This is a genomic window from Candidatus Sulfurimonas baltica, from assembly GCF_015265455.1.
GTDB classification, from domain to species: domain Bacteria; phylum Campylobacterota; class Campylobacteria; order Campylobacterales; family Sulfurimonadaceae; genus Sulfurimonas; species Sulfurimonas baltica.
This window is the reverse complement of the sequence record NZ_CP054492.1, coordinates 1,384,114-1,439,533: the sequence shown is the minus strand read 5'-3', so window position 1 is coordinate 1,439,533 and position 55,420 is coordinate 1,384,114. Positions and strand designations below refer to the sequence as shown.

Below are 55,420 nucleotides of genomic sequence, written 5' to 3'. Positions count from 1 at the left end.
GAACTCAATATAGTTATTCAAAAGGGAATGGGCTACTTAGACGTATATAATGAAGTTGAAAACAACATTGCCAAAACTTTAGATATTACCAGAGACAATATCGCAAATACTTTAAAGGTATTAGGAACTCTGCTTTCTGTGATTTTACTCTTTGGGGATGATATTAAAAATACTGAGATTTTTAAATATACAATGCAACTTATTACAAGTAATGTAAGCATAAGTGGTGCTATCGCATTAGTAACTATAATATTGAGTATTAAGTATAAAAGGGTAGCTTATGTAAAAAGTCGCCAACTTATGAACTTTATAATGAAGAGCTTAAAATCTTACTAGAAAATATTATATACAACTTCTTCTTTTTCCTAGCTATATATAAATGTAGTGTTTTATTTCGTAGCAACTTCGGTAAGATATGAAAGAAAATCAGGAAAAGATTCAACATTTAAAAAAGAATTTTTGTTTTTGCTCAGTAGAAAAATAATCATATGGGAACTTTTTTTTGGGAGTGTTTTGGTTTTTGGGATGTATAAGAGTGTATTAGCGTAATATTGAAAGGATCAAAATGGAAGAAATAATAATAAAAGATGCTTTATTTAAAAGATTAAAATATGAGTTTGAAACTTCAAGAGAAGAGGAAAAATACCATAAACAGTTTGTAGTTGGTTTTGATTATATAGAAGCGATGATTAAACTTTTTTCTACGATGATTATTACTGCAGTGAAGCATAAAGATGAACAACTTTATACTAAACTTATGCAAGATGGATTTGGGACTCCTCCATCTTTAGGCCATTTTGTAAATTTAGTTAAAAATCCATTTACAACAGAAAACTATAAAAAATTAAATAATGATCCCCTATGTAAGTATTTTTATGAGTTAGTTGTAAAAGAAAAACAAGGTTTTTATAAAGACATATCAGACATCATAAAAGGAGTTGAAGAACCTGAAGAAATCGAGATAAAATCAACAAAAGATTTTTTGAATAATTGTGTGACAAACTTTCGGAATAAAACGAAAGGTCATGGTGCCTCTTTTAACGAAAAGGACATAAAATATAGAAATCGTGTTCTTGGTTTAATGGATATTATCATTGAAAACTTGGAAAAAGATTTGGAACAGATAGATATTGATAATTTAAAATTTTATTATGACCAGGATAAAAATGTTGCTGTACATTCTATTTTTATGCGATTTGAATCAAAGGATTATGAACTAATACCAATTCTAGCATATATAGGGTGTGAACATACTGCATGTCAGGATGCAAAGCCAAAGCGTCAAAAACTATTTTTTTATAATGGTGGTAGAAAAACCCACGAGTTTTTAGATTATGCCTTTAGTCATTTCTCAGATTTAAGTGACAGAACAAATAAAAAATTTAATCAGGATGTTACTTCACTCATGTCAAAAGTGACGAAAGATAAAAAGTCTGAGCTTTTGATAGATTTTATAGGAAGAAATGATAAACTTGACGAAGTAATACAGTGTCTTCAAGATAATACAATCTCTTTAACTTGTGTTTATGGGAAACCGGGAATTGGAAAATCTGCTTTCTTAACACAACTTGAAAAGAAAGTTAATGATATAAATTTGAATATAAAACCTATTCTCTTTTATGCTATTAAAGGTCAAATGGAAGTTGAAGAAGATGAATTTTTTCTTTCTCAAATAAATAGTGAATTGGATACACTGGGTGTCAACGTTAAGTTAAATAAAGAAGATACAGCAGCACAAAGACTAGAAAATCTATTTACAGAGTACGAAAAACAAAGTAATGAAAACCTTCTACTTATGATAGATGGTTTGGATGAGTTTAATAATCCTGCTGATATTATCAATATGATTCCTTTTAATTATAAAAGTAAAATTCATCTTATTTTGTCTTATCGAGATATTCCTAAAATCGAAGAACCTCTTGATGTGAAAATAAAAACAACTCAGTTTAAAGACAAGAGATTACTTATTGAATTAACAAAACTGAAACCCAAAGAAGTTGAAGCACTCTTAGAACAATCAATACCAAGAGAAGTAGCAATTGGATCAACAGATTATAATAGTATTGTAAGTACTATTGCTAAACGTTCAGAAGGAATCCCACTTTATATTCATTTCATTGTAAAAAAACTTAAAGAAATTAAAAAAAGTCAAAATATTGTTAAAGATATCATAGCTTGGAGTGAGAAGCTTCCTAAAAATTTAGAGAAATTTTATGAGGATACATTTAAGAGTATAGAACCTCTCTCAAGAGAAATACTCTACATGGTGTACCTTTCAAAATCAGGCATAGATTTTACTACCATTTACGATATCTTAGCAGAAGATAATGATGAAGTAGATGAGTTTAAATTTCAAGAGAAATATTTTAATGATATAGAAGTATTTCTCAAATATGATGAAGATGGCAACTATATCTTTTATCATCTCTCTGTAAAAGAAGCTATTTTAGAGTATCTAAAAAGTATAGGTAGTATTCTCACATTTAATAAAGAAAAACTTAAAAGCATTATGTTTGAAACTATCCTAGAATATTATGCAGATCAGATTGATGAGATAGAATATGTGAAAGAAAAATCTACAATCCACAAGGTACTAAATAAAACTATTAAGTATTTAGATCAAAATAAAAAAAACACTTATGCACAAACAAATTTAATTCATCTAAAAAACACTTTAGTATGGATACATATCTATCATAATATAATTTCATATGAAAATATGACAAAAGACAAGTATAGTTCCATTTTAGATGCTAAACTTATAAAAGAAAATAAAAAAGAGATACGTGACTTATATAAAGAAGTGGATAGTAAAGAGACTCTAAGACATAAATATGAGATACGATATGTATATGAGTTGGCTTTTTTGGAAAAAAACTATCAAAAAGTTTTAGGGTATAAAGATATGTATGAACAATATACCCAAAATCTGTTTTTAGATATAGCACTTAATATTGATAAGGTAGAGTATATACAAAAGTTCATTACACATAAGGATGATTGGCTGAACTCTGTGACTAGTGAAGCTAAAGATATATTTGTAAATATAATCGCTCAACAAGAGGTTATTGATGATAAATTTTATGATGTTTTACTTTTCTTAGATGATGAACATAGAATAAGGTTGCTCACTAGCATTACAGAAGAAAAAGCTTTACATATAGCTGAAATGATGAGTTCGGAAGAATATCCACAAGCTTTCAGGTATGTAGTATCAATGACTCACGATAAACAACTATTGAGTAAAGTTTTAGATATTCTTGAAAAATGTTCTGATGATTTAACAATACAAATGACAACAGAAGCTATTGTATCTCAAACAGATGATGAAAAACTAATAAACAGATCATTAAAGATAAGTAAAAAAACATATAATAATGTAGCTGAATCCAGAGTGATGTTGTTAATAGCTTCTAAAAAAAACACTATAAAGGAAGCTCTAAAAGTAGCTGAATCTATTCCTGATAATGAGTATAAAGCAAAAGCTCTAATGAAAATATTATCTACTATTGATGATATTGATGAATGCTTAGATTTGATAAATTATTTCCCTGAAGGATACAAGTCAAAAGCTCTGGCACACATAGCTTTAAAAACAAATAATACACAAATGGCAATGGATATAAGTAAAAAAATTCAAAATATTTATATTCAAACAAATACCGTTATTACAATAGCTTCAAAAACAAACAATGTTGACCTATTTGATGCAATTTTTAAATTTATTGGCAGCATACCATATAGTATTGAGAAATCAGGTTATTTAAGTCATATAATATCAAGCACAAACAACAATGAGAGATTAGGTAAAGTATTAGAGGAAGTAGAAACTATTCCTGATGACTTTGATAAATCTAATCTTTTAATATCTATAGCTATCAAAATAAATAATAAAGAATCATTAAATGAAATATTAGCTATTGCTGAGAAGATTAGTGATAAAGAGTGTAGATTAGAAACTATCGAATCAGTAGTATTTCAGATTGAAAACATAGAAAGTCACTTAAAAATAACCAATGAAATTCTAGATCCTAAGTACGAATTAATAGATAATAATACTGCCAACAAAACTTTAATGGAGGCTAATAAAACTTTTATTGATAGAATGAAAACTAAATATTTAACATTGGTTGCTACAAAAACAGATGATTTACATGAAGCTTTAAATATTGTTCAAGAGATTCCTGACCTTTATAATCAATCCAAAATTATGATATCTATTTTACTTAAAACTAATGATGAGGAAACAATAAATAGAATACTTAACATAAGTAATAAAATATTTTCTGATTCTGAAGATGAATTTTTCTTTGCTGAATTATTAATCTTAATAGCTTCTAAACTAAACAATCAGAAACTATTAAACAAATCTTTACTTATAATTGAGAATATTGATGATGATGTTATAAAATCAATGGTTCTACTATCAATAATATCTAACATATCTAACAAAAAAATACTTGACAATATTTTAAATATTGCTAGAAAAATTTCATATAAAAGTGATAAATCAAAAGTCTTAGTTTCAATTGCCTTTAAAACAAATGATGAAGAACTGCTGGCTGAAGCATTAAACATATTAAATCAATGCATTCAAGATAATAATGATGCTGAAGAGGAGGATATTGTAGAGATACTTACTTTTATTGCAGATAAAACAAACGATATGGAATTACTAAATAAAATATTGACAATGATAGAAAAAATGTCTAATCCATATTGTAAATCTCGGATTATAGGATCAGTAGTTCCTAATATTGATGATGTACAAAGAGCAAAGAAGCTTATTAAAGAAGAGATATCTGATGAGTATTATAAAGCGCTAGCATTAACTTCAATATTGTCAAGCATAGATAATGAACCCTTATTAAAAGAAGCCCTAAGTATAAGTAAGACACTTGTAAATGAATATCAAAAATCAAATATTTTAATAAATATAATATCTAATACAAACGATATAAAACTACTATTAAAAGTTTTAAATGTTACTAATAGTATTGTTGAAGAAAAATATAGATTTAAAGTTTTATATACTATATTATTTAAAGTAGATAATAATCAAGTTTTAAAAGTGACTAACCATTTATCTAATTTTTATAAATTAAAAATTTTGAAAAAACTTAAAATAGATAGATTTAATAACTTATTTTTTGATCAGCTTTTTAATAGTAAGACCAATATACTTGAAACTTTAGATATTGTTACAGAATTTTCTACTGATGATGTTCTTAGATACTATAATATACATATAAAAGACACTCAAGATAAATCACAATTTCAAGTTTTAATAACAGAATTAATAGATTTACATAAAATTAATATAGATACAAGAGAGAATATAAAAGAATTCAATAGTATAAAAAATAAGGTTTCTGAGAATGAAGAGTTGCTAGGGGAATTAATAACCTTATATGGAGAAAATTTAGGAGTTAGTAATTATTCTGATTTTGATGAAAAGTTTAGATTTAGCAACTTAGATGCAATTATAAAAGAAATTTTTCATGCGAATAATAATCTATGAAATATTAGGGTCAAAGATTTACTTTTGGAGATAACATACTCAGTGTATAGAGGTGGAAATCAAATTAAGCTAAAAAGTTGTCTTGATTTTTCAGGCCATTATAAAATTTCATTTTAAACCTTTGTTGTTATTTAACCTGAATTGTTATAATAGAATGGTTAATGTTTTAAAATATTCATCTTTTTGCTATAATTTCCATCAAATAATAAATGGTGATAAGATGTTAATATATCAAGAAATAGATGAGTTTATACAAAGTGGAAAAACATTAGATACACAACTAGAGATACATACCGACTATGATGATCAGCAAATACATAAAATTTTAAGTAATTGTAACCTAGAAGGTAGCTCATGGGAGTCTTTAGATTATCACACTCGGATCTACAAAACCTATGATAAAGATGGAAACTCTGAGTGGATGACAGTTCTGTTTATAGATACTACAGATAAGAAAATTGATGATCTTGTATCTTTATCTGCCATAATCCAAGAGGCTGAAGATAAGTTCTATGAGTTTGATAATGATGAATTATTTGATGATTAAGAAGTAATGCGTTTGAATTTGGAGAAAATGTGCAGGTAGATAAAACAAATATCAAAAATGTATATGAGATAGCTATATATGACTATGAATATGGTAAATTAGAGTTTTTAAGAACTTATGTCATTCTTTTTAATAATGAAAATAATGTAAAATCTGAACTAGAAAAACTTGAAACTATTTGCTCAGGGGAAGAGCTTGAAATATATCTTGAAAATGAAGAGTATGCTTTTGAGTATCTTGTGAATTATGATCCTATCTCAACTGAAGAATTTTTAGGTAAAAAAGAAACTCCTAGTGAGACTTCAATAGTAGTACAAGAAGGAAATATACCATTTTAAAGGTTAAGTATGCCAACTAACACACCCGAGTTTAAAATAAAAAAAATTAAAGGTGACTTTGCAGAACTTATCTGTAAACATCACTTTGAGTTGATGGGATGCCATGTCAATAAAGTTGGCATAGAAGAACTGTCTCCAGCATTTGCAAAGTTACAAAGTGGTAGAAAAGCTGTTGCATCTCTGAAAAATCGTATGCAGTATATGCCAGACTTTTTAGTCGTGCACCCAAGTGGAGACAATGCTTCATTCGTAGAGGTAAAATACAGAGCAAACATTTCAGATGATGACTTAGTAAAATATTCTAAAGAGTGGCACGAACAATATGCCGATTTTATAAAAGACAGTACTCCCGTATATTTTTATCTTCTAACAAACAAAGAGCCTTATGTGCATATCATGAAAGCAAATGCATTAAAACATTTTGAGCAAACTGGCGGATTTTACTATGCCGGTATACAAAACTTAAATAAGCTACCTTTTTTTAGTGGAACGAATGAATACAGTGGCTTTAATGCTGTTTACAGTCAGAGTATTAGAAGTGCTATTTTTGAGCTGTATAACGGCCAATAAAGAGTGGTGACACACGTAAGCTGATGCTATAGAGAATTACCAGCATACATTTAAATATCTCTGCAAGTTTTCTTAATCTATTTATAATAATTAATGGACAACTATACTATAATCCCGTCATAATAGAACAGATAAAAAGCTTTACAGGTGATGACTTTAATGAACACAATAGAGACTGATGATATATAGTATTGAGATTATAAACAGCTTTTTATTTTTCATAGTCATATATGTTAATGTACTCTTTTTTGCTGTCGCATCTGCTGTGGGGTATGAGAGAAAACGCCAAAGAGATACAACATTTAAAAAAGAGTTTTTACTTTTAACTAATAGAAGAACACTGATATTGGAACTATTTCTTATGAGTGTTGTGCTCTTTGTTTTATTTAAATTTTTGTTATAAATTATGAAGACTAAAGTTAAAACTTCTCGGGCAGCTAGCTAATTTTTATTCATACAATTTGACTCAATAAACAGCTGGAGTCTCTGTCTCTTGGAATAGAGACATCAATATTTAGATTTAATGGTATTGAAAACCTGCTATTGATCATTTATTTTCAAATTAGAGAAAAAATCAGTAACATCTATCTACAGAGATAAAATTATTTTACTGATCTCTTTATTGAGTTTAAATTTTTCTAATAATTTCTTATCATTTTTAATTACAAAATTAAGAAAAGAGAAAAAATCGTCAGATGGTATATATGTTTGAATATTACCAAAAAATTCACTGATCGTTTCTTCAGATGCACCATTTAGTATAAATGTTAAATCTTCAAAACTCATCTTCTCTGTAGCTAAATTCAAATTATTAAGTATTATTGTATATCCTTTAAAAATAATATTTCTAAATTTTATACATTTAAATCATCAAATTGTAAACGCAACTGCACAGGTGTAACATCAGGGATTTCTCTCATAAAGTAAACGCTGAAAAAGTCTTTATTATTAATTACAAATACACCATTTTCTTCAAGTAAAGCCACTAGGGTGGTTGCGAGTTCTTCACATTCGTTTGTTATAATTTTATCATCCTCAGAGTATTCATCTATTGTTAATTCCTCTGAAAACTCATCGCGTATAAGCGAATCATATATATCTAATATATCCGTATCTTCATCGTTCTTAGCAAGTAGCTCTCCAATGTCATACGTACAAGAGAAGGCTTTGTCTTGCGTTGAAAATCTACTAACAAAGGTTTGCTCCAATCTAGTCTTATTATACTTTTTATATTTATCATACATGATTTGAAGTTTGTCTTGTGGAACGGGATGCATTGTTACAAGACTTTCAATAGGCTCTTTTAGATAGAACTTGATCTCATTCTCTATAAGCTTGTCTTGAAAATCTGTAAAGAGTTTTCTATACTTCTTTTGTTTAGTATTAGTGTTTATGAGTATCACTTCTCTCTCATTTTCAAAGTGTGTTACGTCATAAAAGAGTATCTCATTTTTTTCTATATTTTTTAGTTTTAATACCTTATGCTGATAACTATGCTCAACATTGTCAAAATCCTCTTTATTTAAGAATATTGGTTTTGCTCTAAGTTTATTTGCATCATGCTCTTTTGCATACTCAAATATATTTAACGTCGCTGTATCTACGTAAAAAGAGAGTAGATGATCTCCACCAAAAAATGAAGATCTAAACGCATATTTCTGAGCAATATTTACAGAGATCTGTTGCCAATCTTCTCTTGATTTAAACTTACTAATGAGCTGGATTTCACTTTGTACAGCCATAAGAACATCTACTTTTGAGCTTCTAAGCACGTCTAGAGGAATGTCTTTGTTTATAAGTCTTTGCGCTTCGTCTATAAAGATGGATATTGGCTTTTTGTCCTTTTCGCTTTGAAGATTTAAGTCAATCATTTTCTCAAATATCTGATCTAACATCAACTCGAGTATAGTATCTGGTATTACTCTAACGTTTATGATGATGATTTTTCCATCTTGTAATGATTCTACTATGCCTAAAGGGTTTTCTTTTTCAGAAATGTACTTTGCAGAGGATGTAGACATAAAACTAAATCCTGATGAAAGAGTGCTAATAACAGACAAGAGAGATGCTTCAAACTTTTCACCACTACTCCTACTATCTGCTTCAACATCGTATTTGGTGAAATACTTCATTCCTACTTTCATATTAGAGTAGTTGAGAACTATATTTTTATATACTTCACTCTTCTCACCGTGATAATATTCAGTATTACGAATTATAAAACTATGTAAACTTTTAAGAAATTTTTTACCATCTTGAATAAATTCATAAAGGGTATCAATATTGTAAATAATACTATATAGGTCACCTAGAGTAAAATACTTTTCTAATACAAACGAGGTATCTTTATCTAGTTCATGCAGCTCTTTAGAGATTATAGATTTCAGTTTGAGTGTATTAAATATACTCGAACCTAGGCTTATTGCTTCATTATAGAAGAATGTATTACTCCCTCCATTAGCAGGCTCCCCAACGATTTCCATAAGTAATGTTGCAAAAGTTCTGTTGTTAAGAGACTCTATGATGTTAATATTTGAACCCCAAGGCTTACCTATCTCGATTACGTCATCAAGTCTGTCGGCATCTGAAGCCAGCTTTTTTAGCGCTAAATGCTCACTTCCTTTAATATCAAAGAAAAGTATCCCATGACCTAATTCCATTCTGTTTTTAATATTTGGATAGATAAATGAAGTAGTCTTACCGCTTCCCGTTTGTCCAATACAGAGTGAATGCGTGAAATTTACATCAACTAATGGTGTCTCTTCTTTTAACTTTGTATCTTTGATTAGTCCTAGTGTCACTTTTTTCCTTTTTGTTGTTCTTTCACGAAAGCGTCTGCAATATCTTCAATTTGTTCTTCACTAAGTGACGGCTTCCCTGGTTCATTATCCCATACTTGGTTTTTCATTCTCTCTCTAAATGCCAAGGACTCTGGAGTTTGAAAATTAGGTCTTTCTCTCATTAATTTTTCTTTCATTATTAAAACTTATAGTTTGAAATGTCACTTTCATAAGTTGGTTGTGGCATGCCTGAGATTTTACACATTTTCAAGTCTCGTTTAGGGTTATAACCTGGTATCTTTTTTTCCATAAGTTTAACAAGATCACATCCTTCGAAAGAGCCTATAATTTTAAAAAGGTCATAGCGATTTTTTCTTTTTACTTTATAGCCATTTCGATAAATCTTAGTATCGTATATTTTTAGCTGTCCTTGCACTACTTCATAATTATATACTTCAGCAGTTTTTACAATTTTCATCTGGCCTTGAGTATTAAAAAGAAGTTCTAGAACCTCATTTCTCTCTTTACCTATGTAGTTACCAAAAGCAACCGTTTTATTGATTTTTGCAGATGATATTTCCCACATGCCAAGAAGATTTTCTTTTGTGAAGTTTTGAGCTTGTAGTGATATTAGTGTAAATAGTAATAGTGTGATAAATTTCATTTAATACCTTTTGTATTATTTAACCTAAAATGTTCTAAAAGAATGGTTAATGTTTTTAATATTCATCTTTTTGCTATAATTTTCATCAAATAATAAATGGTGATAAGATGTTAATATATGCAAAAATAGATGAGTTCATACAAAGTAATAGAATATTAGATACAGAGTTAGCAATACATACCGACTATGATGATCAGCAAATACATGAAATTTTAAGTAATTGTAACTTAGAAGGTAGTTCTTGGGACTCTTTAGATTATCATACTCAGATCTATAAAACATATGATGAAGATGGAAATTCTGAGTGGATGACAGCTCTGTTTATAGATACCACAGATAAGAAAATTAATGACCTTGTATCTTTATCTGCAATCATCCAAGAAGCTGAAGATAAGTTTTATGAATTTGATAATGATGATGAATACTTTGATGATTAAGATACGATGCGTTTAAGTTTGGAGAAGATATGAGAGTTGATAAAACAGATATCAAAAATGTATATCAGATAGTTATATATGACTATGAACATGGTAAGCTAGAATTTTTTCGAACTTATGTCATTCTTTTTGATAGTGAAAATAATGTCAAAACTGAACTAGAGAAACTAGAAGCTATTACCTCAGGCGAAGAGTTAGAGAAATATCTTGAAAATGAGGTATATACTTTTAAGTGTCTTGTAAATTATGACCCTATCTCAACTGAAGAGTTTTTTAGGTAAAAAAGAAGATCTTAGTTATACTTTAGTACAACTAGATGGAGATATACCATTTTAAAGGTTAAGTATGCCAACTAACACACCAGATTTTAATATTATGTCTTATATTCCGAATATTTTAAGGAGTATTCACTGTTTTTCAGAATCTTATCCAGTTGGGAACTTATACCATTAAAAACATTTAATCCCGTATAACCTGCTCTTGTATCAGGGTCATTAATGAAATACTCACAATCATCATATGTCAATTTTAAACAAATATCAACTATACATGCATAATTACCTAAATCTTTTTTTGCTTTCTCTAAATATAGTAAAAAGTTTTTATTTATTTTTTCTTGCTCAACGCTACTAAGTTTCCTATAAAACTCCAATGGTTTTAATTTTTCTTTAGTTATTATCATATCAATTGCTCCGAGAGTTGTATTGGTAATAATATCATATCTAACATTATTTGATATAAGTCACCATCTTCTCTGTCTCATAAAGTCAACTTCTTAATACACTTTTCTCTAATCAATCAAACTCACTAAACCATATGTCTCATGTCCTGTCTCATGGTAGGGTATCTGAACCTTTTAAAGATGATAATCAATAAATAAAAAGGTTATTCATGCAAACACTAATCCAAAAAGCACTCTTAAGCCTGCCAGACCTATACGACACAGAAAACACAAAAGATCCCATCTGTCACATAAAACTATTCACACCTGATAGTAATTGGACTTGGTACATCACAGAGATATCTAAAGAAGATAAGGATACTTGTTTCGGATTAGTTTCTGGGCATGAGTTAGAACTTGGCTACTTTACATTAAGCGAGTTAAACTCAGTTCGTGGTCCATTTGGTTTAAAAATAGAACAAGATACAAGTTTTACTCCAACACCTCTATCAGAAGTAAAGAAGCTCCACTAATGACATCAATCATTCATAAACAACTCAATTTCAAAATCTATAACAATCCAGAAGTAAGTAGCATTATGGGCATAAGAGGTACACTATATATATACATAAACTTAGAGTGTCAGAAGTCTGAAATAATAGACCTACTAAATTGTGATGAATATGATGGTGAGTACACTTTAAAATTTAGTAGTATTAACGAAGAGATTCCAGAGATTGTAACGAAAGAACAAAAGTCTGATTTAATGGATTTCCTTTTGAACTCACAGTTTGATGAAGAACAGGCTTTTAATAATCTATCGGAAGATGTAGAATATGAATTTAACTATCTTGATAAATACACTATCCCTTACCACATAAAAAATGATGTTGTTAAAGTTGAAGCACTTTTAAAATTAGTCTCAAATGTTATTATCAATAATGGTGCTAGTAAGACTTCAAATTTTGATGTAGATGAGCTAGTGGAACTAATTAGAGAGTCTATAAGTACTCTTGAGGGTAAGGATACATCTAGAACAGAGTTTTTAGATTTAGATCAAAAGCTAGAAAATGGATAAAATTATTACTATAAAAATTCATAGTCAAGATTTTGATGTGAAGGTCAGTGATGAGTATGTAATGAGTTTATTCTTTTCAATGAATGAAGATTTTGATTTGCAAGGGAACAATAAACGTATTGATTTACTTCGAGCTTATTGTAAGTCAGTCCATTCGTTGTATTTACAAGATATTGCGATTGAAGCGATTACATCTAAAATAGATGTATTTAGTTAAACTCGAAGCATCTTCTTCTTTAAAGAATGAAGAAATATTTTAAGTTTAATAAAGTTGATTTCTAAATACTTCCAGTGTTATAGAGGAACTATTTTTTATTTCTTTTTTGGACACATTCTTTACATACATTTTGCTTGCCACCTTGCGAAGAACCTTTGGCTGTTTCATTATGATATTCATGCAGTTCTTTCCAGTCATCACAAACAGAACAATATTTTCCCTCATTACCATTTTTAAAACTAGTTGCCATCATATACCCTTTTTATGGCTGCATTCTATCATACAATCTTTTTAGTCTACCTTGTTCCAATAAAAAGTACTGCCACTTAAAAATATAGCTAGGTGCAAATATCTTGTTACCTAATCAAATTCATCATAATATCTTCGTCTGTTGGCTGAACATATTTGAGGGTAGTCTTAATATCAGAATGTCCAATAAATTTACTCATAATTTTGATATTAACTCCCTTGGCACCAAAGTCACTTAAAATTCCTTGTCTAAAGGAGTGCGATGTGTAGCCACTACCAAGAACTGATTTTAGATATTTATTTATCTGTTGAATAAAAGTAATAGTGTTTATGCCAGTTCGTTTGTTCTTATTGCTACCTTTGCAGATTATTCTATTTTCATCATCTTCAATCTCAAAGTCAAATAGTGGTGTAAGGTTCTTTTTGAACTCTTTAGTAAGATAGAGTTTTCTCTCTGAAGATGTTTTTTTGGAGACAACTTTAACAGTTTCATTTTCAAGTAGCTCTTTTATATCTTGTAGTCTTAAATCTTGAAGTTCATTTAGTCTCATACCTGTGTGATATAGCATTACAAAGGTTCTAAGTAGATTTAATCTTGTATTCTCTCTTATAGAGTCATCTCCACGAGTTGCAGCCATAATCTTTTTAAACTCAACGATTGTTATGTTCTCTTTGATTCTTTTTATTGATTTTGTAGTTTTCATAATAAACCCCCTAATAAGTCCTTATATAGGAGATTTTATAGGGTTTTGGATGCAGACAAAGTGAAAGAGGCTAAGTAAACGCACGGAACCAACAAAACCATATAAAATAGATTGATTTATAGTGTTTTAAGCCACAAGAAAATTCACTATCAAATTAATGATAGTGATTTTGCTATAATTTTAAAAAAAGCTTCAAAGAGTGCTTATGACTTACGGTGAATATTATTATCTTGTTAAGTATGATATGAAACTAGTAGATGGTAGTTGGATTGCTAAATCTCCAAACATGAAAATTCCTCTTCAAATGTCAAGAGAAGAAGCATCTGTATATTACACTCTCAAATTTAGAGAGTATTGGAAGAGTTTAAATCTCACGCAAAAATAGAGAGTATTAAAAATTTCATCAAATGTTAAAAAATTATAGATTACTTCTTATTTTGTAACCGCTGTTTATAAGCCGCTGGATTTATATATTTTCCACTGCTATCGTTTGTTCCAAAGTCATCATCTTTCATGATTGTCTTAATTCTTGGCTGATATGGTGGCGTTCTTACTTTAGACACTTTTCCGTTTGTTTCAATATCTTTAATCAACCCAGCTTTCAAATTGTTAAGTACTGTTTGTACAATTTCTAAGTTTTCATCATCTACCTATTCAATAATCATAAACTTATCAATAACACTACTTTTTCAGACTAACTCCTCGTTATTTGAATAGTAATTTATTGGATGTTGAGGACTACTTTATATCTGTTTTACTTTGCATTTCACATTTTATTAAATCAACAATAATTTCTAGAGCCTCTTCTTTTAAGTAATGGGTATAGACCTGAAGTGTGATAGAGCTGTCTTTATGGCCTAGCATCTTGGAAACCCATGTAATATCAATACCATTTTTAATCATTCTGGAGGCAAATGAATGGCGAAATTGATAAAGGCTTCTTGGTTCAATACCTAACTTTTTGAGTCTCTTTTGCATCAGTAGATTTATAATATCGTGGCTGTAGAAACTCTTCTTACTAGAGTTTAAAAACACATTCGTGCCATATGTACCAGTTAACTTGTATTGGGCTTGTAACGCTTCATATGCACCATCTATCATATCTATACAACGAACACTAGAGATTGTCTTAGGTAAGTTGACAACATTATTAACAATAGTCTTAGCAATATTTATAGTTCGCTTCTCAAAATCAATGTCATCCCATACTAGAGCAATTAACTCTCCCGGGCGAGCTCCACAATTTGACATCAGTTTTATAAAGTTTGGAATGTATGTATCATCTTCGGAACCTAAAAGTTTGTCTATTTCTGATTGAGTGAAAGGATTAACAGTCTCTGCTTCAGCATAAGTATAGAACTCTTTTTTAAGCGATGGGGCAGGTACATTGTCAAATGGGTTCTTTATGACTAGTTCGTTCTGTATAGCGCGTGTATAGATCGAATAAAAGATACTTCTATACTTTTTAACACTCAAGACTTTGTATTTAGTTAAAAGTCGATTTTGCCAAGCCTCAATCTCCATAGATTTTATTGAATTAAGCTGTCGACCTTTGAAGTAGGGTATTATATGCCGATTGTAGTTCCTTATTTCACGTTTGTATACATGATCACGAACTTTCTCTTTATGAAGTAAAAAATGGATATCAGCAATACTTTCAAGAGTAGAATTATCATTTTCAACAATTATTGTTGATTGTGTAGAGCTTTTTAGTGCTATGAGTTCTTGAGCAAACTGTGGAAGAATCTCATTTTTTACAACAATCAAATTCTTTTTAGTTGCTTCAAGACCTGTGGATCTATTTTTTCTTTTGGCATCTATATTAAAAGCAATATGAAGCTTGCCGTACTTTTCTTTAATGGTAAATTTTATTCCTAGAACAGTAACATATGTGTTGTTATCTACTTTCATTATGCCACCCCTATAAGCATATTTGACACAATTGGATTATTTACTCTTTCAATTGGCTTTTTAAGAGATGGCAAAACTGATTTTGTCTCAACAGCTTTTACACCCTTTTTAAACTCAATAACTCCAGATGGAATAAATGTTGGAGTTCTTTTATTATTTCTATAAAAATGTTTATCTTCTATAAAATTTCCATCTTTTATATAGTTATAAATAGTTTTACGTGTTACTCCTAAAAATTTTGCAACATCATTATATGTAGTTAAACTATTTGATTGTTCTATATGTAACTGTAAAAGTAGATTCACATTCGCCTCTATTTTATTTATTTTTTCGATTAGCTCTTCAAACATGAGTAATCCTTTTTTGATTGTATTTGATTCGAAATGAAAGAACACGTACAAACGCATTAATCTTTTCTTTATCATATAGATTTGTTAGGTGAGGGTATTAACGGACACAAAGAATATATTCATTTTAAATCTCATCATAGATAGTGCTTGTTTTTAGTACAATACAAAAAAATATAAGCAAAATAGCTTTCAGTTTCAAACATTTTAGTGACCGGTTTTGTGTTCGCTAAATCTTTAAAAGCTCGTAAAGCACGGTATATAAGGGGTTTAGCATGAACATACGGGTCTATTACGATTACCCATCTTTTCCTGTAATTGCTGGAAATAGTAGGAAATAAAGGCTTCTTTTTGATTAATTTTCCTGTATATTAGGAAATTAAGTGAAGTTTAGTGTCCGTTTTTGGTACCGTTTTGTGAGCTGAATGATTCACTTAAGATGTTATTCCAAAACGCCTAAGGCTTTGTGGGAATTTATACTTTTTACTTTTTGAACACTTTGTGGAACATATAAAACTCATTTGAGTACTTTGTGTTCCAAATATAAGAGATTAAAGGAGTTTAAGAGTATGTTTTATAACAGATTTAAATTTAATCCAAACAGTTTAAAACTATAAACATTCAACTCTATTTCTACCATTTTCTTTAGCTTTATAAAGAGCATCATCACATCTTTTAAACATTGTATCTAGATTGTCTCCATCTTTATATTCTGTTATCCCAAAGCTAGCAGTTATTTTACCTGCTGTTGGATGTTCATTTGCCTCAATTTTATCTTTTAAAGATTCTGCTACTTTTTTAGCTTTATCTACAGTAGTATCAATAAACATAATTACAAACTCCTCTCCACCCCATCTAGCAAAGGTATCTGTTTCTCTTGTACTTTTATTTACAGTTTGAGCCATAGATACTAGAACTTCATCTCCAACTAAATGTCCAAATGTATCATTGAACTTTTTAAAATGATCAATATCAATAATTGTAATACTTAATGGTTCTTTATATCTTTCTACTCTTTCTAACTCTTTACTAAATAGTTCATTAAATTTATTTCTATTATAAACTCCTGTAAGTCCATCTATATAAGCTTTATTTTCAACCTCTTTAAACTCCTCTTGCAGTTCAGATATATCTGATAGAGTTACTAGATATTCTCCTTTGTCTTTAAGCTTTTGGATAACTATAGAGTATGCTTTTGGTTCAAAGTTTTCATTGAGTATGAGTACCTTTCTATCTGTTATTCTAGTATTTCTATACAGATGTGCAAATGATTCATTCTCTTTTAGTAATCCACTATGTAAGTAACTATCTGTTTCCATAAACAGATTTAGCATATTATGATGAGATTCTTCATTGTATTGAGATGTATGTGCTATTAGCATCATTGATTTAAATTTATCATTTGAATATTTGATATCTTTAAAGTCAGTGATTATCATAATATTATCTGTTGTATTTAAAATCTCATTTAATAAATTTTGTTTTTTTTCAGATTTTTCTTGTTCAATTTTAATTTGAAGATTTGATTTAATTTGTCTATATATAAGATATATTATCACTAGTGATAGAAAGAAAGATAATACTCTAATAATCATAGTGCTAGTAATTAATGATTTAATAATATCTGATTTTGTATATGATACAATCCAAGCTACAGTTTTATTTGATAAGTTTTTAATAGGTAAAAATGATACTATTTCTATATCTTGATTAAACTTCAAATAAAAGTTGAACTTTTCACCTGTTTTGGTATGAGTATCTATAATTTTTCTATATGATTTAAGTTTTTTGTTATTTTCTACAATACATCGTTGATGTGAATGAAATGGACCTAAATTTAGCATAAAGTGGTTGTCTTCCGCAGATTGTTCATAGTTTATTACTAAATTTTTAGTTTCCAAAGTTTTAGAATTGAATATTTTTTTATCAACTAAAAAGTGAGTGTGTATATCACTAACATTGTCTAGGTAACTTTGATATTTTGCACTTGAAAAAGAGATCTCCATTGCTCCAATATGTATATTATTTTTATCAAATAGTGGAAAAGTGTTTCTGAACCCGTGTGCAGTTCTCCCTTGAGTAAAACCTCTAATTGTTTCTTTAGTTGTATTAACTATTTTATAATCTTCTCTAACAGTAGTTAAATCATCTCCAAATTTTGATGGTTTATGAACTCTTAAAAAAGAGATATTATCTCTATTTACAAACTGTAGTTGCAGTACTCCTTGTTTTTTAGCAGTTCTATATTGTTCTTTTAGTTGAGTATTAAGTTTTTCTCTATTGAGTTTATTTTGTTCTACACTTGCAGTATATGACTCACTTAAAAACTTAATTGCATCTGTATTTCTTTGTATTGATTGAGATATAGCATAGGCGATGTTTTTTTGTGTAGTATTTAAAATCTCAAAATGAATTTGTAGTTTATTTAAATCCTCTTTTAGGACTAAATCTATTCGTTGTTTTGAGTATACTTCTGTAATTGTATATACAATACTATTTGTAGATATAAAAAGTAATGTTAATAATATAATGTTTTTTATTTTCAAGTTTAACTCCAAGTTTTGGTATTTTATCTAATTTAAAATATAAGTCTTCTTTATAAATTAAAAGAGTTATAGCATTCTCTAAAAAATGTTTCTTTTTATTCTAAATCATAATTTAGTCCCACAATTAGTACCTTATGGAGCATGTTCAAAAATTCAATGCTATTTGGAACAATCCTTCCGTTACTAAAAATTGTTTCAAATATAAGTATATTTTGAAAATGCTATATCCTCTTTAATCAATCTGTATCAGTAGCACCTTTTCTTTGATCTAGAATCTTTTCTTTATGATGTTTCCCTATAAGATAATAAGTGATACCAAGCGCTAAAACTACTGCAGCTGTAGCAAAAATATACATTGGGGTTATAGTACTAAAGTCTATTATAATTACTTTTCTAGCAATTGCCATCAATGCCGTTGCAACTACTAATTTAATTGGTATTACATCTGTTCTTAGATACATAACAATATTTTGATAAATTTCTATGGCTATAAGTACAACAAGAAAAGCTGCAAAGGTTTTAAATATGTCTGATATACTAAGTAACATAAATGGTGGAGCCATTAGATTTTGATAAAGTACATATACAACATCCCCTACACCCCAAAATATTACAAGTACCATTAATATTGCTAATACTTTTACCGCTATCTTTATTATTTTATGTAAAAATGCGATTAAAGCATCTTCATGCTCTGTCGGTAGTTCGTCATGAATATTCATTATATTTCCTTGTTAAATAATTTATTTACTCTTGATTCAGGGGAATGTAAATTAACACATCTGTAAAAGTGTTTCTAAGTAGATAAGAAGCAGTAGAACTAAGAAATGAACCTACAATGTCAGATCCACTAGAACCAAGAACAATAAGATCACTTTGTTTATTTTGAATATACTCAAGTAAACTCTTATTAATAGATGAAAAACTTTTAATCATATCTATATGCCTAATACCTACATCTTGTTTAAAGATATCTGCATATGACCGACCTAAGAAGTCTGGGTACTCTTCTTCATTATTTGACTTGAGTGTATAAAATTCCATTGTAAAATCATCTAAACTTTTATAAGCATGTATAAGTATAATAGGAGAAGATTTAAATGCTATTTGTGTGAATAGAACACTTTTTTTAGAAGAACTCGAGAAGTCTGTTGGTGCTAAAATATTTTTGTAAGCTCCTTGAAAACTATTTTTAATTACTAAAATAGGACGCCCGCTTTCTTCTGCAATTTTTTGTACAGTAGACCCAAGATAGTAGTCCTCAATTTTTGCTTTTGAATGTGAACCAAGAATAATCAAATCAGCATGAATTTTTTCGGCCATATGCATAACTTGTTCGGAAGCATCCCCTATAGTGATATTAACAATATATTCAACAGATTTAGACTCATTTAGTGCATTTATTTTATGGACTATCTTCTTTTTGATAGCATCTTTGTCAATTTTCTTTCCTAAATATTGGGAGGTTATTTCTATATCCATTAGTGGTATATCAATCGTATGAATGAAGTGTAGTTGTGCATTTGTTTCTTTTGCAGTAAACATCGCTCTTTTCATAACTTCATCATCTAAAATAGACATGTTGATTGCAGCAAGTATAATATGTAACTTCCTCATAATTTCTCCTCTAGTTAGTAATTACTTTAACTATTTTAACATGTTTTGTATAATTCCATAACTAAGGTTTTAAAACTTCTGGAATATGGATAGTCTCATCTTTGTTTTGATTATTTTCCATGATTGGAATGTCCTTTACAAACTAGACATTTACTTAAACTGTTATTTTTGGAACATGCTCAAAAATTCAACTCTATTTAGAGCAATCTTTCTGTTACTAAAAATTGCTCCAAATATAAGAGTTTATGAGGTTAAAGTTTAGTGTGGCTACGCATACTGAAAATTCTTAAAAAACTACAAAAGATCGAAAACAAGGATTTCGTAGCTCTATCAAAATCTTTCAATTTTTTCATGCTAGTTCATCTAATTACATGCTTTGATTACAACCTTATTTCGTCCTGTCTCTTTAGCCTTATATAGCTGATTATCAGCTTCTTTATAAAGTACCTCTCTATTTGTTTCAGCATTATTATTTTTACTAAAATCAATATAAATAACACCAAATGATGCAGTTACAAAATTTGAAGATGTATTTTCTATATGTTGAATTTGTTGATTTTCTATATCTTGACGTATATTTTCAGTAAAGGTATAAACATTTTTTTCATTTTTTTCTACAAAAATTGCACTAAATTCTTCACCACCTATTCTAAATGCAATATCACCTGCTCTTTTCATATGTGAGTTTAAAACTCTAGCTATAGTTATTAAAACCTGATCACCCTCTGGATGTCCATAAGTATCATTATATTTTTTAAAGAAGTCTATATCTAAGGATAATAAACAAAATATTTTTCTATCTCGTTTTGCTCTATTAATCTCTTCATCAAACATGTTATCAAAATATCGTCTATTGTATAATTTAGTTAGCCCATCAGTAATAGATAACTTTTCTATCTCTTTTTTACTAGTAATATCATGACGAATAGCATAATATCCAATAATATTTTGATTATAATCGTAATCTGGATAGATGCTAGAGTCAGCCCAGAAAAAACCACCATCTTTTGTTTTATTTTTTACATCTGCATGCCATTCATTACCTTTAGAAATAGTTTTCCATAAATTTTCATGTTCACTTATCAATGTGTCTGGATGCTTAATCACTGCATGGGTTTTTCCAATTAATTCTTCTTTAGAGAATCCAGACACTTCACATAAAGCTTCACTAACATCTGTAATAATTCCATTTAAATCAGTTCTTGAAATAAGAATGTTTTCATTAACAAGCTGAATGTATTTTTTCAATTCATCACTTCGTTTATTGATTTTATTTTGCATTAACTGGAGTGTATTTGCCAATATAGATACTTCATCTTTATAATTATCAATATTTGGAATAGTGACCTGATTATTTTCTGCTATTTCCTCCGCAGAATGTGTTAAAACACTAAGTCTCCTAATCAAGCTAGATCCAATTAAGTAAGCAACTAAAATAATTACTATTATCTCTAGTATCATCATTATAAATGTAACATTTTTGTTACGCTCTTGCATACGTAAACTATCAGTAATTTCAAAAATTATTTTTGCTTTTGCAATAATATCATCATCAATTTTTATATCTAATAATTTCAATACCAATGTTCTTTCATTTAGATGTAATATCTCTTTATTGTTCTCAAAGATATTTTTGTAAGTAGGATTTTCATCATTTTTATGAGATAAAACAATATTATTATTATTCATTATCTTAACCGCAATAACATTCTTAATACTCACGAAGCTATTTACTGTATTATCTAAAGTTGCAAGGTCATTAACAATAATAGGAGTAACAATAAGCTCACTAAAAAGTTTACTAGCCATCTTCATATTTTGACTAACCAAAGAGTTAGATAACTTTTCTATTGATGAAAAATTGAAAAATACAACGACGGATATAAAAAATATATTCAATATTACAAATGACACTATGAACTTATATTTAAAAGATATAAACATCTTTAATTTTTATCCATTTTAAGTTTTGTAGCAATATCTCTTATTATATTATATTGAGAGTCATCAGTTTTTATCATTTTTTTTATGCTCAACTTATTTAATAAACCGTTTGGCATATTGAGAATAGCTTTAGACATTTTTTTTATAGTCTCTTCTTTTAAAGATGGTTTAAAAGCAAATGGATGACTAGGATAACCTTTTGTTTTGTATAAAATATTTAAAGAGTTTTTAGTTACTTTATCATTTAAATTTTCAAATGTTCTTTCAATCCCACCACCAACATCTCCAATACCTCTAGCAACACCTTTATAAACAGAATCATGTGAGTTGACGTAAAGAAACTTTTTCTCTTCATTTAGCTCTATATTAAAAAATTTCAACAACTCATATTTTGTAACTAAGGTTGCTGCAAAAGCATTTGGAGCAGGAAAGAGAAAAATCTTATTTTTACAGTCTTGTGTAGTTTGTATAGCACTATCTTTTCTTGTAACCAATATACCAACAATATTTTTATGTGCTTTTACTTTTGCTAAATAACCTTTTTTCTTATGAGCTACTACATAATGATATGGATTCATGTAGGCAATATCGTACCCACCAGAGTATAGTACTCTTTCAAACTTAGTAATTGATGATTCAATTTTTAATGTAACATCTATACCAGTCTCTTTTTTAAGATACTGAGCTATCGGAGCCCAGACCTTCATAAGTTTAAGTGGGCTTTGTTGAGGAACTACACCTAATGTAATTGCGTATAAGTTCATTGAAAAGAAATAACTAATAACTAGATAACATAAAGCTTTTTTCATATATATAACCTTTAAGTCTAATAAGTCAGCTTAACACAATTCAAATAAATTTTTACTTCGCTTTTTGGAAAAATAGCAAATTATTTACATTAGGTTCATAAACCTGTTCTTTTTGGAACAAAGCTATTTTTTATTAAAAGTTTTTCTTCTGGTAGGGTACTTGAAACATTAAGTGATGATAATCTTAAGAAAGGTAACAAAATTGCAAACACTTATCCCTCCTAAACTCTTACAAACACTCCCTAACATCTACGACACAGAAAACACCAAAGACCCAACATGTCATATAAAACTCTTCACACCAGATAGCAACTGGACTTGGTATATCACTGAGGTATCAAAAGAAGATTTTACATGTTTCGGCTATGTTGTAGGTCATGAATCAGAACTTGGTTATTTTAATTTGAAAGAACTTGAATCAATAAGGGGTCCACTTGGATTACCAATAGAGCGTGATATTCACTTTACGCCAACACCTCTATCAGAAGTAAAGAAGCTACACTAATGAACAATACAAAGTTAAAGAAGTTAGAGAGAAAATTAGAAAATGGCGAAACGATTGAGTTTGAATATAATGGACTTTTTTATGAGATATTTGAATCTGTAACTTCTGAAGGTTATATCGTTAACGTTTACTCAAGTGATGAGAAAGATGAAGATAATTATTATCTTGAAGAAAATGAAATTGATGGCGGTCTTTGCACAGGAAACGCTAGAGACGCTATTTATTTTATGATAGGAGAGGAAAGATGAAATATTTAGTCATAGTAATTAGCTACAACGAGATTCAAGTAATTAAACCTTTTGCGACGCTTATCAAAGCTCAAGCTGCAGCTATAGAATTGGCAAACGTGTTTTTTTCTAAAAATGCAGTTGCTAAGTTTTTTGATGGGTCTAAAATAGAGAGTATGGTTAATGTTCACGAGTATTATGCTTCACAAATTTATCATGATTTTGAAGATAGCGTAAACATTGTTATTGAAGAGGTACATTTATGAGTACTGACGAATAAAAGTAATTACAGTAAAAATTCATAGTCAAGATTATCGATAAAATAGATTTATCGCTTTATACTCGAAGCATCTTCTTCCTCAAGAAATGGAGAAGTATTTTGAGTTTAATAAAGTTGGTCTCTAAAGACTTCAAACTGTTCTCCTGTATTGACATCCTCAACTATAGCTACACTATTCACCCCAGTTTTAAAAACGGTAATTATTATAACTTCGCTACCTTGGTATGAGTAAGTTTCAGTTGAATCGTTAGTTTCATTGACGTTACTGCTATTTTTATATGTTTGCATGATTTTACTCCTTAAAATAGATTCTCTCATAAAATTTTAGACGGAGTTCAAAATATTGCAATTTGTCGAATTTTATAACTTCAAGCTACCTAATCAAATTCATCATAATGTCTTCGTCACTGGGCTGAACGTATTTGAGGGTCGTCTTGATATCAGAATGTCCAATAAATTTACTCATAATCTTTATGTTAACTCCCTTAGCTCCAAAGTCGCTTAAAATACCTTGTCTAAACGAATGGGAAGTGTAGCCGCTACCAAGAACTTTTAGATATTGATTTACTTGCTGTATGAATGTTATAGGATTTATTCCTGTTCGTTTGTTCTTATTGCTACCTTTACAGATAACTCTATTCTCATCATCTTCTATCTCAAAGTCAAATAGTGGTGTAAGGTTCTTTTTGAACTCTTTAGTAAGATAGAGTTTTCTTTCTGATGATGTTTTTTTTGATAGAACTTTAACCGTTTCATTCTCAAGTAGCTCTTTTATATCTTGTACTCTTAAATCTTGAAGTTCATTTAGTCTCATACCTGTGTGATACAGCATTACAAAGGTTCTGAGTAAGTTTAATCTTGTATTCTCTCTAATAGAGTCATCTCCACGAGTTGCAGCCATAATTTTTTTAAACTCTACGATTGTAATGTTTTCTTTGATTCTTTTTATAGATTTTGTAGTTTTCATAATAAACCTCCTAATAAGTCCTTATAAAGGATATATTATAGGGTTTTGGATGCAGACAAAGTGAAAGAGCCTGAGTAAAGCGACTAAACAAAGGAAACACTATAAAATAGTAGAGTTTATAGTGTTTTAAGCCACAAGAAAAGCCACCATCAAATTAATGATAGTGTTTTGCTATAATTTTAAAAATCCTTCAAAGAGTGCTTATGACTTACGGTGAATATTATTATCTTGTTAAGTATGATATGAAACTAGTAGATGGTAGTTGGATTGCTAAATCTCCAAACATGAAAATTCCTCTTCAAATGTCAAGAGAAGAAGCATCTGTATATTACACTCTAAAATTTAGAGAGTATTGGAAGAATTTAAATCTCACGCAAAAATAGAGAGTATTAGAAACTTCATTAAATGTGAAAGTGGTTTTACTTCTTATTTTGTAATCGCTGTTTATAAGCCGCTGGATTTATATATTTTCCACTGCTATCGGCAGTGCCGAAGTCATCATCTTTTATAATTGCCTTCACTTTGGGTTGATATGGTGGTGTTCTGACTTTAGATGCTTTCCCATTTGTTCCAATATTTTTAATTAAACCTGTTTTTAAATTATTCAAAATGATGAGCATGGTTTCTAAGTTTTCATCATCTACTGAGAGTGTTATTGTATTCATCTATTTCCAATATTTTTTAAAGCATTATACTAGAAATTTAAAATTGATTTTATAAAAAAGTGTCTAAGGTGGGTAGGGTGTCTAAGGTGTTTAACTCCTAGAAAGTACCTTCTTCTATTTTTAACAACTTTAATATTTCAAGAGATAACTCTTTTGGCTTAGTGTCTTGTACTTTTTTACTATCTTCAATAAACTTCTTCAATTTATATTTACTTATTTTTATATCATTCTTCATGATGCAATCCTTATATTTATATAATGATTTGTTAAACACCATAGACACTTCACCCACTGTAAACACCTTTCCATGATTTTTTAGACAAGAAATTACACCATCGATACATTAGAGTAAAGATAGTGTAATACTTTTATGAAATAAAGCACAAGAAGGGTCTTTACATTTCATAAAATTAGTTTATGAGTGTTCCCAGCTAAGAAACAACCACCTTATCCCTTTTTTAAAAGTCATGATATTGAGATAAAGATTAATGCCTATTTTTTCAAGGTCATATGACTTCCATATACTCATTTGTTCAGTAGTGATTTATAACTATTTATTTTTAGAAAACTATCTTTAAAGATAAAAAACACTCTGCACGATGGAAAAACATGTCTTATTTCTATATTAACTGTTTATTACCCCAAAAGATAATTGAGTAATAGAAAAATTTACCATAGAAATCAATGTATCAATAGCATGAGTTACGAGGAGGTAAAAATGCAATTAATGACAAAAGAGTTGGAAAAAATAATTCCGGCAATGTATTCGAGTGAGAATACTAAATTAGAAAATAAAATAGTTTATGCAAAATTCTTTACCCCAGATGCCAATTGGACATGGTGGGTTTTAGAATACGATGAAGAGGACAGAATATTATTCTGTATGGTGCATGGACTAGAAAAAGAGCTAGGCAATGTGAGCCTAGATGAGTTAGAAAGTGTAAGAGGTCCATTAGGGCTAAAAATAGAAAGAGATTTACATTTCACTCCAACACGATATGGAGATATCAAGGAGTTGAGATGAAAGAGAGTAACCCAATCTGGGATTACGAAGATGATTATTACTTCACATTTGTAGGATATATAGAAATAAATATAAGAGCCTACAGTGAGAATAATTTGCATCTATGGATGTACGAGCATGGAGGCGATAAGGAAATAGCAGATGATGATTTTTCATCATTAGCCTTATTGCAACTAAGAATAAATGAAATATTAGGTGCAGAGGTGACTTTGCCAAAGATAGAAGATTTATTAAAATTAGGAGAAAAAAATGTATGACCCAAGAGCAAGATATTACGAGAGAATGAATATCAACCAAACAAGAGGTTTAGTCAGTAGGAGAAGTCACAAGTTTAGTGACAGTATAGGCGGTTGCAGCAGCAACTACAGAGATTAGGAGAAGATGATGAGAAGAGTTAAAAAACCAATAGTTAAAAAAAGAGAAAATGAAAAATGCGTGTGTAATTATATTATACACAACGATAACAGCAAAGGTAAGTAATGAAAGATTATGAAGATTTACCCAGAGAGTTGAAATCAAAGATAGAAGAGATTTGTGAACTTGACCCATATGGGTTGAGTTCAAAAACATTATATACGAATGTGTATAACTCTAGTGGTAGTTATGAGAAGCTATCAACGATATTTGAGATTATGCCATCGTTAGTAAAAGCGATTAAGGAGAGTGAGGTTTAGGCGAAAGTCTAAATCTTCTATATATATTTTTTTTATTTTTTATTTATATTATTATTATTAATTTTTTTATTATATATAGCTACTGCTGGATTCTTTGCTGCATTCTTTGATATTTTGAAATATTTTTCACTACCTAGATTTAGATAAGAAAAAAGTCTTATTCTTATATAAAACAGCATTACCTATACAGATTAGAGCTGTTTTTACAAATAGTTTACGAGTTGAGCAAAGAATGCAGCAAAGAATCCAGCAGGAAATTACTTTAAGCTATATTTTACTGACTCTTTCATTTTAAAGAAGGCAGTAAGGATGCAGTAAAAAAGTAAAATTATAAAAATAAATTAGGAGTTGAGTCAAGAATGCATCAGAGAATCCAGCAGTAAAATTATTACTACCTTCTCAACTGACTGAAGAACAAATACTAAAGGAGATACCCTTAATCAGTCCCTCACTGGCATTGAAAATATTGCATCAAGAAATGAAGTCGTTCTAGTATTTTGAATAAACTCAGCTTGACTTTTACTAAGAGGAACCTTACTCTTCTTAGCCTTTCTTATAAGTCTGTTTGACTCTTTAATATTTTTATCATTTGAATATGTTTGCATTTTTAATCCTTTAAATTTTGAACCATCTTCTATGCAAAAAAGATGGTTTATGTTAGCATTACTGCACTATTAAGCTTGGGTTCATGGGTTTTATAATTTCTACATTATTAGCAACTACTGGAACTGCTTCAACAGTTCCATACAGAGAAGCTAACTTCTCTTCTCTTTTTGGATGGTTTTCAAGTAGATAATATCTACCACTTCCATCACCTATTGTCATTTTCGTATGCCACTGTTCTGAATCAATAGTACGAAGTTGCTTTAAGAGTTTAGTTGAGCTAATCTCATCACTCTCAACAGCAGTGTAATAATTAGCAATATTATTACTACTTACTACATCTTTAGAAAAATCACTTTCAAGTTGGTTATAAAAACTAATACCAAGTGAATCATTTTTCAACTCTTCAAAGTATCCAATATCTTTAGAAATAAGGGCAGTGTGAAAGTTTATAAACCTTGAGTTTGTTACACTTACAAGCGCCTGCTTCTCTAATGTGTCCATACACGTATTCGCAAGCTTTTCATCTACTTTAAATGATTTTAAGTACACCGCGAAATCATCTAGTTCAGCTTCAAGTGCTTCACTAAAATCCTCATATGTCCCATATCCTAAAAAATCATTATTGTTAAGATTTTCTCCTGTAGTAAACACAGAATATCTTCTATCGTTGTGTTCTATAGCAAGGGCAGAAGGTTTATTGGTAGTAAATAAACATAAACCAAATATCTCTATACCATTTACCAAATCAACAAACTTACGTTCAAGTTGAACTACATTGTTTGTAACTATCTCTTTAAGAGTATTTTGCATTTGAACATTATCTTTTGCGGAGTGAGATATCTCATCAAATTGATAAAAAAGCTTCCCTTGGAACATACCACCGATGTAATTACTACGGATCGCTTTATCCCCAATCACCGAAGTTTGAGCCTCTCCAAGTAGTTTTGCAAGTACCTTTGAAACAAGTAGATTCTTCCCAGATCCCTGTTTCCCCTTGATCAAGATAGCGGTCATTGGTCGCCTCAAAGTTTGAAAGAAATATGCAAACCAATTCAAGAAATATACAAACCGTTCTTGATTATTATTTACAAGATTCATAATCAATGCCAAAATTGCTTTTGGTTCTTTATACTCTCCTGCTTGCATCTCCATGTATTCAGTGGTTCTAAAAGTATTTCTACAGATTTCACCATGCACATCACAGAACTCTTCACTACTAAAAGGGTTAAATATATCTCTTGAAACAACATGTAAGTCAATCGTATCAAGATTAGTACCTTCTTTAGCATTTTCATCATCAATGGTAATTGCAAATTTTAAACGGTTCTTCACAATCATTTTTAACTTAGAGGCTGTTACTTTTATAACCTTCCCATCATCCCCAATCCTATATGCAAAATCACCATCATCCGTAATCCATAAGTACATATCTACATCTTTAAGAGCTATAAATAGCTCACTATCTTCATTTTTATCGTAACAATTATTAATTAATTTTTTCATATCATTTCTTTCTCCAATATATTTATTAAATTTTCTTTAGTGATATCTACATCACAACTAACTTCGTTTATATAATCCACAAAGTCGTAGCCTTTTTCTAGTTCTCTATTTAGAACTTTTTCAAACTTAATAACAACAATCTCACTTGCACTACTTAGCAGCCTACGTAAAGGTTTTACTGTATCCATACAAGCCTCATCGTTATCAAGTAACAACACAACCTTCTTACCGTTAACACTATTTCTGATTTTTAAAAACTGCTCATTCTTATCAAGCTTCTTAGCAACAGAATCACTTTGAAATACTATATAGGATAATCCTAGTAGTTCCATTACGATTACTTCCATCATTCCAAACCCCACATATACAATTTGATCTTCTTGAAGAATCCGAGAAGGTATATAATTTATAGAACCATACTTCTTCCACTTATCCCACGATTCAACTTTCTTTGGATTATTGTTTCTTCGTATAGCTATGGTTTTTAGCTCGTTATCTGCATCAGTTAAGATAACTGATAGGCTATGATAATCATTGCTATACCCTATGCTTACATGTGAATTAGAACCTAAAATATCAGGGTATAGTTCATCTAAATTATTTCTATAATTATTTAATAATTGAGGGTTTATAATTGAATCTAGCTCAGATCCTGAGGTTCTAAAGAGGTCACTATTTTGCGAGTGAATCTCTTTTAAATCGTACGACTTTTTAGGAATAGTTTTAGTATTTGATTTTGAGTATATTTGTACTTTTGGTACTGTTATATTTAGGTCAATGACTCGTCCAGTAAAGATATTTTTATTTACCTGTACAGGATCTTTTAATGGTGAGTATATCTTTTCATTAAGATTTAGGCCATCTGCACCTAAACAGATGTAGAGGTACTTTAAAGCATTGTTGAAATTCATTTGATGATAGTTCATCAAGAGTTTAACAACAGTACCACTAAAATCAGCACCAAAATCAAATATCATTCCATTATCATTTCTGATACTCGTTGACGCGGTTCGTTCTGATTCTCTGAGTTTAAACTTTAACGAGTTTACTATATAACCAAATTCTCTTAGTAACATAGAGATTATCTCTCCGTTAAAAAAGGGAGTGATTTGGTTGTAGTTCATATTCTTGTTTTTGAGTAGAACCTTTATGTAGTTCAGCCTTTCATTTGATGATGCTACGAGAACATCTTGATTGATACTATTATATAAAGAAGTATTCCTACTATCATTAGTGTTGTAAACATAATTATCTCCTTGTATTTTTTGTTTTTGAGCTTCTAGCTCTTCTTCGTATCTGTACTCGTTATCCAAGTTGATACTGTTTAAATCAAATGCAGCAGCACCCTCGTTAAATATTTTAGATTCATTACCTATTGTATAGACACTAAGGTTAGGAGGAAGGAGAGGTAAACTTTCTATAATTTCACGCTCTCTGGAGAACACTGCAAAATCTAGTAGAGATACCTCTTGAACTTTTCCCTGTTTATCTTTTTCAAGATAGGCAAGTTTTAGTTCATATAACCTAGACTTTAGAAGTGATTTGAAAGATTCAATACTCTCCTCACTAGTATTATCAACCATAAAATAGATATGTATACCAATTTTTTTACCTATGTAGGTGTTGGTATTTACATCATATATGTTTGAACTAGAAGAGAATTTAAAAAGCATCTCCACACTTGCAAATTCTGGAAGAACTTTTAGGATTAATTCATAGAGTGCTTCAAAGTTTTCAGCTTTTAGAACATCATTCATATCCACAGTAAAATCATAATCAAAGAACAAAACTGATTTTTTGTTCCAGTAAGTATGCGATTTGGTGCGCGTTCTTACATTAGATTTATCGATGGTGAATTTATAGGTCGTTTGAGTAACTATAATTCCTTGATTAATATCGTATCTACCTAACATTAAACATTCTGTTTGAGTTAATGAAGAAATTAGATTTTTTAAATCCATCATATTGAGGATAGAGTAAGTTATAAAACTACCACTTGAGTAATGTCTACCTTTTAGTTTTTCTCCAAGATGGTTAAAGCCTTTAGCAACTGGATAACTAGATATTAGTTTAGTTAAGGTTGTTTCATTCATCTTGTATATCTTTTGTGTTACTTAAATTATCAATGAAAGTCGCAAGTGAATCAAGAGATATGCGTACGGCACTCTGCTTTGATTGAGGATTTAGTTTTACACTCTCCAATCGATTTTGATGTTGAGTCATATAGTTATTTATAGATGCTGTACTAACCGATAGTACTTTTCCAGCTTGAGGCTTACTTACATACCTAGCACCCTTAAAGGTATCTTCCAACCATTCAAGTGTAGTTGTTTTGTGGTTCATTTTACCACCTCCGATTTTTTATTTAATATATAAATTTCATTTGTATATATATACTTCATGTTTATTTGTATATCTAGTATTTGTTCTCTCTCTTGAAAATTACCCTGAGAATGGCTCTATAAAGAGAATTAGTGAACGATTTTGTTAGTGGTTAGAAGAAAATACTATGAACTAGTATAAATAAAGTAATTATTGCGGCAGAGTCATAAGTGGAGCAAAGAATTGAAAAATAAAGTCTTTTTTATCGTATCTAGTAATTTATTTTTATGTGAATCAATAGGGCTTAATAAGAGGTTTATTTAGTTGGCTAATAGAGGGGTTCTTTGACAAAATATATAACTTCTACTATACTGTGCTAAAAAGTGCCAACTATGAATGAAAATGAAACTTCCCCAACCGTCATAAATTTAAGCAGGAAGCCTTTGGAATATGAAGAAGTCACAATGGATTCAATAGTCCATAATGAGCCGACACAGAAGATTCATGTTCCAAATGAAATTCCACCAAAAGAGTTTACCAACCTTGATGATCTAAAAATAGCGTCTGCAGATATAGTGTCATTGGATGAAAAAATGGTTCAATATTTTAAAAGCTTACTTGATGATGACGAACGTGCTGATATGGTTGCCCAAAGTATAAGTACTATTTTAACTGAGGACGAAATAAAGATACTCTCTTCTCAGTTACAGATATTAAAGCAAATACCATCAGAGATAAATATTTCAAAGTATGATGAAGTAACAGTTGATGTGGTGAGTAATCTAGAAGAGTTTGTAAGGCTAATTAAAACTAGAAATAGGTTAGATATTGAACACCTAAAAGAAACTGATGTGGAACTTTTTCAAGAGTTAAGAGAAGCATTTGTAAAGGGAAAAATTTTAAAGAATAGGCTCAAATATTATTTTTTAGCCCTCTATGGTATCAACCTGAGTGCTAAAAAAATACTAACCCAATTGAGGATCATTGAGCCATTGCTGTTCGCAGACACGAATCTGCGAAGTAAGAAAAAAGCAACAGCGGTATATCTTTTATCCTAAAACCATTGGTGTAGTTTGTGCTCCAAATTTTCCAATGGCGTATGGAGCTTATTGGATATGTTCACATCTTTGTGTAAGTCAATTTCCCCTGTTTGCTTTCCTTCAAAATAAAAGGCATGAATATCTTTCTGTAGCAATAAATACAGATTTAGTTCTTCTGATATAAATTCAGATAAAAGTTTTGTATTACCTAGATTATAAGTAACTCCATTTTTAGTAAAATTATTAAAAACAATATTGCAGCTATACTCTTTTTTTGAAGAGTGAGGAGCATAGCTGGTTTCCATAGAATATGTTGGTTTTGAGATTTTTGGTTTCCTATTTCCTATTTGTGTTGTATATATTGGAGAGATATCAACCTTGTCTTTTTCAGTAGAGGTCAGTTTATTGTAAGCAGTTGCAGTAATTTTACATGAGCAGTCGTACAACTTGAAATCAACAGTTGTCTTTGTAGACACCAACTCTGCATAATTTACATCATTATTAATTTTTGGTTCTAAATCCAAAATTGTCCCACTGACTATTAAAGAAGAATCAGCGTCGAGTGTCCTATATCCCATTAAATTTGAACTTAGTGAAGTCAAAGATACCAGTCTCATATCTGAGTATATTGTAGAATCTATTGGGCAAGTAAGCACTAGTTCTTTGATGATGCTCTTTCCTAATAAGCCATGGGAATCTAAAAAACGTGACAAACTTTTAATCACTTTTATCTTGTTGAAGATAATATTTTCATCCGCATAGATTGTTCCATAGAGATGCTTAATGTAAGTATACGCTTCTGATGGAAGCACTTTGTCTGATTTACTTAGTTTTGGAAGTTTTGTAACGTTCTCAAAAGTAAAGATTACCTGATTTCCCAGTATCTGTAGTGTAAAAAAGTCTAAGCCTTCATTTTTTACATCTTCTATTAAGAGGTCAACACAAGTTTCTTCATAATTACGTTTGATGAGTTGTGTGATTCTTAGCTTGTATTTGTACCGCTGCATATCTTTGTCCTCTGATACGAGTTGAAGTGGAAGTGTATTGATATGACCAAAGAGATCTTTTAAAAAAGATCCTCCTTCAGTCGTGATACTAAATGAGATTGAGTTTAAGTTAACCATGATTAAGCCACCATATCAGCTGACACAAAGTCAAAGCAAGCTCTATCCGTACTTAGGTAGTACAAGTTGTCCATACCATCGTAAGGAACTTCTTTGATTGTACTCACATTAAGTGTAGAGCCAAGAGCAATAAATTCGTAGCTAGGTTGAACATCTCTGGTGGATTTAACGATGTAAATAGTAGTATCTGCCATTAGCTTCGTATGGTAGTTTATAAAATTCTTAACCTCTTTTTTACTACTAGCTTTTACTAAGTCATAGTCGATTGTACGGTCGTTTACGTTGTCCATAACACTATGCGTTGCTTTTGTAGCATCATCACCTAAGAACAGACCAGCTAATGCTAACCTATCATCAGTCCATTGTTCCGCTATCACATAAATATTATGCTTTTTAGCATCTTTTAGTATGCCGCTAATAGCGGTTGCTGTACCTGTTGCTATTTTTGAGCCCGTTGCTGAGCTAACTTTTGTATAGTTTGTTGTTAATGAATTTTTCATTTTTTTTAATTCCTGATATAAGTGCAGCGACTTGAGATTCAAGTGCTGTTGGGGTAAGTCTCTTAAGAGACGCTAATGGGCGTAACTGTTTCATATGCTTCACCTCCTAACTGCTGATTAATTTTATCTATGTTGCTCATACGTGTTTCATTATCTTCTTGTATGAACTTCGTATACACCTGAAGTGTAATTGAGCTGTCTTTATGACCAAGCATCGCACTAACCCATGTGATGTTAATCCCACTCTTAATCATTCTACTCGCAAAGCTATGGCGCAGTTGATACAGAGGGCGAACTTCAATGTTGTGCATCTTAAGTCTATTTCTAAAGTTTATATTGATGATGTCGTGGCTATAAAATCGTTTATGACTAGAATTTACAAAGACATACACTAGTGTAGCAGTCAACTTATACTGAGCTTCTAGTGCTTCATATGCATCTTGAATTATATCAACTACCCGCACACTAGATTGTGTTTTTGGCAAACCGCTAACATTATTAATAATGGTCTTGTCCACATTGATGGTTCTGTTCTCAAAATCTATATCTTTCCAAGTAAGCGCTATCAGTTCTCCTGGTCTAATTCCACTATTTGACATTAGTTTTATGTAGTTTGACATGTAAGAATTATCATCTGCATCAACTAAAATATTTATCTCTTTTTGAGTAAAAGGGTTGATCGCCTCACTTTTACTTAGTCGATTAAACTTTCCTTTCATTTTTGGAGCAGTAACCGTATCAAAGGGATTTTTTGTAACTAGTTCATTTTTATAGGCTCTTGTGAAAATGCCATAGAAGATACTTCTATACTTTTGCACACTCAAGATTTTATACTTTAAAAGTAATCTATTCTGCCATGCTTCTAGTTCCATTGGTTTGATAGATGTTAGCTGTCTAGATTTGAAGTAAGGTAATATGTGTCGCTGAAAGTTTTTAAAATCTCTTTCATATACATGTGACCGTACATTCTCTTTATGCAAGTTAAAATGAAGTTCCGAAAAATCCTCTAAAAGAGTTTCATCTGAAGTTCTGATATCAGCATCAACAGACTGAGTTGAAGATATCAACTCTTGAGCAATTTGTGGTAAGACTTCCTTCTTTACAGTCTGCAAGTTCTTCTTACTTGCTTCTAACCCAGTTGAACGATTTATACGCCTTCCATTATGAGAGAACGCAATATACCATCTGTTGTATTTTTCTTTTATCGTGAACTTGACACCAAGAATTGTAAGGTAAATATTTACAAGAAGTCTCATTAAGCTACTCCCTGTAAAAGTTTCTCTGCAATTGGATGCATCACTCTCGACACAGTAGTTTCTTTAATACCTTTAGTTTCAACTGGATTTTGCTTAAACTCAATGATTGCCTTAGGTATAAAAACAGTTTTAGCATTAGCATCTATGTAGTAGTGCTTGTTAGCAACCAGCTTTGCTTCTTTGATGTAAGTGTAAATCGTGCGTTTCGTTTTACCCAAGAATAGGGCGACCTCGTTGTATTTTGTGAGACTATTAGTCTGTTGCAAATGCAAGTCCAACAGTAGGACCATGTTCTTTTCAAGATTGTTAATTTTTTCTAAAATTTCTTCGAACATAATAGTTACTCTCCTTTTTGTATATTTTAAACAGTTATTAGTGACAAGTCACGTAAACCGCTTCATGACAAGTGTATTTGCAACACTTGTTGTTAAACTTCTGCTTAGAACAGAAGTCACCAACTATCTTAATAAGGTCAAAGAGTGAGTTACCAACTACATCTGTTCGACCTAAACCTTCTAAAGTCAACATTGTAAAAAAAGCTTGGTTACTTAAGGGGGTACTTTAGATTAGATATTGATGTTTATCTATCAATTAAATCTGTACGACCTTAACCTCCATTTAAAAATTATAAAATGGATTAGGAGACTTAAGGGGGTACTTTAGAACTTTCGATAAACTTTGATATGCAGAATAAATATATCTCTTATTATTTTAGAAATTTATGTGTGGAAACTTTTCCATCCTATGGTACAGACACATACTACGATACATGTATCTATGAGCATTTTTTTGAAATATTGCTAAGGTTAACTGATTCAAAAAAAAACTTTGATATTCTTATTTTTATTGATAAATACCTCCAGAAGCTTGATGGAAATAAATACAAAAAAAAGTTTGCAGAACTTTCAAAACTAGATTACCTTGATGCCAAAAGAGATTTTATAAAACTTATCTCAAATATCTATCAAATTACACTTATATATAAGTACAGAGAGAACCTCGTATATTTGGAAGAAGAATTATCAAACCTTGAGGGTAGTTACATTGAAAAGTTCGGTAATTTATATAATCTTGATTCAGCAACTACTGATTTACTTGATGATGCACTCTTACAAGTAAAAGATGCCTTTTTGTCAAAGGTTGGTTATAAATACAATATTGATACCTATGATTCAGCATTAGCTGAAACACTAGTTACAGTAGAAGAAAAACTTACGAGTTTGAAAATCGAGGATATTGTTTCCCAAAGTAGTGGAGAAGTAGATGGATATAAACAAGAAGTTTTTAATAGAACTAAAGAAGAAATTTTAGAAAGTTTTGGACAATTAGCAATAATTATAGAGGATACTTTTTCTAATAATAGGAAAGTCAGACATTTAAAGAATGTGGATTATTATTTATCTTTTTTGATGCATGATAAGATTATGGTATTAGAAGCAAGTACAAGTAGTAATAAAAAAGCTACAAAAAAGATCTTTAAAAAGTTTTATAATGCACTTTATTACTCCTACAAAATGAGTCTATATTTTAGCTATTTCAAGGACAAACATGAAAAGTTCACTTTAAAAGAAGTGCTAGCTTCCTTCAATGATGATTTATTAAAGGTAGGGATAGGTGAAGATTATATTGACAGAAGATTAGAGGATACTTTTTTTAATATAGTAGATAACCTAAAAGTACGAAAAGACTTTAAACATCTGCCACTTATTATATTAGGATATGAGCTATCGCTGGATGCTAAGACAATTGAGAAGATATCAGTTCAGGTAGATAATAATGGTTATATAACCAATAATAAGAAAAAAAATTCTAAGATTATCTCTCGCTTCAAAGATCTAAAGTATAGTACTAACACACAAAAAATATATGATTTAGATGAAGATATTGGTGATTTTTTAGAACTATTTAGTAGCTACAAAACAAAAACTATATATGAAGTAAGTGTTGTTCATGAAGATGGGAATTTAGAAACAATAAGCTTCGATAGTAAGGAAGATTATATAAATTATATCACTCCTGATTGCGATGAGGATAAAGTTAAATATATGATGGATAATTTTTTGAGAGAAAGAGATAAGAAAGTTTACTACGAACCCTTATTTAGTCAAGATTGTTGATGTCCTTATAGTACAATACGAAAAAATATAATAAAGAGACTGCTTTAAGTTTCAAAAGTTTTGGTACCGTTTTTGGTGACGGTTTATTTTAGAGGGCTCTTAAATGCCCTATACAAAGGGGTTTAGCATGAACATACGGGTCTATTATGAAGATACAGATACTGGAGGAGTAGTTTACCACTCAAACTATTTAAATTTTTGTGAGCGTGCTAGAAGTGACTCCTTCTTCAAATTGGGAAGTACCCCCGTTCTTGAAAATGGCCATTTTGTAGCAAGAAAAGTTGAAGCTGACTATTTTTTAAGTGCTAAATTAGGCGATGAGCTAAAAGTGACAACAGAACTTTTAGTTATGAAAGCAGCCTCATTTAAACTTTTACAAACAATTTATAAGGAAGAAAAAAAAATATTTGAATTGTCAATTACTTTAGCATATATAACATTTGAAGGGAAGCCCCAAAAAATTACAACAGATGTGAAAGAGCTTTTGTTGTCACTCTTCAGCAAGTGATTTATAGTTTATAAATCTATATATAGATGGCTGTAGTAGTTTTATAGGGTATATCATCTGATTATCAACTACTTCAATCTCATACTCTCTCTCTTCACCATTTAATTGGTTAAAAAAGTAATCAACTCCGACAGTAGTTGTATAGTTTATCCAATCATAAACTATATCATTTCCTAAAAGTAAGTTTGTTTCAATAAGTACATCTTTATTTAAAGTTATAGAATTTGCAATTATCATATTTTTTCTATCTTGATATTGAGTCATAGATAGTAACAGTGGATTATAATTTGTTTGAGTTGACAAGACATTGGTATTATTTGTGTCATATAAAGTTAGTTGAGACATAATCATTCCGCTTTTAACAATAGGAGTGTTTACAAAAACAGAGGCTTGATTTATCTCTTTATTTTCTTTTAACTGTTTTTCTAAGTTTGTGATTTGTTTAGGAATTGAAAATTTCACAACAGTTATGTTTATATCTGAATTCATGTTTTTATTTCTAAACTGCTCTTCTTGGTAGTCAGATAATTTTTTCCCAATAGTTGATTTGTCATAGAAAATAACCAATGGAGATATTGCTTCTTGCACAAGTAAATTACTTTGTGCACGGTAATCAATACCGCCATAGTAAAGATATTTTGATGTGGTATTGGCATCTTTTTTGTTTATTGTTGGAAAATATATATTTAGTTCAGGATTGATATTTGAAATAATGTTTTCACCTGTTTGCGTAAGCGGGGCAATCACATAATTAAACTCATCTTCTTGAATTTTTCTTAGTGCATCAGAAATATCTTTATAATTTTCACTCTCTATTTTATAACTTTTTAATTCAAAAGGACGATTTTTAGCCATTAGATAAGCAAATGAAGCATTTGTTGTTGAAGCGGCATATCTACCTATTGTTTTATATGGCAATAATAGAGCAATACGAAGTTTACGGCTTAGTATTTTTGCTTTTAGATTAAAAAGTGATATATATTCTCGTCTTATATCTTCTTGTTTATTGTTCTCTAACGGTAAATTTGCATGAGCTAAAAATGAAAAAATAAAACCATTGTCAAGATGCTTTTGTAAACACTTTTCATCACATGAATAAGGGTCTAAATTTTGAACATCTGTTTTTGGAATTTGAATATTAGACACAAGAAAGCTTTGTGAATATAGTAAAAATGGAAATATTAAAATAAAGTATAGTTTTTTCATATACAACTCTTTATAGTTTTTAAATCATTTAGTGCAATTTTTTTATCATCTGGATTTCTAAGCAAATGGTTCGGGTGGAAAATTGGGATAAGTTTATACTCTTTAAAGTCAATAACATGTCCTCTTACACTTTGAAAATTTTCATTCTCAGATGTAACTTTAGCATAAGCATCTTTACCTAAGGTTACAATTATTTTTGGTTTAACAAATTCTATTTGTGAAAATAGATGGTTTTTACATGAGTCCCATTCAGAATTTGATGGAGCATTTGAATTTAAAGGTTTACATTTTATAGCATGTGTAAAATAAACATCTTCAGTCTTTAATTTCAAAACATTCTCTATCATATTTGTTAAAATTTCACCTGAACGACCAGTGTAGTAAGAATTTGTATTATCTTCGTTTAGTGAAACACTATAGTCTATTATCATAATATCAGCATTTGGGTTTCCAAAACCACTCATACTTTGGGATCTTGATTTACTTAAATCGCACAGATGACAGGTAGATATGTCTCTTACTAATTCATCAAGGGTAGAAGGCTTTTCATTTGAGCTTTTTTTATTAACAGAAAATGGATCACTATACTCAAAGCCAATAGCCTTAAGTCGATACAAATTTTGAAGAAGAAGCAGATTTTGAAAAGACTTCAATAGTAACCCTTATATTAGTAAAACATTAATGTGAGTATATTTAAAATGTTGTTAAAATCTACTTTATATTTTTCAGGTAGAATGTTATAAAAAAATTTGGAGAATAATGTGGACTTAGACTATGATACATGGAAGTCAGTGATTTTACATTAACATCTTCAATAGATGTACCAAGTGTACTAGAAAATGTTCAAAAACTGAAAAAAGATAATGTTTTAATTCATATTGTATCTTTTATACATAATACTGTTTTAGTTCAGAGTTTAAAAAATGAACTAACAAAGGTGTTCCCCAGCGCTAAAGTAGTTTTACTGAAGCATAGTGATAAAATTACAACATGCCTGACTGTATATAACTTAAAGATGGATATAGAGATTCAGAATATAAATGATGAAGTGCTAAGAGAGCTAAATGCACAAACTACGAAAAAAGATTTGAGTATAAAAGAGTACAGAAATAAGCTTTTTAGTAGATACTTTACAGACCATTTAACAAACCTTCCAAATGTATATAAACTTAGAAATGACCTAGATGAAGAAAAAGATTTTGCTTTAGTAGTTTTTAATATAGACAACTTTCAGACAATTAACAATTTTTATGGTTTTATTGTTGGAGATTACGTGATTGAACAAGTTGGAAAATATCTTCAAGAAACTATTTCTGATAATGAAATATATAGACTCTCAGGCGATGAGTTTGCATTTATCTTAGACAAAGACATTGGTTTTTATGAGCTTAAAGATTATTTGAATAATCTTTACAATAATATTAAAAATTTTGTTGTTGATTATCAGGGTATAAATATATATATAGATTTTACATTGGCATCATCTACGAATGGAGATAGTAAAAATATATTTTCTAAAGTCTCTATGGCGCTTAAATACGCAAAAGAACTAGGCATTCCTTTTTGGATATATGAAGATAGAATGAACTTTGAAAATGAGTATGAAAGAAATTTAAAACTCTCTGGAATTGTTAGATATGCTGTAGAAAACTCTCATATTGTCCCTTATTATCAAGCTATTGTTGATACTAAAACCTCAGAAATTAAAAAGTATGAGTGCTTGGCAAGATTAATAGATAAAAATGGAAAGATACTCTCACCAGTTCTTTTTATTCCTATTGCAAAAAAAATCAAAGTTTATAATATAGTAACAAAAACTATAATCGATAAATCTTTTGCTACATTTGAAAACAGTGAGTTCGAATTTAGTATTAACCTTTCTATAGAAGATATTATGAGTAGTGAAATATTTAATTTTATTATAGAGAAATTAAAAAATTCCAAAGCATCAAATAGAGTTATTTTTGAGTTGCTTGAGTCAGATGCAATTATTGATTTTAAAAAAGTAGAGCGCTTCATAAGTGAAGTAAAGAGATATGGTGCAAAAATAGCTATTGATGACTTTGGAAGCGGCTACTCAAACTTTGCATATTTAACAAATATGAGGGCTGATTATATAAAGATAGATGGCGCGCTTGTGCAAAATATTGATGTAGATGAAAATTCACTTTTAGTCGTAGAAACAATAGTTGAATTTGCAAAAAAACTTGGTATAAAAACTATAGCAGAATATGTTCACTCTAGTGTTATTATGGATAAAGTTAAAGAGCTTGGCGTTGATTATTCTCAAGGGTTTTATATAGATGAGCCATCTGTTAATCTTAAATAATAAATTATTTAAGATTATCTCCAAATAACTTCTAGCTCATTACTTAAACGTGATTTGTCAAATTTATTTGTTGCTGTTTGTATATTTCCAATATTAGATTTGGTATCCAAGAACTCTTGTAAGTAGTATTTATTACTGTAACCTTTTTTCTTTAACTCTTTTATAATTTCATTGACATCTTCTACATGTAGCAAATCATTATGGATTGTAGTTCTTACTTCAAAATCAATTGAACTCTCAATAAGCATATCCAATGTATTTGAAAAATCTTCGTATTTATTGGAGTAGGTTATTTGTTGAAATTTTGCTTTTGGAGCTTTGAAATCAAGTGCGACATAGTCAAGTAGGTTTAATTCAAGCAACTCTTTAATTTTTAGAGTATTGATACCGTTTGTATCAAGTTTGATTTTAAAACCCATCTCTTTTACAGCCTGACAAAACTCTTTTAAGTTATGTGAAGTTGCTTCGCCGCCAGATAGAACAACAGCATCTAAAAGATTCTTTCTACTTTTTAAAAAAGTTAAAATATCATTATAGCTATGCTCACCATCTTTGGCAAATACAATATCTTTGTTATAGCAGTAATCGCACCTCATATTGCACCCACTGAACCAAACTATACAAGCTAGATGATTTGGATAGTCTAGGTGAGTAAATGATGTGCAATCATAAATTACATTAGCATTCAGTGAATTGTTTTCTCTGTTTGTGCTCACCAGTTTTTCCTACATTGAAACTCTCAACAGGTCTATGATAACCCATTACTCTTGTATATACTATACATTTTTGTCTTTTTTCTTCGTGTAACTTTAATGCTTCATTTTTACTCATTTTATATCCTTTAATTTATTTAATGCTATTAAGCAATGTTCTCTTCTATCAAAATTTCTTCATCACATTTTGGGCAATACTCATGTTCTCCAGCTATGTAACCATGTTTAGGACACACTGAAAACAGAGGCGTAATTGTGATATATGGAAGTCTAAAGTTTGAAATAACATTTTTTACAAGCTTTCTACATGCCTCAGTAGAACTAACTTTTTCTTTCATGTACAAGTGAAGAACTGTTCCGCCTGTATATTTACACTGAAGATCATCTTGAAGTGTTAACGCTTCAAATGGATCATTTGTAACATCAACTGGAATTTGTGATGAGTTTGTATAGTAAATATTATCATCCATACCAGCTTGAAGAATTGAATCACCGTATCTCTTTTTATCTTCTTTTGCAAATCTATAAGTTGTTCCCTCAGCTGGTGTTGCCTCAAGATTGTAAAGGTTTCCTGTCTCTTCTTGAAATTCAACCATTCTGTCTCTCATATGGTTTAAAATCTCAGTAGCAAACTCTATTCCTGCTTCAGATCTTACATCATAAGCATCACTTGTGAAGTTTCTAATCATCTCATTTATTCCGTTTACACCAATAGTAGAGAAGTGGTTTTTAAAACCTGGTAAATATCTCATAGTGTATGGGAATAGTCCTCTGTCATACATCTCTTGAATAAATACACGTTTCTTTTCTAAAGTGTTTTTTGCGTGATTCATAAGTTGGTCAATACGAAGCATTAATGACTCTTTATCACCTTTATATAAAAAGCCAAGTCTTGCCATATTAATAGTCACAACACCTATGCTTCCTGTCATCTCAGCACTACCAAAAAGACCACCACCACGCTTTAGAAGCTCTCTTAAATCAAGTTGCAAACGACAGCACATACTTCTTACATGTCCAGGCTTATAAGCTTCTTCATTCGCTATAAGTTCACCAGCATCGTTTCTTTTGTACTGAGAGCCAATAAAGTTTTGAAAATACGATGAGCCTATTTTTGCAGTGTTTTCAAAAAGTACATCTGTATTTTCTCCGTACCAATCAAAATCTTCTGTAATATTTACAGTAGGAATAGGGAATGTAAACGGTTGACCAGTTTTATCTCCCTCAGTCATAACCTCATAATAAGCTTTGTTGATCTGATTCATTTCAGATTGGAAATTCTTATATGTCATATCTTCAAGATTTTTACAACCGCGCTCAGCTGCCATTTCTTCTAGTTCACTATCAAGAAGACCTTTAAAAAGGTGAGTTTGCTTAGATGTAGGAATTTGATCTTTTAAATCCTCTGGCACAGTCCAGTCAATTGTAACATTTGTAAAAGGTGACTGACCCCAACGAGCAGGAACATTAAGATTGTAAATAAAACTTCTAATAGCTTTTTTTATCTCTTTATACGGAAGTTTGTCTCTGAAAACATAAGGAGCTAAATATGTATCAAATGATGAAAAAGCTTGCGCGCCAGCCCACTCACTTTGAAGTATCCCTAAAAAGTTTGCCATTTGACCAAGAGCCTCACGAAAATGCTTTGGAGCATCACTTTCAACTCTACCTCTTACACCGTTAAAACCTTCATCTAGAAGTGCTCTTAAGCTCCATCCTGCACAGTAACCAGTTAAACAATCAAGGTCGTGAATATGGTAGTCACCGTTTCTATGTGCCTGACCCTCTTCTTTTGTATAAATTTTATCTAACCAGTAGTTTGCAATAACTTTACCGGCAGTGTTGTTTACAAGTCCTGCATTTGAGTAGCCAGTATTAGAATTTGCTTTAATTCTCCAGTCGGTACCAGAAATATACTCTTCAATAGTTTGAGTTGAGTTTATGTATGTTGTGTCTTCTTCTAGCAGGTGGTCTCTTTGCATTTTATGCATATGGCGATAAAGTAAAAATGACTTCATTACATCATAGTATCTTGCTTTGTATAGCTCTTCTTCTATTGAATCTTGTATATCTTCAACAGCTACAACCCTTCTATCTTTAAGTTTTTCTAGTACATTGTGAAACACAGAGCTATCATAAGTGACATGCTGAGACTTAAATGCTTTTTTAATAGCGTCTTCAATCTTGTATGATAAAAACTCTTTATGTGTTCCGTCTCTTTTTAATATATTTTCAACCATAGTAACCCCTAATATTTTGATGAATTTTATATGATAAGAAGTTAAAAGTTAATAATAAAAAGTGTCATTTACATGTCACTAAAAGCTCTGTTAATTGCTATAGGGTATAATTCCGTATGAATAAAAAAATAGAAAAAATTTTAGAAATCTGGCATAAGCATTTTGAGTCTGAAGATAGACAATATTCTGAGTTTGAACGCTCAGACATAGAGTATTTTGTAGGTTGTTTGTTGTATAACCACTTTTCACTCTCTAAATCACTTGACACTATGAAAACAATAGATTTATCATATGATTTCATCTCAGAGTGCGGTGATGAGTATGATGAAGTTATGAGTCTAATCAAGAGTATAAGCTTTGATGATGAGATACAGAAGTTGAAGTTTTTGCAAAACTATTTAACAGAATCTAAATCAAAATACAGTGGTGACGAACTTTACCTGATTAATCGCTTAGAGTATCACGTAAATGGGATTGCTCAAAGATATAAAAATGATGAAGAAGCTAGAAGTGTTGTATTTGAAGCCCCACTTCCTAAGTCTAGAAACCCACTGCTTAGATAGTAGATTTAGTAGCTAATTAAATTATGCAAAAAAGAAAAACACTATGCAAAAGTATCTGATTACTTCTGCGGAGTTTTGTATGGACACTCCAAATGTTTTCAAAAATACTTTATACAATCAGTTTTTAAAACATAAACCAAATTATGCACTCTATAGAGACAAGTCAAATAAAAATTACAATCTTGGAGCAAGTTCTTTTATGGATGTTTGCCGAAAGTTTGAAACTATGAAAAGTTTTATTCACCAACATGCAGATTTGGCTAAAGAACTAAATGCAACTGGTGTTCATCTAACTTCTAAGCAGTTTGACAAGATTTTTGATGCCAAAAAATTTGGCCTTGAAGTTATTGTAAGCACTCATACTTTTGAAGAAGTTTTGTTGGCTCAAGAGTTGGGAGCTGATGCCGTAACTTTCAGTCCAATTTTTACATCTCCAGATAAAGGTGAGCCAAAAGGGGTAGAAGAGCTAAAAGAGCTTTTGGAGATGTGTTCTATTCCTGTATTTGCATTGGGTGGAATAGTTAAAACGCTACATGTAGGTATGATTGGGCAGACAAAAGCTTATGGTTTTGCTTCTATCAGGTACTTTAAATAGATGATGTTTTATCTTTAGTATCAACTTCTTCACTTTTTTTAAAACCGGCACCTTTTTTTGTTTTAGCTTCAAGTCCTATAGCTTCTATTATAGAGCGGTAATCTATTTCTTGTTTATTCATTGTTGAAAAGCAGGTAACAATTACTGCTATCGTATTGGGCACTTTACCTTTTGTCTTATATGACTGAATGTTTTTCTCACTTACTTTAATAAGTTTACTAAATTTTGGCAAGCTTATTTCAGCATCAAGCAATAATTTTTTAAAATCTATAAATGTCATAATAAAGCCTTTATATATGTTTAACTAGTGCAATTATAGCTTGTTTTGCAAATATATTTTAAAAAGCAGTGTAATACTATATTTTATTACTATTAGTTAGAATATAGTTGACATTATTGTTGAAAAACAATATAATCTCTATAATTTATTACTATTGGTAATAAATCCAAAATAAAAGGAGCCAAAATGGCAAAAGTTTTAAAGAAAAAAGCAGTAAAAAAAGTTGTTGCAAAAGTAACTAAAAAAGCAAAAGCATCAAAAGATGTGGCAAAGAAAGTGACAAAAGCTGTTGTAAAGAAAAAGCCTGCGACTAAAAAAGTAGCAAAAAAAGCTGCAAAAAAAGCTGTTAAAAAAGCAAAATAATTATTTTTTTAACAATCCAGCCAAATATCCGCTGGCAAAACTCCATTGGAGGTTGTAGCCTCCACATGGACCATCTAGATTCATAACCTCTCCGCAAAAGTATAAACCATCAATTAGCTTGCTCTGCATTGTCCTTGGATTTATCTCTTTAAGATTTATTCCGCCTCTTGTAATCATAGCCATTTTAAATCCATCATGCCCGTTGATTGTAAGTGGTGTCCAGGCAAGTATGTTTATGAGTTTTGCTTTTGAAGAGCCTGAAATTTTCCCATATTTACTCTTTGGGTCAATGCCGGCTAAGTCAAGTAACGCCAAAGAGAGAGCCTCCGGGAGCAGGGTGCAGATATGTTTTAAAATTTCTGCATGTGGATTCGTCTCGACTTCTTTTTTTAAGTGCTGGTTTAACTGCTCTTCATTCATCCCTTTTGTTAAATTAGCAAGTATTGAAAGTTCGCCATATTTTGATAAAAGTGGTGTAATCTCTCTGGCAAAATCCAAAACAACCGGACCCCTGATTCCGTTACTTGTAAATATCAAATCTCCTGTTGCCCTGAGTTTGTTGTGTTTTTTCAAATCAACTCTAAGCTCAGCTTTAGCGATTGTATCTGCACGACAATTTTTAACCCATTCATCTTTTGTCTTAAGAGGCATCATGGCTGGATACAGTTCTGTTGTTTTGTGTCCGAGTTCTTGAGCCATCTCATAACCGTCACCCTGAGCTCCAAGCGTTGGGTAGCCGAGTCCTCCGGTGGCTACTACGACATTTGACGCATAAAAAGTGTCAGATGGCGTTTCAATACCTACAATTTTATCCTCTACATGTAGAAGTTTTTGTACTTTTTGTGAGCATAAAACTTCTACATGTAGAGTGCGTAACTCATCTTCAAGAGCAGAGATAATAGTAGATGAGCTATGAGAAGTTGGAAAAATTCTAAAACCGTCAGGAGCGTGTGTCTCAACTCCTATATCTTTGAAAAAACCTATAAGGGCTTTGTGGTCAAATGCCCCAAGCGCATCTTGCATAAATCGGCCGTCACGACCGAACTTAGCCATAAACTCCTCATTTGAAAGAGTATTGGTAAGGTTGCATCTGCCACCGCCGGTAGCCTTTAGTTTTGAAGCAATTTTAGGAAGTTTTTCTAAAAGCAGAACACTTTTTCCATCTCGCGCAGATATTATTGCAGACATTATCCCCGCTGCACCGCCACCAACAACGATAAGGTCAAAGTTTTTGTTCAAGATCATCCTTTTAAATGTCTAATTTTAGTATAATTTCTATTATTTAATATAGGTTGAAAATGCAAACACTTTATGGTGATAGAGAAAAATGTTACAATTGTTACAGACCGAAAAGCTCCTGCATGTGTGGCTATGTAAACAGTATTAAAACAAAAACAAAGTTTATAATTTTGATGCATCCAAAAGAGTTTAAAAAAGTAAAGAATGGAACCGGGCATTTAACTCATCTGTCGCTTGAAAATTCGGAACTTTTTATTGGAATTGACTTTAGCAATCATAAAAAAATCAATGAGATTCTCTCTACATGTAACAGTTATATACTCTACCCATCAAAAGATGCGATAAATATCAGCAGGGAAAAATTGCATGACAACAAGCCGAGTAATCAAAAAGATATAGCTATATTTATTATAGATTCGACTTGGGCATGTTCACTGAAGATGTTAAGAGAATCAAAAAATTTGCAAAATCTAAATCATATTAGTTTTGAGAACAATAAACTTTCACAATTCAAGATAAAAGAGCAGCCGGCAGATTATTGTCTATCTACAATTGAATCAACTTTGAGTCTTTTAGAACTTTTAAACTTTTGGAAGTATGAAAACATAGAAAATGACTATTTAAAGACATTTTTAAATCCATTTGAAAAAATGGTAGAGTACCAGCTAAAATGCGTGGATAATCGCCTTAACGATTCAGTAAGATATAAAAATAAACATAAGTTTTTTAATTAAATCTTTTATTAGTGTGATAATTTAGTTATAATTTTACTATTTAAATATAAGGATAGGAAATGAATTTATCAAAAACTTTGGCAAGCAGTTTAACGGCTGCTGTTTTAAGTACTACACTTTTTGCAGGTGTACATGGGACCCATTGGGGTTATACAGGCCATGAAGGTCCTGAGAATTGGGGTAATTTAGATCCAAAAAATTTTATGTGTAAAGATGGCAGAAATCAGTCTCCCGTCAATATAAGCTCTGATGTCATTGTAACTACAGCAGAAGGGCTGGATAAGATTAAATTTTCATATACTACGGAGGCTGCAGAGGTTATAAACAACGGACATACTATACAGGTTAATGTTAAGCCTGGAAGCTCTATAGAGGTTGATGGGACTCAATTTGATTTAAAACAGTTTCATTTCCATACACCAAGCGAGAATCAAATTGAGGGTAAACACTTTCCTTTAGAAGCTCATTTTGTTCATGTTAGTGAAAAAGGTGAATTGGCTGTTGTTGCACTTATGTTTGAAGATGGTGAAGAGAATAAATTAATTAAAAAAGTTTGGAATCAGATGTCAGATCAAGCCGGAGAAACTTCTAGTTGTGGAGTTAGTGCAGCAAAAGCAAGAGATTTTTTACCACAAAACAAAGATTACTACAGATTTGACGGTTCTTTAACTACTCCACCATGTAGCGAGGGTGTTAGATGGCTTGTTCTTCAAAACTACTCACATGTAAACAAAGAGCAGGTTGCTAAGTTTAAAGAAGTTATGCACGGTAATGACAATAGACCAATTCAGCCAATCAACGCTAGAAAAGTTTTAAAATAATTTAATTCCCCTTTGGGAATTATTTATTAAACAAGTGCCACTCTAAAGTGCAAATTTTAGAGTGGATATGTAAGATAATTATTTTTAAAGAAGTTATTTAGGAAATAAAACTGAGCCGAGTCTAACCATATTGGACCCGCACTCTATTGCTAACTCAAAATCACCGCTCATCCCCATAGAACAAATGGTTGCACCTTTAAGTTCACTATAAATTTTATGTGTAATCTCAAAACTTTTTTTAATTACATCTTTGTCATCACTATGTGCACCTATGCTCATAACACCTTTTAGATTGATGTTTGGACACTCATTAGCTATTTTTTCATAGCTCTCTTTTGCAATCTCGGGCATAAAGCCATGCTTGCTTTCTTCTTTTGCAGAGTTTATTTGAAGCAGCGCATCAAGAGTCATTTCTCTAGCTTTTAGTTTTTTTTGCAATTCATAAGCCAACTCTAAAGAGTCAAGTGCATGAAACAAAGTAGGGTCAATATCTAAAAGATTATTTATTTTATTCTTTTGAAGATTGCCTACAAAGTGCCACTCAATTGGAAGCTCTTTAAGCTCTTCACTCTTAGCTTTTAAATCTTGAACTTTATTCTCACCATAAGCTCTTTGACCTATGTTATATAGTTCTTCTATCTCTTTGGCTGTTGAATACTTACTGATTGCTACAATTTTTACAATGTGATGAGCGCTGACTCTAACTCTTGCAAATTCAACTCTTCTTATAACATTGTCTATATAGATTTTATACTCTTCTTGATTCATATTTACCCCATTAGTCTATTAATATCGTTGTATATTCCAAGTCCCATAAGCGAGAAAAGTATAGCCCATCCAGCGATAGTGAGTTTTATAACTATAGCCTCACTTGCTTCTCTTCTGAAGATAAATTCATAGAGATTAAACATTATATGTCCGCCGTCAAGTGCTGGAATCGGAAGAAGATTTAAAACTCCAAGATTAACGGAAATAAGCGCTGCAAAAGCCAAAACACTCATCCATCCGTATGCAGCAGCGTCTGATGTGATTTTAACTATACTTATGACTCCGCCCAGCTCTTTTGCCGGAACTTCCCCAACAATAAGTTTTTTAAGACCAGTAAATATCATAGTGGATGCATATATAGTCTGCTCAGTGGCATAGGATAGTGTCTCGCTTGCACTTAGTTCAAGTTTATGAGAAACTCCTGCACTTGCGATTCCTATCATCTTTTTTTGTATAATTTCATTGAACATATTTGTAGTTTGTGTGATTTTTGGAGTTAAAATTTTGTGTTCAATAAAATTATTTCTTACAATCTCAATATCCAATGAACCAGTTGAAGTTTCAATATGCTTAGCCATATCTGACCAAGTGAAAATCTCTACGCCGTTTATAGATTTTACAGTATCGTTGGACTCTAATCCTGCAATAAAAGCAGGTGAATCTTTCACAACATTTCCAATTACTGGAGATAAAATACCAGGACCACCAAGAGCAATAATAAAATAAAGAAAAAATGCTAAAACAAAGTTTGCAAGAGGACCGGCTAAAAGTATAAAAATCTTTTGCATCGGTGTTTTTACATTGTAACTGTTGTTGTCGTAACTTTTTTTACTAGGGTCACTGTCATCTTGACCCTTCATCCTTACGTATCCGCCAAGTGGTATAAGTGCTATTCTCCACTCGGTACCCCATTTGTAAAAAGAGGCAATTTTTTTCCCAAAACCAATACTGAAAACTTCAACATAAACACCCATCGCACGGGCTGCAAAATAGTGACCCAGCTCATGAAAAAATATAAGTGCTGATAGGACTAAAAGAGAGATAATAAAACTCATTAATTTTTACCTTTTAAAATTGCTTGTTTAAACCCATAAAGATATTCAAATCCTGAGTATAGAGTAAGAGCTACCGCAAACCATAAAAGCTCAGTCGCAAAAGGCCAGTGCATTAGTAAAAAACCAATGGCAATCATCTGTATAACTGTTTTTATTTTTCCAGCCCACGAAGCTTTAACGCTTAATCCTTCGCTAACCGCAACAGTTCGAATTCCGGTAATGAAAAGCTCACGAACTATAATAATATAAATCGCCCAAGCAGAAGCCTCGCCAATCATCATGAGACCTAAAAATGCAGCAAGTGTAAGCATCTTATCCGCAAGAGGGTCCAATATAGCGCCAAGCATAGTCATCTGATTCCATTCTCTTGCTATATAGCCATCAAAAAAGTCTGTAATACTAGCTAGAACAAACAAAAGAGAAGCAGTATAGTAGTTCCATGTTATATCATAGCCGGAGTCTGTAAAAAAATCTGGGTTTAAGATTATCCAAAACATCAATGGCGCAATCAATATGCGAAGTGATGCCAAGGCATTGGGAAGATTAAGCAAAAATATCCTTAAAAATTTTAGTTATGAGATTTTAGCTATTTTTTGCTTGTTTTTGGTTAACTGAGTAAAAGCTTCAGTATTTACTAAAGTGTACTTAAGCCATCAAAGATGGTTCGTCTATGTAATAACCCTGAGAGTAATCAACACCTAGTTCTTTAACTCTATCCATAATAACACGAGAATGAACATACTCTGCAATAGTCTTAATTCCAAGTTTTTTTGCAAACTCAACTATAGTTTCCACAACTAAAAGGGAACTTCTGTCTGTGTCAATCTCTTTAACTAAAGAACCGTCTATTTTTATATAGTCAGCACTCATTTTAGTCAAATATGCAAAGTTAGAGTAACCGCTTCCAAAGTCATCTATAGCAATCTTGGCACCATATCTTTTTACTTCACAGATAAATCGTTCAACTTTCTTAAAATCCTCTATAGCATCTGATTCTAGTATTTCAAAAGTAACTTTATTTGATACTTTTGAATTTTTTAATTTATTCATGATAAATATAAACATCTCTTTGTTTACAATATCTTCTATTGATAAATTTATTGTAAATTCAAAATCAAGAATTTCAAACGTAGCGAATGATTTATCAATTATTGTTTGTGTAACTATATGGTAGTTTTTTATCTTTTTTGCTATAGGTATAAAGTCTAGTGGTGACAACACTTTTCCATTTATATCTATGAGTCTTGCCAGACACTCATATTTCATTATTTTAGAAGTTTTGGTATCTATAATAGCCTGATAATATGGAACAATCCTAAAATTGCTAACAGCCTCTCTTACGACATCCGATAACTGAAGTTTTTTTGCATAATTATTTTCAAAATCCATTTTATCTTCATATATCCAAAAATGGGCACGAATCTCTTTAGCATGCCTGAGTGCCATTGAGACTTTGGAAAATATATTTGTATTGTCTCCGTTGACTGATGAGGCTAGGGTGACATTAACAAATATATTAATACCCTGATATTTAACTGAAATGTCTTTCAAACGATCATAAAGGTTACTTAGGTGCTCTTTTAAGTCATAAAAAAACATGTTTTTGTTTATGACAAGCGCAAACTCATCACCAGATAGTTTATAAACATCATATTCTGGAATATTTCTTTGAAGATATTTGGCAACATTTTCAATTACATAATCTCCAATCAAGTATCCATAAAAATTATTAATTGTCTGAAAATTGTCTATGTTAAAAATAATCAATGTGAAGTTTTCATTCTCCTCTAAGTCTCCTCTTAACTGATAAACATTTGGAAGATTTGTTAAGTGATCAGTAAAATATCTGCTAAGAAGCTTGTTCCTGTATTTGATTATTTCGCCGCTTTTATTTGAATTGTCTCTATAGAGTTTATTGAATATCTCATTGCTGAAATCTTTACTCTCTGCATCATCTTTTAAAGTATAAACATTCAAGCATATTTTAGATTTTTCATTGTGTTTGAGAAAAACTATCTTTGCCTGTGGAACTACACCGTTTATCTCTTTTTTTAAATTTTGAAGCATTTGTGTGTTATCTGAAGAAGATATTATATGGATAATAATATTGTTTTTTTCTATTTTTTCTATTTTTTTTAAAATATTAAAAATTTCATTAGGAGATGTGATAGTAAAATTGCTATTTTCTATTGTGTTATTGTTTAGTTCCACATAATCTCCAAATTTTTTTACCATAAAAGCTCTTGGCTTTTAATATAGATATTAATTATATAGGGAGCAATCATTGTTCCAAAAAACATATATATATCACATGTGTAACATAAAAAAATACTATAAAATTATGATAATGAATAGTTTTGATTTTTATCTAAAGAAGTGTGTATAATAGGACTTTAAAGTCCTATTGAAAAGGTGAAAATTTTATAGTTATTCAGTTACTTCAACTACTGTTTCAGTTGATTCCCAAATACCATGTTTAGTACAGTATGCTTGAGCAGTAAGTTTTAGTTTTTTACCAGTTGGAATAATGTTAAATGTAACTTGTGCATGAGATTTTATATTTCCAAGAGCACCAGGTGTAAAGTCAGCACGAGCAAGAAGCGTCTCACCGTTAAAAAGTGACATGTTGGCAATATAGTGATCAAAATCATCAGGATGAGTATACTCGTTACCCATTTTTACGGTTATTGAAAACATCTCACCAGCTTTGGCTGTATCTTCACAGTGAATAAACGGAGAGTGACGGTCAATCAGGTCTTTTTTAGCTTCACGCTCTACGGTGTCAATATCTACATACTTATTTATCTTTGGCATTTTAAATTCCTTGTATTTTTAATTTATATGACATTGTAACTATTAAAACTTTTAGATTGACATAAAGAAGAGTATATTTATCTTATTTAAGAAATTTTTAATTAATCAATATTTTTTATTTTTAATGCAATTGCACTTAACAGATAAGTAACAATCTTAAGTTAAAGTTCAAATCTTAAAAACTTTTAGCTTAGGAAAATTATGAAATATAGATATTCACTTATAACACTATTGGCACTCTCGTCACTTAATGCTCAAGATGTCAGCTTAGATGCCATTAGTGTAACAGCAACCAAAATCTTTAAAGGGACAAAAGAGGTGTCGCAATCAATTTCAGTTGTTGATGAGAAAACTATTGGGGATAAAAACATACTAAATATACAAGAGGCCATAGAAAATATACCGGGTGTAAATGCAGAGTCATCCACAAACTCTCCCAGTCCGAGACTTATAATCAGAGGAGCAGGGCTTAAAGCTAGATATGGTGTAAGGGAAGTTATGGTTATGAAAGATGGAGTGCCTCTAACTGACCCAGACTCATTTACCAGATTTGATTTTATAGACATGCAAGATGTAGCCAGTATAGAGGTGCAAAAAGGGCCAGGCTCTATAAATGCTGCCAATGCAACAGGTGGCGTAATTCAACTTATAACAAAGTCTGTATTTGAGGAAGATTACAACAGAATAAAACTTGGTTTCGGTGATGATGGGCAAAGAAATCTTAATCTAAAACTCAGAGGTGCTCTTGGTGAAAACGATTTTACTTCAGTAACTTTTAGTAAGAGGAAGATAGATAATGAGTGGAGAGATAATAATGAATTTGATGCCACTCAATTTAGTTTAAAGTATGGTCATTTATTCGAAGATGATTCATCAATAGAAACAGAGCTCTCTTATACTCAATCAAATATGAATATACCAACATCAATGACGGCCAGCGAGTTCGCAACTTTTGAGAGTACGGGTGAACAGCACGACACAAGCGCACAATTTCAAAATAGCTCAAGAGATTCAAAAATATTAGCCCTTAATGTCAGGTATGAAAAAGAGGTAGGGGATACAACTTACAAACCAAGGTTTTATTTTAATACATGGGATCACTTTCATCCGGTAACAGGAATAATAAACGAGAGCGACAACAACAGTGTATATGGAACCGATTTAGAGTTTGATTATAATCATAATTTATTTGGAGATAAAGCCTCTTTGGTGGCTGGGGTAACTCTTAAAGCAGATATAACCAAAGATTCCAGAAAGTATAAATATGCACATTACGTAACTCTACCTGCGTCTGGATGGCCATTTACTCCATATATAAGTGAGACACTATCTGATGTAAAAGGCGATTTGGCACAAACTGAGGATAGTACAACTACACTTTATGGGGCTTACATAATGGAGACATTTTCACCTCTTAACGGCTTGACATGTGATTTTAGCAC

General features: G+C 30.6%; 70 protein-coding genes (2 of these 70 running past the window's edge). 30 read left to right on the top strand and 40 right to left on the bottom strand.

Annotated features, from left to right (window positions below):
* The 6 genes from HUE88_RS07295 to HUE88_RS07270 all read left to right on the top strand — a co-directional run.
* A protein-coding gene (locus HUE88_RS07295) for a hypothetical protein (protein WP_194368075.1) crosses the window boundary here: on the top strand, positions 1-336 show its end. 1,305 nt of this gene lie to the left of the window's left edge; only the last 336 of its 1,641 coding nucleotides appear in the window; the start codon falls outside the window, past its left edge; the stop codon is at positions 334-336.
* Between the two features lie 229 nt (positions 337-565).
* The gene (locus tag HUE88_RS07290) at positions 566-5,521 is read left to right on the top strand and encodes a hypothetical protein (RefSeq protein ID WP_194368074.1); all 4,956 of its coding nucleotides are present in this window, start codon (positions 566-568) and stop codon (positions 5,519-5,521) included.
* A 220-nt stretch (positions 5,522-5,741) separates the two neighbouring features.
* Positions 5,742-6,068, top strand: coding sequence for a hypothetical protein (locus tag HUE88_RS07285; RefSeq protein WP_194368073.1), 327 nt, complete (start codon positions 5,742-5,744; stop codon positions 6,066-6,068).
* A 29-nt stretch (positions 6,069-6,097) separates the two neighbouring features.
* Positions 6,098-6,406 (top strand): hypothetical protein, encoded by a 309-nt coding sequence (locus HUE88_RS07280; protein WP_194368072.1) that lies wholly within the window; start codon positions 6,098-6,100, stop codon positions 6,404-6,406.
* Between the two features lie 9 nt (positions 6,407-6,415).
* Positions 6,416-6,976 (top strand): hypothetical protein, encoded by a 561-nt coding sequence (locus HUE88_RS07275; RefSeq protein ID WP_194368071.1) that lies wholly within the window; start codon positions 6,416-6,418, stop codon positions 6,974-6,976.
* 178 nt (positions 6,977-7,154) lie between these two features.
* A complete protein-coding gene (locus HUE88_RS07270) occupies positions 7,155-7,379 on the top strand; it encodes a hypothetical protein (RefSeq protein WP_194368070.1) in 225 nt (74 codons plus the stop codon).
* A gap of 185 nt (positions 7,380-7,564) precedes the next feature.
* On the opposite strand, the gene HUE88_RS07265 is transcribed toward HUE88_RS07270, so the two are convergent.
* Genes HUE88_RS07265 through HUE88_RS07250 form a run of 4 tightly spaced genes read right to left on the bottom strand, consistent with a single transcriptional unit; the run spans position 7,565 to position 10,420 of the window.
* Entirely contained in the window at positions 7,565-7,783 is a 219-nt protein-coding gene (locus tag HUE88_RS07265) for a hypothetical protein (protein ID WP_194368069.1), read from the bottom strand.
* Between the two features lie 47 nt (positions 7,784-7,830).
* Positions 7,831-9,777, bottom strand: a complete 1,947-nt coding sequence (locus tag HUE88_RS07260; RefSeq protein ID WP_194368068.1) for a type IV secretory system conjugative DNA transfer family protein — start codon at positions 9,775-9,777, stop codon at positions 7,831-7,833.
* A complete protein-coding gene (locus HUE88_RS07255) occupies positions 9,774-9,938 on the bottom strand; it encodes a hypothetical protein (RefSeq protein ID WP_194368067.1) in 165 nt (54 codons plus the stop codon). Before HUE88_RS07255 ends, HUE88_RS07260 begins: the two co-directional genes overlap by 4 nt.
* A gap of 17 nt (positions 9,939-9,955) precedes the next feature.
* The gene (locus tag HUE88_RS07250; protein WP_194368066.1) at positions 9,956-10,420 is read right to left on the bottom strand and encodes a hypothetical protein; all 465 of its coding nucleotides are present in this window, start codon (positions 10,418-10,420) and stop codon (positions 9,956-9,958) included.
* Positions 10,421-10,527: 107 nt separating this feature from the next.
* Here HUE88_RS07250 and HUE88_RS07245 point away from each other — a divergent pair, with 107 nt between their 5' ends.
* Together HUE88_RS07245 and HUE88_RS07240 are read left to right on the top strand one after the other, a co-directional pair.
* Positions 10,528-10,857: a hypothetical protein gene (locus HUE88_RS07245; RefSeq protein WP_194368065.1), complete on the top strand. Its 330-nt coding sequence runs from the start codon at positions 10,528-10,530 to the stop codon at positions 10,855-10,857.
* 29 nt (positions 10,858-10,886) lie between these two features.
* Positions 10,887-11,138: a hypothetical protein gene (locus HUE88_RS07240; RefSeq protein WP_194368064.1), complete on the top strand. Its 252-nt coding sequence runs from the start codon at positions 10,887-10,889 to the stop codon at positions 11,136-11,138.
* 92 nt (positions 11,139-11,230) lie between these two features.
* Here HUE88_RS07240 and HUE88_RS07235 read toward each other — a convergent pair whose 3' ends face one another.
* Complete coding sequence (locus tag HUE88_RS07235; RefSeq protein ID WP_194368063.1) at positions 11,231-11,539, bottom strand: hypothetical protein; 309 nt, start codon at positions 11,537-11,539, stop codon at positions 11,231-11,233.
* Between the two features lie 209 nt (positions 11,540-11,748).
* Here HUE88_RS07235 and HUE88_RS07230 point away from each other — a divergent pair, with 209 nt between their 5' ends.
* From HUE88_RS07230 to HUE88_RS07220, 3 genes are read left to right on the top strand one after another with little or no spacing between them, the layout of a single operon-like run.
* Complete coding sequence (locus tag HUE88_RS07230; RefSeq protein WP_194368062.1) at positions 11,749-12,051, top strand: DUF2958 domain-containing protein; 303 nt, start codon at positions 11,749-11,751, stop codon at positions 12,049-12,051.
* The gene (locus tag HUE88_RS07225; protein ID WP_194368061.1) at positions 12,051-12,596 is read left to right on the top strand and encodes a hypothetical protein; all 546 of its coding nucleotides are present in this window, start codon (positions 12,051-12,053) and stop codon (positions 12,594-12,596) included. The genes HUE88_RS07230 and HUE88_RS07225 overlap by 1 nt, the downstream gene beginning before the upstream one ends.
* On the top strand, positions 12,589-12,813 hold the full coding sequence (locus HUE88_RS07220; RefSeq protein ID WP_194368060.1) for a hypothetical protein: 225 nt from the start codon (positions 12,589-12,591) through the stop codon (positions 12,811-12,813). Before HUE88_RS07225 ends, HUE88_RS07220 begins: the two co-directional genes overlap by 8 nt.
* An 88-nt stretch (positions 12,814-12,901) precedes the next feature.
* Here HUE88_RS07220 and HUE88_RS07215 read toward each other — a convergent pair whose 3' ends face one another.
* Together HUE88_RS07215 and HUE88_RS07210 are read right to left on the bottom strand one after the other, a co-directional pair.
* Positions 12,902-13,066, bottom strand: a complete 165-nt coding sequence (locus tag HUE88_RS07215; RefSeq protein ID WP_194368059.1) for a hypothetical protein — start codon at positions 13,064-13,066, stop codon at positions 12,902-12,904.
* A 103-nt stretch (positions 13,067-13,169) separates the two neighbouring features.
* Entirely contained in the window at positions 13,170-13,766 is a 597-nt protein-coding gene (locus HUE88_RS07210; protein WP_194368058.1) for a tyrosine-type recombinase/integrase, read from the bottom strand.
* Positions 13,767-13,971: 205 nt separating this feature from the next.
* On the opposite strand from HUE88_RS07210, the gene HUE88_RS07205 reads away from it, so the two are divergent.
* Entirely contained in the window at positions 13,972-14,151 is a 180-nt protein-coding gene (locus HUE88_RS07205) for a hypothetical protein (protein ID WP_194368057.1), read from the top strand.
* A gap of 40 nt (positions 14,152-14,191) precedes the next feature.
* Here the strand turns inward: HUE88_RS07205 and HUE88_RS07200 are convergent, their stop codons facing one another.
* The 8 genes from HUE88_RS07200 to HUE88_RS07165 all read right to left on the bottom strand — a co-directional run bounded on the left by HUE88_RS07200 (position 14,192) and on the right by HUE88_RS07165 (position 22,940).
* A complete protein-coding gene (locus tag HUE88_RS07200; RefSeq protein ID WP_194368056.1) occupies positions 14,192-14,371 on the bottom strand; it encodes a hypothetical protein in 180 nt (59 codons plus the stop codon).
* A gap of 133 nt (positions 14,372-14,504) precedes the next feature.
* A complete protein-coding gene (locus tag HUE88_RS07195; RefSeq protein ID WP_194368055.1) occupies positions 14,505-15,677 on the bottom strand; it encodes a tyrosine-type recombinase/integrase in 1,173 nt (390 codons plus the stop codon).
* Positions 15,677-16,027 carry a helix-turn-helix transcriptional regulator gene (locus HUE88_RS07190; RefSeq protein ID WP_194368054.1) on the bottom strand — a complete coding sequence of 117 codons (351 nt, stop codon included), beginning with the start codon at positions 16,025-16,027 and terminating at the stop codon, positions 15,677-15,679. The genes HUE88_RS07195 and HUE88_RS07190 overlap by 1 nt, the downstream gene beginning before the upstream one ends.
* A gap of 608 nt (positions 16,028-16,635) precedes the next feature.
* Entirely contained in the window at positions 16,636-18,570 is a 1,935-nt protein-coding gene (locus HUE88_RS07185; RefSeq protein ID WP_194368053.1) for a GGDEF domain-containing protein, read from the bottom strand.
* Positions 18,571-18,806: 236 nt separating this feature from the next.
* A complete protein-coding gene (locus HUE88_RS07180; RefSeq protein WP_194368052.1) occupies positions 18,807-19,292 on the bottom strand; it encodes a phosphate-starvation-inducible PsiE family protein in 486 nt (161 codons plus the stop codon).
* Positions 19,293-19,317: 25 nt separating this feature from the next.
* Positions 19,318-20,187 (bottom strand): universal stress protein, encoded by an 870-nt coding sequence (locus tag HUE88_RS07175; protein ID WP_194368051.1) that lies wholly within the window; start codon positions 20,185-20,187, stop codon positions 19,318-19,320.
* 363 nt (positions 20,188-20,550) lie between these two features.
* Positions 20,551-21,996 (bottom strand): sensor domain-containing diguanylate cyclase, encoded by a 1,446-nt coding sequence (locus HUE88_RS07170; protein WP_194368050.1) that lies wholly within the window; start codon positions 21,994-21,996, stop codon positions 20,551-20,553.
* Between the two features lie 137 nt (positions 21,997-22,133).
* The gene (locus tag HUE88_RS07165; protein WP_194368049.1) at positions 22,134-22,940 is read right to left on the bottom strand and encodes a phosphate/phosphite/phosphonate ABC transporter substrate-binding protein; all 807 of its coding nucleotides are present in this window, start codon (positions 22,938-22,940) and stop codon (positions 22,134-22,136) included.
* A 202-nt stretch (positions 22,941-23,142) separates the two neighbouring features.
* Here HUE88_RS07165 and HUE88_RS07160 point away from each other — a divergent pair, with 202 nt between their 5' ends.
* Genes HUE88_RS07160 through HUE88_RS07150 form a run of 3 tightly spaced genes read left to right on the top strand, consistent with a single transcriptional unit; the run spans position 23,143 to position 23,938 of the window.
* Entirely contained in the window at positions 23,143-23,445 is a 303-nt protein-coding gene (locus HUE88_RS07160; protein WP_229860026.1) for a DUF2958 domain-containing protein, read from the top strand.
* Positions 23,445-23,693: a hypothetical protein gene (locus HUE88_RS07155; RefSeq protein ID WP_194368047.1), complete on the top strand. Its 249-nt coding sequence runs from the start codon at positions 23,445-23,447 to the stop codon at positions 23,691-23,693. The genes HUE88_RS07160 and HUE88_RS07155 overlap by 1 nt, the downstream gene beginning before the upstream one ends.
* Positions 23,690-23,938 (top strand): hypothetical protein, encoded by a 249-nt coding sequence (locus tag HUE88_RS07150; RefSeq protein WP_194368046.1) that lies wholly within the window; start codon positions 23,690-23,692, stop codon positions 23,936-23,938. Before HUE88_RS07155 ends, HUE88_RS07150 begins: the two co-directional genes overlap by 4 nt.
* A gap of 119 nt (positions 23,939-24,057) precedes the next feature.
* On the opposite strand, the gene HUE88_RS07145 is transcribed toward HUE88_RS07150, so the two are convergent.
* Positions 24,058-24,240: a hypothetical protein gene (locus HUE88_RS07145; protein WP_194368045.1), complete on the bottom strand. Its 183-nt coding sequence runs from the start codon at positions 24,238-24,240 to the stop codon at positions 24,058-24,060.
* A gap of 85 nt (positions 24,241-24,325) precedes the next feature.
* Positions 24,326-24,919, bottom strand: a complete 594-nt coding sequence (locus HUE88_RS07140) for a tyrosine-type recombinase/integrase (protein WP_194368044.1) — start codon at positions 24,917-24,919, stop codon at positions 24,326-24,328.
* Positions 24,920-25,122: 203 nt separating this feature from the next.
* Here HUE88_RS07140 and HUE88_RS07135 point away from each other — a divergent pair, with 203 nt between their 5' ends.
* A complete protein-coding gene (locus tag HUE88_RS07135) occupies positions 25,123-25,302 on the top strand; it encodes a hypothetical protein (protein ID WP_194368043.1) in 180 nt (59 codons plus the stop codon).
* A 36-nt stretch (positions 25,303-25,338) separates the two neighbouring features.
* Here the strand turns inward: HUE88_RS07135 and HUE88_RS07130 are convergent, their stop codons facing one another.
* Both HUE88_RS07130 and HUE88_RS07125 read right to left on the bottom strand, forming a co-directional pair.
* The gene (locus HUE88_RS07130; RefSeq protein WP_194368042.1) at positions 25,339-25,584 is read right to left on the bottom strand and encodes a hypothetical protein; all 246 of its coding nucleotides are present in this window, start codon (positions 25,582-25,584) and stop codon (positions 25,339-25,341) included.
* 97 nt (positions 25,585-25,681) lie between these two features.
* Entirely contained in the window at positions 25,682-25,819 is a 138-nt protein-coding gene (locus tag HUE88_RS07125) for a hypothetical protein (RefSeq protein WP_194368041.1), read from the bottom strand.
* A gap of 483 nt (positions 25,820-26,302) precedes the next feature.
* On the opposite strand from HUE88_RS07125, the gene HUE88_RS07120 reads away from it, so the two are divergent.
* The 4 genes from HUE88_RS07120 (at position 26,303) to HUE88_RS07110 (ending at position 27,282) form a co-directional block, all read left to right on the top strand.
* The gene (locus HUE88_RS07120) at positions 26,303-26,608 is read left to right on the top strand and encodes a DUF2958 domain-containing protein (protein ID WP_194368040.1); all 306 of its coding nucleotides are present in this window, start codon (positions 26,303-26,305) and stop codon (positions 26,606-26,608) included.
* Positions 26,605-26,865: a hypothetical protein gene (locus HUE88_RS07115; protein ID WP_194368039.1), complete on the top strand. Its 261-nt coding sequence runs from the start codon at positions 26,605-26,607 to the stop codon at positions 26,863-26,865. The genes HUE88_RS07120 and HUE88_RS07115 overlap by 4 nt, the downstream gene beginning before the upstream one ends.
* Entirely contained in the window at positions 26,858-26,983 is a 126-nt protein-coding gene (locus HUE88_RS14005; RefSeq protein ID WP_268245910.1) for a hypothetical protein, read from the top strand. Before HUE88_RS07115 ends, HUE88_RS14005 begins: the two co-directional genes overlap by 8 nt.
* A gap of 104 nt (positions 26,984-27,087) precedes the next feature.
* Complete coding sequence (locus HUE88_RS07110) at positions 27,088-27,282, top strand: hypothetical protein (RefSeq protein WP_194368038.1); 195 nt, start codon at positions 27,088-27,090, stop codon at positions 27,280-27,282.
* A 440-nt stretch (positions 27,283-27,722) separates the two neighbouring features.
* On the opposite strand, the gene HUE88_RS07105 is transcribed toward HUE88_RS07110, so the two are convergent.
* Genes HUE88_RS07105 through HUE88_RS07090 form a run of 4 tightly spaced genes read right to left on the bottom strand, consistent with a single transcriptional unit; the run spans position 27,723 to position 31,734 of the window.
* On the bottom strand, positions 27,723-27,887 hold the full coding sequence (locus tag HUE88_RS07105) for a hypothetical protein (protein WP_194368037.1): 165 nt from the start codon (positions 27,885-27,887) through the stop codon (positions 27,723-27,725).
* A gap of 58 nt (positions 27,888-27,945) precedes the next feature.
* Complete coding sequence (locus HUE88_RS07100) at positions 27,946-29,391, bottom strand: primase-helicase family protein (protein ID WP_194368036.1); 1,446 nt, start codon at positions 29,389-29,391, stop codon at positions 27,946-27,948.
* The gene (locus HUE88_RS07095) at positions 29,388-31,484 is read right to left on the bottom strand and encodes a hypothetical protein (RefSeq protein ID WP_194368035.1); all 2,097 of its coding nucleotides are present in this window, start codon (positions 31,482-31,484) and stop codon (positions 29,388-29,390) included. Before HUE88_RS07095 ends, HUE88_RS07100 begins: the two co-directional genes overlap by 4 nt.
* Positions 31,477-31,734, bottom strand: a complete 258-nt coding sequence (locus HUE88_RS07090) for a hypothetical protein (protein WP_194368034.1) — start codon at positions 31,732-31,734, stop codon at positions 31,477-31,479. Before HUE88_RS07090 ends, HUE88_RS07095 begins: the two co-directional genes overlap by 8 nt.
* Positions 31,735-32,105: 371 nt before the next feature.
* Here HUE88_RS07090 and HUE88_RS07085 point away from each other — a divergent pair, with 371 nt between their 5' ends.
* Positions 32,106-32,771, top strand: a complete 666-nt coding sequence (locus HUE88_RS07085) for a hypothetical protein (RefSeq protein ID WP_194368033.1) — start codon at positions 32,106-32,108, stop codon at positions 32,769-32,771.
* Here the strand turns inward: HUE88_RS07085 and HUE88_RS07080 are convergent.
* The 5 genes from HUE88_RS07080 to HUE88_RS07060 all read right to left on the bottom strand — a co-directional run bounded on the left by HUE88_RS07080 (position 32,768) and on the right by HUE88_RS07060 (position 36,161).
* The gene (locus HUE88_RS07080) at positions 32,768-33,877 is read right to left on the bottom strand and encodes a hypothetical protein (RefSeq protein ID WP_194368032.1); all 1,110 of its coding nucleotides are present in this window, start codon (positions 33,875-33,877) and stop codon (positions 32,768-32,770) included. The two genes, HUE88_RS07085 and HUE88_RS07080, sit on opposite strands and share 4 nt — an antisense overlap.
* A 2-nt stretch (positions 33,878-33,879) precedes the next feature.
* On the bottom strand, positions 33,880-34,377 hold the full coding sequence (locus HUE88_RS07075) for a hypothetical protein (protein ID WP_194368031.1): 498 nt from the start codon (positions 34,375-34,377) through the stop codon (positions 33,880-33,882).
* 62 nt (positions 34,378-34,439) lie between these two features.
* Complete coding sequence (locus HUE88_RS07070) at positions 34,440-35,633, bottom strand: tyrosine-type recombinase/integrase (RefSeq protein WP_194368030.1); 1,194 nt, start codon at positions 35,631-35,633, stop codon at positions 34,440-34,442.
* Entirely contained in the window at positions 35,633-35,968 is a 336-nt protein-coding gene (locus tag HUE88_RS07065) for a hypothetical protein (RefSeq protein ID WP_194368029.1), read from the bottom strand. Before HUE88_RS07065 ends, HUE88_RS07070 begins: the two co-directional genes overlap by 1 nt.
* A gap of 37 nt (positions 35,969-36,005) precedes the next feature.
* A complete protein-coding gene (locus tag HUE88_RS07060) occupies positions 36,006-36,161 on the bottom strand; it encodes a hypothetical protein (protein ID WP_194368028.1) in 156 nt (51 codons plus the stop codon).
* A 155-nt stretch (positions 36,162-36,316) separates the two neighbouring features.
* On the opposite strand from HUE88_RS07060, the gene HUE88_RS07055 reads away from it, so the two are divergent.
* Positions 36,317-37,750 carry a hypothetical protein gene (locus HUE88_RS07055; RefSeq protein WP_194368027.1) on the top strand — a complete coding sequence of 478 codons (1,434 nt, stop codon included), beginning with the start codon at positions 36,317-36,319 and terminating at the stop codon, positions 37,748-37,750.
* Between the two features lie 127 nt (positions 37,751-37,877).
* Positions 37,878-38,258: a YbgC/FadM family acyl-CoA thioesterase gene (locus tag HUE88_RS07050; RefSeq protein ID WP_194368026.1), complete on the top strand. Its 381-nt coding sequence runs from the start codon at positions 37,878-37,880 to the stop codon at positions 38,256-38,258.
* Here HUE88_RS07050 and HUE88_RS07045 read toward each other — a convergent pair.
* Both HUE88_RS07045 and HUE88_RS07040 read right to left on the bottom strand, forming a co-directional pair.
* Positions 38,241-39,464 carry a type 1 periplasmic-binding domain-containing protein gene (locus tag HUE88_RS07045; protein ID WP_194368025.1) on the bottom strand — a complete coding sequence of 408 codons (1,224 nt, stop codon included), beginning with the start codon at positions 39,462-39,464 and terminating at the stop codon, positions 38,241-38,243. The genes HUE88_RS07050 and HUE88_RS07045 overlap by 18 nt on opposite strands.
* Positions 39,461-40,117, bottom strand: coding sequence for a uracil-DNA glycosylase (locus tag HUE88_RS07040; RefSeq protein WP_194368024.1), 657 nt, complete (start codon positions 40,115-40,117; stop codon positions 39,461-39,463). The genes HUE88_RS07045 and HUE88_RS07040 overlap by 4 nt, the downstream gene beginning before the upstream one ends.
* A gap of 128 nt (positions 40,118-40,245) precedes the next feature.
* On the opposite strand from HUE88_RS07040, the gene HUE88_RS07035 reads away from it, so the two are divergent.
* Positions 40,246-41,793, top strand: coding sequence for an EAL domain-containing protein (locus HUE88_RS07035; RefSeq protein WP_194368023.1), 1,548 nt, complete (start codon positions 40,246-40,248; stop codon positions 41,791-41,793).
* 14 nt (positions 41,794-41,807) lie between these two features.
* On the opposite strand, the gene HUE88_RS07030 is transcribed toward HUE88_RS07035, so the two are convergent.
* The 3 genes from HUE88_RS07030 to HUE88_RS07020 are packed head-to-tail and all read right to left on the bottom strand — an operon-like array spanning position 41,808 to position 44,746.
* Entirely contained in the window at positions 41,808-42,509 is a 702-nt protein-coding gene (locus HUE88_RS07030; protein ID WP_194368022.1) for an anaerobic ribonucleoside-triphosphate reductase activating protein, read from the bottom strand.
* Positions 42,472-42,624 carry an anaerobic ribonucleoside-triphosphate reductase gene (gene nrdD / locus HUE88_RS14000; protein WP_194368021.1) on the bottom strand — a complete coding sequence of 51 codons (153 nt, stop codon included), beginning with the start codon at positions 42,622-42,624 and terminating at the stop codon, positions 42,472-42,474. The genes HUE88_RS07030 and nrdD overlap by 38 nt, the downstream gene beginning before the upstream one ends.
* Before the next feature lie 28 nt (positions 42,625-42,652).
* Positions 42,653-44,746, bottom strand: coding sequence for a ribonucleoside triphosphate reductase (locus tag HUE88_RS07020; protein ID WP_194368020.1), 2,094 nt, complete (start codon positions 44,744-44,746; stop codon positions 42,653-42,655).
* A gap of 116 nt (positions 44,747-44,862) precedes the next feature.
* Between HUE88_RS07020 and HUE88_RS07015 the strand changes: the two genes are divergently transcribed.
* Positions 44,863-45,309, top strand: a complete 447-nt coding sequence (locus HUE88_RS07015) for a hypothetical protein (protein ID WP_194368019.1) — start codon at positions 44,863-44,865, stop codon at positions 45,307-45,309.
* A gap of 43 nt (positions 45,310-45,352) precedes the next feature.
* The gene (locus HUE88_RS07010) at positions 45,353-45,904 is read left to right on the top strand and encodes a thiamine phosphate synthase (RefSeq protein WP_194368018.1); all 552 of its coding nucleotides are present in this window, start codon (positions 45,353-45,355) and stop codon (positions 45,902-45,904) included.
* Here HUE88_RS07010 and HUE88_RS07005 read toward each other — a convergent pair.
* Positions 45,897-46,184 (bottom strand): hypothetical protein, encoded by a 288-nt coding sequence (locus HUE88_RS07005; RefSeq protein ID WP_194368017.1) that lies wholly within the window; start codon positions 46,182-46,184, stop codon positions 45,897-45,899. The two genes, HUE88_RS07010 and HUE88_RS07005, sit on opposite strands and share 8 nt — an antisense overlap.
* 186 nt (positions 46,185-46,370) lie before the next feature.
* Between HUE88_RS07005 and HUE88_RS07000 the strand changes: the two genes are divergently transcribed.
* A complete protein-coding gene (locus HUE88_RS07000; protein WP_194368016.1) occupies positions 46,371-46,547 on the top strand; it encodes a hypothetical protein in 177 nt (58 codons plus the stop codon).
* On the opposite strand, the gene HUE88_RS06995 is transcribed toward HUE88_RS07000, so the two are convergent.
* Positions 46,548-47,792: a BaiN/RdsA family NAD(P)/FAD-dependent oxidoreductase gene (locus HUE88_RS06995; RefSeq protein WP_194368015.1), complete on the bottom strand. Its 1,245-nt coding sequence runs from the start codon at positions 47,790-47,792 to the stop codon at positions 46,548-46,550.
* 53 nt (positions 47,793-47,845) lie between these two features.
* On the opposite strand from HUE88_RS06995, the gene HUE88_RS06990 reads away from it, so the two are divergent.
* Positions 47,846-48,520: a tRNA-uridine aminocarboxypropyltransferase gene (locus HUE88_RS06990; protein WP_194368014.1), complete on the top strand. Its 675-nt coding sequence runs from the start codon at positions 47,846-47,848 to the stop codon at positions 48,518-48,520.
* A 59-nt stretch (positions 48,521-48,579) separates the two neighbouring features.
* Positions 48,580-49,341: a carbonic anhydrase gene (locus HUE88_RS06985; RefSeq protein WP_194368013.1), complete on the top strand. Its 762-nt coding sequence runs from the start codon at positions 48,580-48,582 to the stop codon at positions 49,339-49,341.
* Between the two features lie 93 nt (positions 49,342-49,434).
* Here HUE88_RS06985 and HUE88_RS06980 read toward each other — a convergent pair whose 3' ends face one another.
* The 5 genes from HUE88_RS06980 to HUE88_RS06960 form a co-directional block, all read right to left on the bottom strand.
* Positions 49,435-50,109: a YggS family pyridoxal phosphate-dependent enzyme gene (locus tag HUE88_RS06980; RefSeq protein WP_194368012.1), complete on the bottom strand. Its 675-nt coding sequence runs from the start codon at positions 50,107-50,109 to the stop codon at positions 49,435-49,437.
* Between the two features lie 2 nt (positions 50,110-50,111).
* The gene (rseP, locus tag HUE88_RS06975) at positions 50,112-51,164 is read right to left on the bottom strand and encodes an RIP metalloprotease RseP (protein ID WP_194368011.1); all 1,053 of its coding nucleotides are present in this window, start codon (positions 51,162-51,164) and stop codon (positions 50,112-50,114) included.
* Positions 51,164-51,715: a CDP-diacylglycerol--glycerol-3-phosphate 3-phosphatidyltransferase gene (gene pgsA / locus HUE88_RS06970; RefSeq protein WP_194368010.1), complete on the bottom strand. Its 552-nt coding sequence runs from the start codon at positions 51,713-51,715 to the stop codon at positions 51,164-51,166. The genes rseP and pgsA overlap by 1 nt, the downstream gene beginning before the upstream one ends.
* Positions 51,716-51,809: 94 nt before the next feature.
* On the bottom strand, positions 51,810-53,399 hold the full coding sequence (locus tag HUE88_RS06965; protein WP_194368009.1) for an EAL domain-containing protein: 1,590 nt from the start codon (positions 53,397-53,399) through the stop codon (positions 51,810-51,812).
* A gap of 192 nt (positions 53,400-53,591) precedes the next feature.
* Positions 53,592-53,978 carry a class II SORL domain-containing protein gene (locus HUE88_RS06960; RefSeq protein ID WP_194368008.1) on the bottom strand — a complete coding sequence of 129 codons (387 nt, stop codon included), beginning with the start codon at positions 53,976-53,978 and terminating at the stop codon, positions 53,592-53,594.
* Positions 53,979-54,179: 201 nt separating this feature from the next.
* Between HUE88_RS06960 and HUE88_RS06955 the strand changes: the two genes are divergently transcribed.
* Positions 54,180-55,420, top strand: the 5' portion of a protein-coding gene (locus HUE88_RS06955; RefSeq protein WP_194368007.1) for a TonB-dependent receptor. Its footprint extends 853 nt past the window's final position; the window shows 1,241 of its 2,094 coding nt (coding positions 1-1,241); it begins with the start codon at positions 54,180-54,182; its stop codon lies beyond the right edge, outside the window.

What these genes read in the sequence shown, in the direction of transcription:
- HUE88_RS07065 (WP_194368029.1), bottom strand. Translation starts at nt 35,968, where the DNA reads ATGTTCGAAGAAATTTTAGAAAAAATTAACAATCTTGAAAAGAACATG.
- HUE88_RS07085 (WP_194368033.1), top strand. Translation starts at nt 32,106, where the DNA reads ATGAATGAAAATGAAACTTCCCCAACCGTCATAAATTTAAGCAGGAAG.
- HUE88_RS06980 (WP_194368012.1), bottom strand. Translation starts at nt 50,109, where the DNA reads ATGAATCAAGAAGAGTATAAAATCTATATAGACAATGTTATAAGAAGA.
- HUE88_RS07015 (WP_194368019.1), top strand. Translation starts at nt 44,863, where the DNA reads ATGAATAAAAAAATAGAAAAAATTTTAGAAATCTGGCATAAGCATTTT.
- HUE88_RS07180 (WP_194368052.1), bottom strand. Translation starts at nt 19,292, where the DNA reads ATGAATATTCATGACGAACTACCGACAGAGCATGAAGATGCTTTAATC.
- HUE88_RS07125 (WP_194368041.1), bottom strand. Translation starts at nt 25,819, where the DNA reads ATGAAGAATGATATAAAAATAAGTAAATATAAATTGAAGAAGTTTATT.
- HUE88_RS07070 (WP_194368030.1), bottom strand. Translation starts at nt 35,633, where the DNA reads ATGAGACTTCTTGTAAATATTTACCTTACAATTCTTGGTGTCAAGTTC.
- HUE88_RS07165 (WP_194368049.1), bottom strand. Translation starts at nt 22,940, where the DNA reads ATGAAAAAAGCTTTATGTTATCTAGTTATTAGTTATTTCTTTTCAATG.
- HUE88_RS07145 (WP_194368045.1), bottom strand. Translation starts at nt 24,240, where the DNA reads ATGCAAACATATAAAAATAGCAGTAACGTCAATGAAACTAACGATTCA.
- HUE88_RS07050 (WP_194368026.1), top strand. Translation starts at nt 37,878, where the DNA reads ATGAACATACGGGTCTATTATGAAGATACAGATACTGGAGGAGTAGTT.
- HUE88_RS07060 (WP_194368028.1), bottom strand. Translation starts at nt 36,161, where the DNA reads ATGTTGACTTTAGAAGGTTTAGGTCGAACAGATGTAGTTGGTAACTCA.
- HUE88_RS07255 (WP_194368067.1), bottom strand. Translation starts at nt 9,938, where the DNA reads ATGAGAGAAAGACCTAATTTTCAAACTCCAGAGTCCTTGGCATTTAGA.
- HUE88_RS07175 (WP_194368051.1), bottom strand. Translation starts at nt 20,187, where the DNA reads ATGAGGAAGTTACATATTATACTTGCTGCAATCAACATGTCTATTTTA.
- HUE88_RS07140 (WP_194368044.1), bottom strand. Translation starts at nt 24,919, where the DNA reads ATGAAAACTACAAAATCTATAAAAAGAATCAAAGAAAACATTACAATC.
- HUE88_RS07230 (WP_194368062.1), top strand. Translation starts at nt 11,749, where the DNA reads ATGCAAACACTAATCCAAAAAGCACTCTTAAGCCTGCCAGACCTATAC.
- HUE88_RS06990 (WP_194368014.1), top strand. Translation starts at nt 47,846, where the DNA reads ATGCAAACACTTTATGGTGATAGAGAAAAATGTTACAATTGTTACAGA.
- HUE88_RS07170 (WP_194368050.1), bottom strand. Translation starts at nt 21,996, where the DNA reads ATGGCTAGTAAACTTTTTAGTGAGCTTATTGTTACTCCTATTATTGTT.
- rseP (WP_194368011.1), bottom strand. Translation starts at nt 51,164, where the DNA reads ATGAGTTTTATTATCTCTCTTTTAGTCCTATCAGCACTTATATTTTTT.
- HUE88_RS14005 (WP_268245910.1), top strand. Translation starts at nt 26,858, where the DNA reads ATGTATGACCCAAGAGCAAGATATTACGAGAGAATGAATATCAACCAA.
- HUE88_RS07105 (WP_194368037.1), bottom strand. Translation starts at nt 27,887, where the DNA reads ATGCAAACATATTCAAATGATAAAAATATTAAAGAGTCAAACAGACTT.
- HUE88_RS07100 (WP_194368036.1), bottom strand. Translation starts at nt 29,391, where the DNA reads ATGAAAAAATTAATTAATAATTGTTACGATAAAAATGAAGATAGTGAG.
- HUE88_RS07270 (WP_194368070.1), top strand. Translation starts at nt 7,155, where the DNA reads ATGATATATAGTATTGAGATTATAAACAGCTTTTTATTTTTCATAGTC.
- HUE88_RS07205 (WP_194368057.1), top strand. Translation starts at nt 13,972, where the DNA reads ATGACTTACGGTGAATATTATTATCTTGTTAAGTATGATATGAAACTA.
- HUE88_RS07120 (WP_194368040.1), top strand. Translation starts at nt 26,303, where the DNA reads ATGCAATTAATGACAAAAGAGTTGGAAAAAATAATTCCGGCAATGTAT.
- HUE88_RS07240 (WP_194368064.1), top strand. Translation starts at nt 10,887, where the DNA reads ATGAGAGTTGATAAAACAGATATCAAAAATGTATATCAGATAGTTATA.
- HUE88_RS07215 (WP_194368059.1), bottom strand. Translation starts at nt 13,066, where the DNA reads ATGATGGCAACTAGTTTTAAAAATGGTAATGAGGGAAAATATTGTTCT.
- HUE88_RS07010 (WP_194368018.1), top strand. Translation starts at nt 45,353, where the DNA reads ATGCAAAAGTATCTGATTACTTCTGCGGAGTTTTGTATGGACACTCCA.
- HUE88_RS07095 (WP_194368035.1), bottom strand. Translation starts at nt 31,484, where the DNA reads ATGAATGAAACAACCTTAACTAAACTAATATCTAGTTATCCAGTTGCT.
- HUE88_RS07135 (WP_194368043.1), top strand. Translation starts at nt 25,123, where the DNA reads ATGACTTACGGTGAATATTATTATCTTGTTAAGTATGATATGAAACTA.
- HUE88_RS07290 (WP_194368074.1), top strand. Translation starts at nt 566, where the DNA reads ATGGAAGAAATAATAATAAAAGATGCTTTATTTAAAAGATTAAAATAT.
- HUE88_RS06960 (WP_194368008.1), bottom strand. Translation starts at nt 53,978, where the DNA reads ATGCCAAAGATAAATAAGTATGTAGATATTGACACCGTAGAGCGTGAA.
- HUE88_RS07275 (WP_194368071.1), top strand. Translation starts at nt 6,416, where the DNA reads ATGCCAACTAACACACCCGAGTTTAAAATAAAAAAAATTAAAGGTGAC.
- HUE88_RS07005 (WP_194368017.1), bottom strand. Translation starts at nt 46,184, where the DNA reads ATGACATTTATAGATTTTAAAAAATTATTGCTTGATGCTGAAATAAGC.
- HUE88_RS07130 (WP_194368042.1), bottom strand. Translation starts at nt 25,584, where the DNA reads ATGAATACAATAACACTCTCAGTAGATGATGAAAACTTAGAAACCATG.
- HUE88_RS07225 (WP_194368061.1), top strand. Translation starts at nt 12,051, where the DNA reads ATGACATCAATCATTCATAAACAACTCAATTTCAAAATCTATAACAAT.
- HUE88_RS06965 (WP_194368009.1), bottom strand. Translation starts at nt 53,399, where the DNA reads ATGGTAAAAAAATTTGGAGATTATGTGGAACTAAACAATAACACAATA.
- HUE88_RS07000 (WP_194368016.1), top strand. Translation starts at nt 46,371, where the DNA reads ATGGCAAAAGTTTTAAAGAAAAAAGCAGTAAAAAAAGTTGTTGCAAAA.
- HUE88_RS07035 (WP_194368023.1), top strand. Translation starts at nt 40,246, where the DNA reads ATGGAAGTCAGTGATTTTACATTAACATCTTCAATAGATGTACCAAGT.
- HUE88_RS06995 (WP_194368015.1), bottom strand. Translation starts at nt 47,792, where the DNA reads ATGATCTTGAACAAAAACTTTGACCTTATCGTTGTTGGTGGCGGTGCA.
- HUE88_RS07045 (WP_194368025.1), bottom strand. Translation starts at nt 39,464, where the DNA reads ATGAAAAAACTATACTTTATTTTAATATTTCCATTTTTACTATATTCA.
- HUE88_RS06985 (WP_194368013.1), top strand. Translation starts at nt 48,580, where the DNA reads ATGAATTTATCAAAAACTTTGGCAAGCAGTTTAACGGCTGCTGTTTTA.
- HUE88_RS07245 (WP_194368065.1), top strand. Translation starts at nt 10,528, where the DNA reads ATGTTAATATATGCAAAAATAGATGAGTTCATACAAAGTAATAGAATA.
- HUE88_RS07075 (WP_194368031.1), bottom strand. Translation starts at nt 34,377, where the DNA reads ATGAAAAATTCATTAACAACAAACTATACAAAAGTTAGCTCAGCAACG.
- HUE88_RS07080 (WP_194368032.1), bottom strand. Translation starts at nt 33,877, where the DNA reads ATGGTTAACTTAAACTCAATCTCATTTAGTATCACGACTGAAGGAGGA.
- HUE88_RS07020 (WP_194368020.1), bottom strand. Translation starts at nt 44,746, where the DNA reads ATGGTTGAAAATATATTAAAAAGAGACGGAACACATAAAGAGTTTTTA.
- nrdD (WP_194368021.1), bottom strand. Translation starts at nt 42,624, where the DNA reads ATGAGTAAAAATGAAGCATTAAAGTTACACGAAGAAAAAAGACAAAAA.
- HUE88_RS07210 (WP_194368058.1), bottom strand. Translation starts at nt 13,766, where the DNA reads ATGAAAACTACAAAATCAATAAAAAGAATCAAAGAGAACATAACAATC.
- HUE88_RS07090 (WP_194368034.1), bottom strand. Translation starts at nt 31,734, where the DNA reads ATGAACCACAAAACAACTACACTTGAATGGTTGGAAGATACCTTTAAG.
- HUE88_RS07155 (WP_194368047.1), top strand. Translation starts at nt 23,445, where the DNA reads ATGAACAATACAAAGTTAAAGAAGTTAGAGAGAAAATTAGAAAATGGC.
- HUE88_RS07055 (WP_194368027.1), top strand. Translation starts at nt 36,317, where the DNA reads ATGCAGAATAAATATATCTCTTATTATTTTAGAAATTTATGTGTGGAA.
- HUE88_RS07110 (WP_194368038.1), top strand. Translation starts at nt 27,088, where the DNA reads ATGAAAGATTATGAAGATTTACCCAGAGAGTTGAAATCAAAGATAGAA.
- HUE88_RS07220 (WP_194368060.1), top strand. Translation starts at nt 12,589, where the DNA reads ATGGATAAAATTATTACTATAAAAATTCATAGTCAAGATTTTGATGTG.
- HUE88_RS07250 (WP_194368066.1), bottom strand. Translation starts at nt 10,420, where the DNA reads ATGAAATTTATCACACTATTACTATTTACACTAATATCACTACAAGCT.
- HUE88_RS07150 (WP_194368046.1), top strand. Translation starts at nt 23,690, where the DNA reads ATGAAATATTTAGTCATAGTAATTAGCTACAACGAGATTCAAGTAATT.
- HUE88_RS07235 (WP_194368063.1), bottom strand. Translation starts at nt 11,539, where the DNA reads ATGATAATAACTAAAGAAAAATTAAAACCATTGGAGTTTTATAGGAAA.
- HUE88_RS07190 (WP_194368054.1), bottom strand. Translation starts at nt 16,027, where the DNA reads ATGTTTGAAGAGCTAATCGAAAAAATAAATAAAATAGAGGCGAATGTG.
- HUE88_RS07115 (WP_194368039.1), top strand. Translation starts at nt 26,605, where the DNA reads ATGAAAGAGAGTAACCCAATCTGGGATTACGAAGATGATTATTACTTC.
- HUE88_RS07285 (WP_194368073.1), top strand. Translation starts at nt 5,742, where the DNA reads ATGTTAATATATCAAGAAATAGATGAGTTTATACAAAGTGGAAAAACA.
- HUE88_RS07195 (WP_194368055.1), bottom strand. Translation starts at nt 15,677, where the DNA reads ATGAAAGTAGATAACAACACATATGTTACTGTTCTAGGAATAAAATTT.